This window comes from Exiguobacterium sp. MMG028, assembly GCF_027947425.1.
GTDB lineage: Bacteria > Bacillota > Bacilli > Exiguobacteriales > Exiguobacteriaceae > Exiguobacterium > Exiguobacterium aestuarii_A.
Genome location: NZ_JAQJIN010000005.1, coordinates 1 through 55,608 on the forward strand (window position 1 = coordinate 1; position 55,608 = coordinate 55,608).

General features: G+C 46.1%; 69 protein-coding genes and 2 pseudogenes (1 of these 71 only partly in view). 21 read left to right on the plus strand and 50 right to left on the minus strand.

From position 1 onward, the window contains the following. Nucleotides 1–396 (minus strand): annotated as a pseudogene (locus PJK55_RS13285) (glutamine--fructose-6-phosphate transaminase (isomerizing)); the annotation flags it as partial. A gap of 413 nt (nt 397–809) precedes the next feature. Here PJK55_RS13285 and PJK55_RS13290 point away from each other — a divergent pair. Further along, complete coding sequence (locus PJK55_RS13290) at nt 810–1,145, plus strand: hypothetical protein (protein WP_271306104.1); 336 nt, start codon at nt 810–812, stop codon at nt 1,143–1,145. A gap of 29 nt (nt 1,146–1,174) precedes the next feature. Here the strand turns inward: PJK55_RS13290 and PJK55_RS13295 are convergent, their stop codons facing one another. From PJK55_RS13295 to PJK55_RS13325, 7 genes are read right to left on the minus strand one after another with little or no spacing between them, the layout of a single operon-like run. Next, nucleotides 1,175–1,918 (minus strand): endonuclease/exonuclease/phosphatase family protein, encoded by a 744-nt coding sequence (locus PJK55_RS13295; RefSeq protein ID WP_271306105.1) that lies wholly within the window; start codon nt 1,916–1,918, stop codon nt 1,175–1,177. Nucleotides 1,919–1,950: 32 nt separating this feature from the next. Then, nucleotides 1,951–2,421: a hypothetical protein gene (locus PJK55_RS13300; protein ID WP_271306106.1), complete on the minus strand. Its 471-nt coding sequence runs from the start codon at nt 2,419–2,421 to the stop codon at nt 1,951–1,953. Beyond that, nucleotides 2,408–2,926 (minus strand): hypothetical protein, encoded by a 519-nt coding sequence (locus PJK55_RS13305; RefSeq protein ID WP_271306107.1) that lies wholly within the window; start codon nt 2,924–2,926, stop codon nt 2,408–2,410. Before PJK55_RS13305 ends, PJK55_RS13300 begins: the two co-directional genes overlap by 14 nt. Then, nucleotides 2,905–3,375, minus strand: a complete 471-nt coding sequence (locus PJK55_RS13310; RefSeq protein WP_271306108.1) for a hypothetical protein — start codon at nt 3,373–3,375, stop codon at nt 2,905–2,907. Before PJK55_RS13310 ends, PJK55_RS13305 begins: the two co-directional genes overlap by 22 nt. Next, nucleotides 3,359–3,808 carry a hypothetical protein gene (locus PJK55_RS13315; RefSeq protein WP_271306109.1) on the minus strand — a complete coding sequence of 150 codons (450 nt, stop codon included), beginning with the start codon at nt 3,806–3,808 and terminating at the stop codon, nt 3,359–3,361. Before PJK55_RS13315 ends, PJK55_RS13310 begins: the two co-directional genes overlap by 17 nt. Then, complete coding sequence (locus PJK55_RS13320; protein WP_271306110.1) at nt 3,809–4,237, minus strand: hypothetical protein; 429 nt, start codon at nt 4,235–4,237, stop codon at nt 3,809–3,811. Continuing rightward, nucleotides 4,234–4,668, minus strand: coding sequence for a hypothetical protein (locus tag PJK55_RS13325; RefSeq protein WP_214876842.1), 435 nt, complete (start codon nt 4,666–4,668; stop codon nt 4,234–4,236). Before PJK55_RS13325 ends, PJK55_RS13320 begins: the two co-directional genes overlap by 4 nt. A gap of 205 nt (nt 4,669–4,873) precedes the next feature. Between PJK55_RS13325 and PJK55_RS13330 the strand changes: the two genes are divergently transcribed. The 8 genes and pseudogenes from PJK55_RS13330 to PJK55_RS13365 form a co-directional block, all read left to right on the plus strand. Further along, entirely contained in the window at nt 4,874–5,584 is a 711-nt protein-coding gene (locus tag PJK55_RS13330) for a GntR family transcriptional regulator (RefSeq protein ID WP_271306111.1), read from the plus strand. A 153-nt stretch (nt 5,585–5,737) separates the two neighbouring features. Continuing rightward, the gene (locus PJK55_RS13335) at nt 5,738–6,085 is read left to right on the plus strand and encodes a PTS lactose/cellobiose transporter subunit IIA (RefSeq protein WP_214696899.1); all 348 of its coding nucleotides are present in this window, start codon (nt 5,738–5,740) and stop codon (nt 6,083–6,085) included. Further along, on the plus strand, nt 6,082–6,390 hold the full coding sequence (locus tag PJK55_RS13340) for a PTS sugar transporter subunit IIB (protein ID WP_224863627.1): 309 nt from the start codon (nt 6,082–6,084) through the stop codon (nt 6,388–6,390). Before PJK55_RS13335 ends, PJK55_RS13340 begins: the two co-directional genes overlap by 4 nt. Nucleotides 6,391–6,405: 15 nt before the next feature. Next, the gene (locus PJK55_RS13345) at nt 6,406–7,812 is read left to right on the plus strand and encodes a GH1 family beta-glucosidase (RefSeq protein WP_214696901.1); all 1,407 of its coding nucleotides are present in this window, start codon (nt 6,406–6,408) and stop codon (nt 7,810–7,812) included. Between the two features lie 12 nt (nt 7,813–7,824). Further along, nucleotides 7,825–9,153, plus strand: a complete 1,329-nt coding sequence (locus PJK55_RS13350) for a PTS sugar transporter subunit IIC (RefSeq protein WP_214696903.1) — start codon at nt 7,825–7,827, stop codon at nt 9,151–9,153. 74 nt (nt 9,154–9,227) lie between these two features. Next, nucleotides 9,228–9,554 (plus strand): hypothetical protein, encoded by a 327-nt coding sequence (locus PJK55_RS13355; protein ID WP_271306112.1) that lies wholly within the window; start codon nt 9,228–9,230, stop codon nt 9,552–9,554. Further along, on the plus strand, nt 9,551–10,120 hold the full coding sequence (locus PJK55_RS13360; protein WP_271306113.1) for a hypothetical protein: 570 nt from the start codon (nt 9,551–9,553) through the stop codon (nt 10,118–10,120). Before PJK55_RS13355 ends, PJK55_RS13360 begins: the two co-directional genes overlap by 4 nt. 86 nt (nt 10,121–10,206) lie before the next feature. Continuing rightward, nucleotides 10,207–10,641 (plus strand): annotated as a pseudogene (locus PJK55_RS13365) (alcohol dehydrogenase catalytic domain-containing protein); the annotation flags it as partial. 434 nt (nt 10,642–11,075) lie between these two features. Here the strand turns inward: PJK55_RS13365 and PJK55_RS13370 are convergent. The 6 genes from PJK55_RS13370 to PJK55_RS13395 all read right to left on the minus strand — a co-directional run bounded on the left by PJK55_RS13370 (nt 11,076) and on the right by PJK55_RS13395 (nt 17,890). Beyond that, on the minus strand, nt 11,076–12,428 hold the full coding sequence (locus PJK55_RS13370; RefSeq protein WP_271306114.1) for a GH1 family beta-glucosidase: 1,353 nt from the start codon (nt 12,426–12,428) through the stop codon (nt 11,076–11,078). Between the two features lie 24 nt (nt 12,429–12,452). Beyond that, complete coding sequence (locus PJK55_RS13375; protein ID WP_271306115.1) at nt 12,453–13,382, minus strand: carbohydrate ABC transporter permease; 930 nt, start codon at nt 13,380–13,382, stop codon at nt 12,453–12,455. A 3-nt stretch (nt 13,383–13,385) separates the two neighbouring features. Next, the gene (locus PJK55_RS13380; RefSeq protein ID WP_214696921.1) at nt 13,386–14,288 is read right to left on the minus strand and encodes a carbohydrate ABC transporter permease; all 903 of its coding nucleotides are present in this window, start codon (nt 14,286–14,288) and stop codon (nt 13,386–13,388) included. Nucleotides 14,289–14,347: 59 nt separating this feature from the next. After that, nucleotides 14,348–15,655, minus strand: a complete 1,308-nt coding sequence (locus PJK55_RS13385; RefSeq protein WP_271306116.1) for an ABC transporter substrate-binding protein — start codon at nt 15,653–15,655, stop codon at nt 14,348–14,350. Nucleotides 15,656–15,857: 202 nt separating this feature from the next. Then, nucleotides 15,858–16,871: a LacI family DNA-binding transcriptional regulator gene (locus PJK55_RS13390; RefSeq protein WP_214748647.1), complete on the minus strand. Its 1,014-nt coding sequence runs from the start codon at nt 16,869–16,871 to the stop codon at nt 15,858–15,860. 146 nt (nt 16,872–17,017) lie between these two features. Further along, entirely contained in the window at nt 17,018–17,890 is an 873-nt protein-coding gene (locus PJK55_RS13395; protein ID WP_271306117.1) for a TetR/AcrR family transcriptional regulator, read from the minus strand. A gap of 164 nt (nt 17,891–18,054) precedes the next feature. Between PJK55_RS13395 and PJK55_RS13400 the strand changes: the two genes are divergently transcribed. Beyond that, entirely contained in the window at nt 18,055–19,551 is a 1,497-nt protein-coding gene (locus tag PJK55_RS13400) for a DHA2 family efflux MFS transporter permease subunit (RefSeq protein WP_214696931.1), read from the plus strand. Between the two features lie 141 nt (nt 19,552–19,692). Beyond that, complete coding sequence (locus PJK55_RS13405; protein WP_214696933.1) at nt 19,693–20,316, plus strand: glucosaminidase domain-containing protein; 624 nt, start codon at nt 19,693–19,695, stop codon at nt 20,314–20,316. A 237-nt stretch (nt 20,317–20,553) separates the two neighbouring features. Here the strand turns inward: PJK55_RS13405 and PJK55_RS13410 are convergent, their stop codons facing one another. Both PJK55_RS13410 and PJK55_RS13415 read right to left on the minus strand, forming a co-directional pair. Next, entirely contained in the window at nt 20,554–21,624 is a 1,071-nt protein-coding gene (locus PJK55_RS13410) for a HAMP domain-containing sensor histidine kinase (protein WP_271306118.1), read from the minus strand. Beyond that, nucleotides 21,621–22,313, minus strand: a complete 693-nt coding sequence (locus tag PJK55_RS13415) for a response regulator transcription factor (protein ID WP_271306119.1) — start codon at nt 22,311–22,313, stop codon at nt 21,621–21,623. The genes PJK55_RS13410 and PJK55_RS13415 overlap by 4 nt, the downstream gene beginning before the upstream one ends. A 166-nt stretch (nt 22,314–22,479) precedes the next feature. On the opposite strand from PJK55_RS13415, the gene PJK55_RS13420 reads away from it, so the two are divergent. After that, nucleotides 22,480–22,953: a DedA family protein gene (locus PJK55_RS13420; RefSeq protein WP_271306120.1), complete on the plus strand. Its 474-nt coding sequence runs from the start codon at nt 22,480–22,482 to the stop codon at nt 22,951–22,953. Nucleotide 22,954: 1 nt separating this feature from the next. On the opposite strand, the gene PJK55_RS13425 is transcribed toward PJK55_RS13420, so the two are convergent. Continuing rightward, entirely contained in the window at nt 22,955–23,968 is a 1,014-nt protein-coding gene (locus tag PJK55_RS13425) for an ABC transporter permease (protein WP_271306121.1), read from the minus strand. Beyond that, nucleotides 23,961–24,689 (minus strand): ABC transporter ATP-binding protein, encoded by a 729-nt coding sequence (locus tag PJK55_RS13430; protein ID WP_271306122.1) that lies wholly within the window; start codon nt 24,687–24,689, stop codon nt 23,961–23,963. Before PJK55_RS13430 ends, PJK55_RS13425 begins: the two co-directional genes overlap by 8 nt. 171 nt (nt 24,690–24,860) lie before the next feature. Here PJK55_RS13430 and PJK55_RS13435 point away from each other — a divergent pair, with 171 nt between their 5' ends. Then, complete coding sequence (locus PJK55_RS13435) at nt 24,861–25,469, plus strand: TetR/AcrR family transcriptional regulator (protein WP_271306123.1); 609 nt, start codon at nt 24,861–24,863, stop codon at nt 25,467–25,469. An 11-nt stretch (nt 25,470–25,480) separates the two neighbouring features. On the opposite strand, the gene PJK55_RS13440 is transcribed toward PJK55_RS13435, so the two are convergent. The 6 genes from PJK55_RS13440 to PJK55_RS13465 all read right to left on the minus strand — a co-directional run bounded on the left by PJK55_RS13440 (nt 25,481) and on the right by PJK55_RS13465 (nt 30,429). Further along, nucleotides 25,481–26,779, minus strand: coding sequence for a HAMP domain-containing sensor histidine kinase (locus PJK55_RS13440; protein WP_271306124.1), 1,299 nt, complete (start codon nt 26,777–26,779; stop codon nt 25,481–25,483). Continuing rightward, the gene (locus PJK55_RS13445; RefSeq protein WP_271306125.1) at nt 26,776–27,450 is read right to left on the minus strand and encodes a response regulator transcription factor; all 675 of its coding nucleotides are present in this window, start codon (nt 27,448–27,450) and stop codon (nt 26,776–26,778) included. The genes PJK55_RS13440 and PJK55_RS13445 overlap by 4 nt, the downstream gene beginning before the upstream one ends. Before the next feature lie 24 nt (nt 27,451–27,474). After that, nucleotides 27,475–28,629 (minus strand): ABC transporter permease, encoded by a 1,155-nt coding sequence (locus PJK55_RS13450; protein WP_271306126.1) that lies wholly within the window; start codon nt 28,627–28,629, stop codon nt 27,475–27,477. Continuing rightward, nucleotides 28,626–29,312 carry an ABC transporter ATP-binding protein gene (locus tag PJK55_RS13455; protein WP_271306127.1) on the minus strand — a complete coding sequence of 229 codons (687 nt, stop codon included), beginning with the start codon at nt 29,310–29,312 and terminating at the stop codon, nt 28,626–28,628. Before PJK55_RS13455 ends, PJK55_RS13450 begins: the two co-directional genes overlap by 4 nt. Further along, nucleotides 29,312–29,953 carry a hypothetical protein gene (locus PJK55_RS13460; protein WP_271306128.1) on the minus strand — a complete coding sequence of 214 codons (642 nt, stop codon included), beginning with the start codon at nt 29,951–29,953 and terminating at the stop codon, nt 29,312–29,314. Before PJK55_RS13460 ends, PJK55_RS13455 begins: the two co-directional genes overlap by 1 nt. A 92-nt stretch (nt 29,954–30,045) precedes the next feature. Further along, the gene (locus PJK55_RS13465; RefSeq protein ID WP_271306129.1) at nt 30,046–30,429 is read right to left on the minus strand and encodes a hypothetical protein; all 384 of its coding nucleotides are present in this window, start codon (nt 30,427–30,429) and stop codon (nt 30,046–30,048) included. 186 nt (nt 30,430–30,615) lie between these two features. Here PJK55_RS13465 and PJK55_RS13470 point away from each other — a divergent pair, with 186 nt between their 5' ends. From PJK55_RS13470 to PJK55_RS13480, 3 genes are all read left to right on the plus strand, one after another. Further along, entirely contained in the window at nt 30,616–32,112 is a 1,497-nt protein-coding gene (locus PJK55_RS13470; protein WP_271306130.1) for a phytoene desaturase family protein, read from the plus strand. A gap of 111 nt (nt 32,113–32,223) precedes the next feature. After that, nucleotides 32,224–32,949: a hypothetical protein gene (locus PJK55_RS13475; RefSeq protein ID WP_271306131.1), complete on the plus strand. Its 726-nt coding sequence runs from the start codon at nt 32,224–32,226 to the stop codon at nt 32,947–32,949. 9 nt (nt 32,950–32,958) lie between these two features. After that, nucleotides 32,959–33,687, plus strand: coding sequence for an AAA family ATPase (locus PJK55_RS13480; RefSeq protein ID WP_271306132.1), 729 nt, complete (start codon nt 32,959–32,961; stop codon nt 33,685–33,687). Between the two features lie 110 nt (nt 33,688–33,797). Here PJK55_RS13480 and PJK55_RS13485 read toward each other — a convergent pair whose 3' ends face one another. The 14 genes from PJK55_RS13485 to PJK55_RS13550 form a co-directional block, all read right to left on the minus strand. Then, nucleotides 33,798–34,277, minus strand: a complete 480-nt coding sequence (locus tag PJK55_RS13485; protein WP_271306133.1) for a hypothetical protein — start codon at nt 34,275–34,277, stop codon at nt 33,798–33,800. Then, nucleotides 34,274–34,756 carry a hypothetical protein gene (locus PJK55_RS13490; protein WP_271306134.1) on the minus strand — a complete coding sequence of 161 codons (483 nt, stop codon included), beginning with the start codon at nt 34,754–34,756 and terminating at the stop codon, nt 34,274–34,276. The genes PJK55_RS13485 and PJK55_RS13490 overlap by 4 nt, the downstream gene beginning before the upstream one ends. A gap of 58 nt (nt 34,757–34,814) precedes the next feature. Further along, entirely contained in the window at nt 34,815–34,988 is a 174-nt protein-coding gene (locus PJK55_RS13495; RefSeq protein ID WP_271306135.1) for a hypothetical protein, read from the minus strand. A 7-nt stretch (nt 34,989–34,995) separates the two neighbouring features. Continuing rightward, entirely contained in the window at nt 34,996–35,613 is a 618-nt protein-coding gene (locus PJK55_RS13500; RefSeq protein ID WP_271306136.1) for an SMI1/KNR4 family protein, read from the minus strand. 6 nt (nt 35,614–35,619) lie between these two features. Beyond that, a complete protein-coding gene (locus PJK55_RS13505) occupies nt 35,620–36,090 on the minus strand; it encodes a hypothetical protein (RefSeq protein ID WP_271306137.1) in 471 nt (156 codons plus the stop codon). 129 nt (nt 36,091–36,219) lie between these two features. Then, the gene (locus PJK55_RS13510) at nt 36,220–36,693 is read right to left on the minus strand and encodes a DMT family transporter (RefSeq protein WP_271306138.1); all 474 of its coding nucleotides are present in this window, start codon (nt 36,691–36,693) and stop codon (nt 36,220–36,222) included. Between the two features lie 12 nt (nt 36,694–36,705). Beyond that, the gene (locus tag PJK55_RS13515; protein ID WP_271306139.1) at nt 36,706–37,365 is read right to left on the minus strand and encodes a Crp/Fnr family transcriptional regulator; all 660 of its coding nucleotides are present in this window, start codon (nt 37,363–37,365) and stop codon (nt 36,706–36,708) included. Nucleotides 37,366–37,377: 12 nt separating this feature from the next. Beyond that, complete coding sequence (locus PJK55_RS13520) at nt 37,378–37,803, minus strand: DMT family transporter (protein ID WP_214786096.1); 426 nt, start codon at nt 37,801–37,803, stop codon at nt 37,378–37,380. Nucleotides 37,804–37,815: 12 nt separating this feature from the next. Continuing rightward, on the minus strand, nt 37,816–38,754 hold the full coding sequence (locus PJK55_RS13525; RefSeq protein WP_271306140.1) for a DMT family transporter: 939 nt from the start codon (nt 38,752–38,754) through the stop codon (nt 37,816–37,818). 107 nt (nt 38,755–38,861) lie between these two features. Further along, complete coding sequence (locus PJK55_RS13530; protein WP_271306141.1) at nt 38,862–39,344, minus strand: hypothetical protein; 483 nt, start codon at nt 39,342–39,344, stop codon at nt 38,862–38,864. Further along, complete coding sequence (locus PJK55_RS13535; RefSeq protein ID WP_271306142.1) at nt 39,319–39,819, minus strand: hypothetical protein; 501 nt, start codon at nt 39,817–39,819, stop codon at nt 39,319–39,321. Before PJK55_RS13535 ends, PJK55_RS13530 begins: the two co-directional genes overlap by 26 nt. Next, nucleotides 39,816–40,319 carry a hypothetical protein gene (locus PJK55_RS13540; RefSeq protein WP_271306143.1) on the minus strand — a complete coding sequence of 168 codons (504 nt, stop codon included), beginning with the start codon at nt 40,317–40,319 and terminating at the stop codon, nt 39,816–39,818. Before PJK55_RS13540 ends, PJK55_RS13535 begins: the two co-directional genes overlap by 4 nt. 9 nt (nt 40,320–40,328) lie before the next feature. Beyond that, complete coding sequence (locus tag PJK55_RS13545; RefSeq protein ID WP_271306144.1) at nt 40,329–40,787, minus strand: hypothetical protein; 459 nt, start codon at nt 40,785–40,787, stop codon at nt 40,329–40,331. 148 nt (nt 40,788–40,935) lie between these two features. Next, nucleotides 40,936–41,538, minus strand: a complete 603-nt coding sequence (locus PJK55_RS13550; protein WP_271306145.1) for a CPBP family glutamic-type intramembrane protease — start codon at nt 41,536–41,538, stop codon at nt 40,936–40,938. Nucleotides 41,539–41,685: 147 nt separating this feature from the next. Here PJK55_RS13550 and PJK55_RS13555 point away from each other — a divergent pair, with 147 nt between their 5' ends. Beyond that, nucleotides 41,686–42,561, plus strand: a complete 876-nt coding sequence (locus tag PJK55_RS13555; protein WP_271306146.1) for a helix-turn-helix domain-containing protein — start codon at nt 41,686–41,688, stop codon at nt 42,559–42,561. Nucleotides 42,562–42,905: 344 nt separating this feature from the next. Here PJK55_RS13555 and PJK55_RS13560 read toward each other — a convergent pair whose 3' ends face one another. Next, nucleotides 42,906–43,355: a hypothetical protein gene (locus tag PJK55_RS13560; protein WP_271306147.1), complete on the minus strand. Its 450-nt coding sequence runs from the start codon at nt 43,353–43,355 to the stop codon at nt 42,906–42,908. A gap of 161 nt (nt 43,356–43,516) precedes the next feature. On the opposite strand from PJK55_RS13560, the gene PJK55_RS13565 reads away from it, so the two are divergent. Together PJK55_RS13565 and PJK55_RS13570 are read left to right on the plus strand one after the other, a co-directional pair. Beyond that, on the plus strand, nt 43,517–44,722 hold the full coding sequence (locus tag PJK55_RS13565; protein ID WP_271306148.1) for an MFS transporter: 1,206 nt from the start codon (nt 43,517–43,519) through the stop codon (nt 44,720–44,722). 19 nt (nt 44,723–44,741) lie between these two features. After that, a complete protein-coding gene (locus PJK55_RS13570; RefSeq protein WP_214790906.1) occupies nt 44,742–45,173 on the plus strand; it encodes a MarR family winged helix-turn-helix transcriptional regulator in 432 nt (143 codons plus the stop codon). A gap of 34 nt (nt 45,174–45,207) precedes the next feature. Here PJK55_RS13570 and PJK55_RS13575 read toward each other — a convergent pair whose 3' ends face one another. The 4 genes from PJK55_RS13575 to PJK55_RS13590 all read right to left on the minus strand — a co-directional run bounded on the left by PJK55_RS13575 (nt 45,208) and on the right by PJK55_RS13590 (nt 48,751). Beyond that, on the minus strand, nt 45,208–45,669 hold the full coding sequence (locus PJK55_RS13575) for a heme-binding protein (protein ID WP_271306149.1): 462 nt from the start codon (nt 45,667–45,669) through the stop codon (nt 45,208–45,210). Next, a complete protein-coding gene (locus tag PJK55_RS13580) occupies nt 45,669–46,844 on the minus strand; it encodes an MFS transporter (protein WP_271306150.1) in 1,176 nt (391 codons plus the stop codon). The genes PJK55_RS13575 and PJK55_RS13580 overlap by 1 nt, the downstream gene beginning before the upstream one ends. A gap of 17 nt (nt 46,845–46,861) precedes the next feature. After that, entirely contained in the window at nt 46,862–47,599 is a 738-nt protein-coding gene (locus PJK55_RS13585; protein WP_271306151.1) for an IclR family transcriptional regulator, read from the minus strand. A gap of 111 nt (nt 47,600–47,710) precedes the next feature. Further along, nucleotides 47,711–48,751 (minus strand): flavin monoamine oxidase family protein, encoded by a 1,041-nt coding sequence (locus PJK55_RS13590; RefSeq protein ID WP_271306152.1) that lies wholly within the window; start codon nt 48,749–48,751, stop codon nt 47,711–47,713. 149 nt (nt 48,752–48,900) lie between these two features. Here PJK55_RS13590 and PJK55_RS13595 point away from each other — a divergent pair, with 149 nt between their 5' ends. Continuing rightward, nucleotides 48,901–49,281, plus strand: coding sequence for a helix-turn-helix domain-containing protein (locus tag PJK55_RS13595; protein ID WP_271306153.1), 381 nt, complete (start codon nt 48,901–48,903; stop codon nt 49,279–49,281). A 107-nt stretch (nt 49,282–49,388) separates the two neighbouring features. On the opposite strand, the gene PJK55_RS13600 is transcribed toward PJK55_RS13595, so the two are convergent. Then, a complete protein-coding gene (locus PJK55_RS13600; protein ID WP_271306154.1) occupies nt 49,389–50,165 on the minus strand; it encodes a nucleotidyltransferase domain-containing protein in 777 nt (258 codons plus the stop codon). Nucleotides 50,166–50,293: 128 nt separating this feature from the next. Here PJK55_RS13600 and PJK55_RS13605 point away from each other — a divergent pair, with 128 nt between their 5' ends. Next, nucleotides 50,294–50,518, plus strand: coding sequence for a hypothetical protein (locus PJK55_RS13605; RefSeq protein WP_074032549.1), 225 nt, complete (start codon nt 50,294–50,296; stop codon nt 50,516–50,518). 6 nt (nt 50,519–50,524) lie between these two features. On the opposite strand, the gene PJK55_RS13610 is transcribed toward PJK55_RS13605, so the two are convergent. The 6 genes from PJK55_RS13610 to PJK55_RS13635 form a co-directional block, all read right to left on the minus strand. After that, nucleotides 50,525–50,989, minus strand: coding sequence for a hypothetical protein (locus PJK55_RS13610; protein ID WP_271306155.1), 465 nt, complete (start codon nt 50,987–50,989; stop codon nt 50,525–50,527). Between the two features lie 50 nt (nt 50,990–51,039). Next, nucleotides 51,040–51,234 (minus strand): hypothetical protein, encoded by a 195-nt coding sequence (locus PJK55_RS13615; protein WP_271306156.1) that lies wholly within the window; start codon nt 51,232–51,234, stop codon nt 51,040–51,042. Next, a complete protein-coding gene (locus tag PJK55_RS13620) occupies nt 51,231–51,551 on the minus strand; it encodes a nucleotide pyrophosphohydrolase (RefSeq protein ID WP_271306157.1) in 321 nt (106 codons plus the stop codon). Before PJK55_RS13620 ends, PJK55_RS13615 begins: the two co-directional genes overlap by 4 nt. Before the next feature lie 8 nt (nt 51,552–51,559). Then, a complete protein-coding gene (locus PJK55_RS13625; protein WP_271306158.1) occupies nt 51,560–53,731 on the minus strand; it encodes a 3'-5' exonuclease in 2,172 nt (723 codons plus the stop codon). 41 nt (nt 53,732–53,772) lie between these two features. Then, complete coding sequence (locus tag PJK55_RS13630) at nt 53,773–54,468, minus strand: hypothetical protein (protein ID WP_271306159.1); 696 nt, start codon at nt 54,466–54,468, stop codon at nt 53,773–53,775. 526 nt (nt 54,469–54,994) lie between these two features. After that, nucleotides 54,995–55,608: the 3' portion of a CBS domain-containing protein gene (locus PJK55_RS13635; protein ID WP_271306160.1), read on the minus strand. 85 nt of this gene lie beyond the right edge of the window; the window shows 614 of its 699 coding nt (coding positions 86–699); its start codon lies off the right edge, out of view; it ends in the stop codon at nt 54,995–54,997.

A 55,608-nucleotide genomic window follows, 5' to 3' on the forward strand; every position in this document is an offset into this window, starting at 1 on the left:
GAAGTGCTTCTCCATGAGATGGACGATGACTTCCGTGTCCGTCTCTGAAAGGAACGGGACGTCAAGCGTCTTCTTGATGATTTCGTCGTTCTCGATCACGCCGTTATGGACGAGCGTGAAGCGTCCTGTCGTACTTTGGTGCGGGTGGGCGTTCGGTACGCTCGGTACCCCGTGTGTCGCCCAACGTGTGTGGCCGATTCCGATTGTTCCTTCGGCGTCAGCCGGTACGATGTCACGGAGTGCTTGAATTCGTCCCACTTCTTTGAATGTACGAACGTCCTCACCGACCAAAGCAATCCCTGCTGAGTCGTAGCCGCGATACTCGAGCTTTTCGAGCCCTTTCAATAAAATCTCTTTCGTTCCAACTTGTCCGATCATTCCTACGATTCCACACATAAACAAATCTCCTCTTTGCTTCGATTTCTCGAAAAAGGAAACGGGCTTTTTAGAGTGATGTCATCAAGTCTCGCTTTGTCCGTCCGGTCACCCGAACGCTTTAACGAGACCCTCTCAGTCGTGACACGCGACTGGAAGGCATCCGCCGAATTCCTCGATCACCTTCGTCCTCGTCAACTCCGTAGAGTTCTGGCGCTTCTGTTTCATATCCAACCGTTTCTCCAGATACGCTTTCATGCTATCGAGTATAAAAAGAATTGGATAGAGCAATTCGAAAAAATGTCGCCGAATACTTTTTTACCGTTCATGTAAAAGTCACCACTTTCACTAAAAAGCCATCACTCCTTCAGGTTTTCGACTAGGGAGAGAACGGGCATGATACAAGTAACGAGTAAAGAAATGAGGGGAAACACATGGGCGGCATCTTCCTGTTGATTGGCATACTGTTATCTGTCTTATCCAGGTGGCTAGAATTTGAAGGGAATAGCACGTTAGGGGATGTCATGTTGTTTCCTGCGATTTTCTTTATGGCGATGGCATTCTTCTGCAGTTTTCCTTACTTTAAAGAATGGTGGGAAGACCGCTCCACCCGTAAGAAAGCATTCTTATTCGTGATCTTTGCCGCAGTTGGCATTCTTTGTCTGCAAGCTGCTTTCTGGTTTGTCGTTTGGCGCGATCAATGGCTCGGGCTTCTTTTTGTCATTCCGTTCCTAGCATGTTCAGGATTCATCGCGCGGCTGTTTAAATAAAAAAGGACGCGCCGCAGCACATCCTCCTTTTATTTCACGATGACATCGGCGACAACCCCGTAATGATCACTCGGTATGACGTCCGTACTCGTTCGTATGTCTCCAAATACATCGACATGCTGAACCTCAACGTCTTTCCACTCGGAACGGATCAGAATCCAATCGTATCGTTCAGGCTGCTCGAGATGAGAGGATTGTAGGTACGGGTTGTGCTTTACGTCTAAAGTCGGTCGTTGTTCTTCCGTAGCAAACGTGGTCACGTCCAGCCAACCTGTCTCCGATACATCATGATAAATAGAAGATTGAGGATGGTCATTGAAATCTCCACATAACACTTCGACCGACTTCTGGCATCCTTGACTTAACCATTCTTGAACCGCCGCCATCTGATGTTCTCGAATCGAAACGGACCGCCAATTCAGATGCACGTTCGTGATGCCCCATTCCTGACTTCCCCACTCAAGCGTACCTCGTATCGCACAAAAGTTAGACTCTTCCACGTCACCTTCCCAAATCGCCTCAACTGAATTTAAAGGAACTTTACTCAAAAAAGCGAGTCCTTCGTCCGGTGAGTCAGGATAAGGATGAAAGACGCAGAACGGATAGCCTGTCGCTTCCGCAATGTCATGCGCCACACTGCCCTGCTCATAAGAACGGACTTCTTGCAGAGCAACCATGTCCGCGTCGATGCGTTTTATTTCTTGGCAAATCGCTTCGATTCGCTTTTGCCATGACGTTTCATGGTTCCAAATATTATACGTCGCAATCCTCACTTTATACTCCTACTTCCTTTTCGACAGAGTCGTCACGCGCTCCCCCATTTTTGTTCTTCTCTTAACTCACGTTCCGTGACATAGTTCTCATCAAGACGAACCATATGATGTTCGTACAATCGATGCATCATCACAGAACTCAGGATGAGCAATGCACTCGTAACAAAAAAAGCAAGCGTCGAAATCTGCCCTGTAACCGTGAAATACAGAAAAACAATTACAAACGGGTACGAAATCAAATCGGTGATCGAGTTCCAATGCGCGAGTCGTTTCGCTTCTCTCGATAGCAAATAACGTTTTTTAATCGACTCCCGATCCCACGTCTTCTTCCATGCAGGTAAGGCAGCAATTTCTGAAATCACCAACACGCCTACTAACGATATCCACCCTTTTTCCACAGCAAAGAAAAGCATAAGTGCGAGTGCCCCGCTCATCATACTAACAGTCCATTTCCCCGTTTCATCAAATGCCGTCAACTCTCTCATCTGATCACGTTTGTTCACGACGTTGCTCCTTTTCGTATTCGCGGACTTCACGAATTTCTTTCAAATCTTGATCCGTCAAATAGTTCTCATCATAAGACTGAATGACACGGTCGAACCGTTTCGCCAAGTATTCAATCCCGAAAAACGTCAGCTGGGAAAGGAGGAACATGCGGAACGATTGTGTGCCTGTCGTTTCACTCGTAAAGTAAAAGAGTCCGTAAATCCCGATACCGGTCAAAGCGAGCGTGTGTGCCATCATTTTGAACGATAAGAGGTTACGCGCCGTTTGATTCTTCACGAAACGCAGCCACATCTGATATCGAACAAAAATACCTGTCAACACGACAGCGAGCACTGCATATAATGTTCCTGTGACAATGCCGTCCGAGAGTGTCCAATACGAGGCGTAAATCAAAAAACTGACAACGAGTCCAATTCCGATGATTCCGACACCCCATCCGGTCCAGCGATCTACTTTTAAAATCGTATCGATTTGCGATTTTACTTTTGGTGATAGTTCCATACGTCCTCTCTCCTTTCCAACACTTCTTCATATGTCGGTAGCCTTGACTGATGTGCATGAATTCGCTCTTTCCACTTCTTCTCTCGATACGATTTCGTCAACCCCCAAAGGGCGACGATTCCGCCAATCAGGATGAAGGCATCTTCGTTTACATACATTGGGATGAAGAGCGCAAATAAAGAAATGGCATCAATCCAACAGTCAATGAGTCGGTAGCGTAATACGCGAGCGACCGCTTGATGTTCGGCAAAATCGCGAATGACTCGATATTCCATATATCCTTTATAGGCCAAGCCCATGGATACGACCAACATGACCGGGATGACCCACATCGCCTGTGTCTGTAACATCACGATGAACGAAATCAAGAAAATGACGAGTACGGGCCAACCAAAGAACCGCTCGAACTGTTTGGCATGCGTTACGGTGAGTTCAAATGGACGATTCATGCGAGGCCCTCCCTTCAATCACCTCTTCATACGTTGGAAGCTCTGGTTCAACATGTTGGAGTTGTTTCGTGAACCACTTCTGCCGAAACGGACTGAGTACTCCCCATATCCCAAAAAAGAGACCGATCACGAGACCAAATTCTGTCGCTGTCAGCAGGGTCACCATGAGTGTCGTCAATAAAATCGCATCCACCCATTCGAATACGTATTGAATAATGAGAATCCGATGCGCCTTCGAATGCTTGGTCATTCGCCACATGATGCGCATTTCTTTATATCCCATCACGACGATGATCACGGAGACCGACCCCATGATGGGAATGAGCCACATTTTTTCTAACAAAAGGGCGACAATGACGGCTGTGACATACAGAATCAGCACGGGTACGGCATAACGTCGCATTCGTTGCATCCATTTTATGTCTTGCTCCACTTATATCGCCTCCTTGTTAAAGTTGATACACTCTACATCTTGTCGTTTTGTCTGCGTCTCCACGTTCCATGTCCATAACATCGCGCCACCGATGAATACCGTGACACATACATACGCCACGTTTGATGTGAACAATAATTGATGATTCAATGCGAGAAAGAAGGCAACACTGTTGATCCCGTCCCGAGCAAGTTGACGACGATATAACCCTTTCAATTCTGGTTGAAATGACAGGCGCATCCGATAACGCTTCACATATAAGATGTTCAACGGAATGAGTGTACAGGCGATATACAACACGCCCAATGTAAGGTCATCCGTCCATAAACTGATGGGAAACATGAGTACCACCAATGTTCCAAATATGCCGAAGATCCATTGGTCGAATAAACGTTTCCATGCCTTCTCTTGCGTTATGCGTTCATTCATCTCTTCAACCGTTGTTTCTCGGATTGATCCACCAAAGGCATGCGTTCTCCGAATTGTTTTTGGAAAGTCTGACCGAACACCATCCACAAGGTGAGAACAACAAAAATTGTCAATGTGTCAACTTGCATAAAGAGAAGCGCCACCGTGATCACAATGAGGATTGCTGAATCCACTAAATCGTATATGAGTTCCCATTTTAGAGACTTCACTTTAATTTTTTCGCTTTCATGCGTACGATGTTTCTGATACTTGCTAACATCTATCCCAATCATCGCGATTCCGACAACAATGAGTGGAACTGTCAGCCATACATTACCTTCGAAGTATGACACTGCAAGCGCCATGAATATGAAAGCAAACGAGGTATATTTTATTCGAAGTGGTGACTTCCACCATGTATCTCCTTGTACAAATCGATTTTGATTGTTCACTTAACAAACACCCTTTCTTTACAGGATCTACCTTTCTTATACGCAATCTCCTTTTATATTGTTTCACATTTTCCGAATATTCCCGCAATGAATCGTTCGACTTTTTTCAACAATTGATAAATGAAACGTATCCGCTTACAAAGTTTATCTGCTATACTGTTAGCAAATTCATTCCCACAAATTTTTTTGAAAGGTGTAGAACTGTATGTCTCCGAAGTACAAGCAAGTTGCGAGCCAGATTGAATCAGACATTGTCAATCACGTCTACCAACATACGAATAAATTATTGACCGAAGATGAGTACGCCAATAAATATGGTGTCAGTCGCAATACGGTCCGAAAAGCAATCGAGATCCTCGTCAACAAAGGATACGTCTATCAAGTCCAAGGGAGCGGTGTCTTCGTCCGTGACCATTACAATAGCGATTACATCAACCTTGAAAAACTTCAAGGTCTCACAAGTGACTTCAGTGGCCGGAAAGTCGAAACACGCGTCTTACATTTCGAACAGACAGTCGCAAACGATGAAGTCGCAGAACGTATGAAGTGCCCAATCGGGACACCTGTTTATTTCGTAAAGCGTCTTCGCCTCGTCGATGACCATCCTTTCTCGGTGGAAGATTCATACTTCCGAAAAGAGCTCGTCATCTACTTAGACGAGAACATCGTCCAAAAGTCGATTTATACGTATTTACGAAGTGACCAAAAACTTGCCGTCGGATTCGCCGATCGTGTCATCTATGCAGACTTTTTAGATTCTGAGTCCGCCGATCTGCTCGACTTGAACGAGAATGACCCAGCCTTGATTGTCGACAACACCGTCTATTTAACAAATGGTCAAATCTTCGACGTCTCTCGTTCCATCCATCATTTTAAACATGTCAAAATGCTTAAAGTCTCGAACATCAAGTCCTAAACGCGCCCGAGAGATGCTTTTCTCGTGCGCATTTTTTATGCATTTTTTTCGAAAAGAAAGGGTTTACACGAAAACGCTTTCGTGCTACTATCAACGTGTAGAAAATATTTGTACCTATGAATTTTAGTTATCCATACAAAAAGGAGAGATATTATGGTTTCTGAAACAATCGAAATCTCACCGGAAGATATTTTCGGTCTCATCGCCCTCTCGGGTGACGCCAAAGCGAGCTACCATCAAGCGATGCTCCTCATGCAAGAAGGAAAAAAAGAAGAAGCCGAGGCAGCGGTCGTTGCTGGTGACGCAACATTAAAAGAAGCACACGCAATTCAAACGAAATTCGTCACGCTCGAAGCACAAGGTAAATCGGCAACGGTCGGTGTCCTCATGGTGCACGCGCAAGATCACTTGATGAACACGATTCTCGTCAAAGAAATGCTTGGATATATGATGAACATGCAAAACGAAATCAACGAATTGAAAGGAATGGATCAAAAATGATTAAAATCGGACTCTTCTGTGCGGCAGGTATGTCAACAAGTATGTTAGTAGAAAAAATGAAAGCGGTTGCCTCTGAGCGCGGCATCGAAGCTGAGATCGCAGCATACCCAGAATCAGAAATGGAGACATACGTTAACAACATCGACGTTGCACTTCTCGGACCACAAGTGAAGTACCTTCTTTCAAAAGGGAAGCAAATCTGCGAACCAAAAGGTGTCCCAATCGATGTCATCAACACAGTCGACTACGGCATGATGAACGGTGCGAAAGTATTAGACCACTCATTAAAACTTGTAAATAAATAAACTGAGGTGATGACTTTGAAAATGCCTAAAGATTTCTTGTTCGGCGCTGCTTCGGCCTCTTATCAGGTCGAAGGCGCATGGAACGAGGACGGGAAAGGTCTCTCGAACTGGGACGTCTTCTCGAAAATTCCTGGTAAGACATTTGAAAACACAAACGGCGACGTCGCAGTCGACCATTACCACCGTTATAAAGAAGACATCGCGCTCATGGCAGAGATGGGACTCGAATCGTATCGCTTCTCGATCTCATGGCCACGCGTCTTCCCGAACGGTACGGGTGAAGTGAACGAAAAAGGACTTGAGTTCTACAACAACTTGATCGACGAATGTTTGAAACACGACATCGTCCCATTCGTCACACTCTACCATTGGGACCTTCCACAAGCACTTGAAGAAAAAGGTGGCTGGAAGAACAAAGAGACGGTTGACGCATTCGTCCGTTTCGCGGATACTTGCTTCCAATCGTTCGGTGACCGTGTTAACCACTGGATCACATTCAACGAAGCGGTCATCTTCTGCTCACTTGGATACTTAACAGGCGCACACCCGCCAGGCATCGAAGGCGACGTCAAAGGTTATTTCCAAACGACGCATAACGTCTTCGTCGCTCACGCCCGTGCCGTCGAGCTCTTCAAACAAAACGGTCACACTGGCGAAATCGGGATCACGCACGTGTTCAACCCGGCGTTCAGTATCGATGACGCAGAAGAGAACAAGTTTGCCGAAATGCATGCGAACGCTTATGCGACACATTGGTTCTACGACCCAATCTTAAAAGGTGAATATCCGGAGTACGTCGTGAACGGTTTAAATGAACAAGGTCTTCTCCCTGAAATGACGGAGGAAGAACTTGACGTCTTGAAACGTACCGCTCCGATGAACGACTTTATCGGTCTCAACTACTACAGCCCACAGCGCGTCATGAAAAATGACTCAGCGCTCGTCATGGCTGGTGGACGTGAAAACTCGACAGGTCGCCCTGGTAACCCATCGTTCGATGGCGTCTATAAGACAGTCAAGATGGACGACAAAGTGTACACGAAATGGGATTGGGAAATCTCACCGGAAGCGTTCCTCGATGGGATGCACATGTTAAAAGATCGTTACGGCGACGTCAAAATCTATATCACAGAGAACGGTCTCGGTGATGTCGACCCGATCGTCGACGGTGAAATCATGGACACGCCACGAATCGAGTACATCGAAGGTCACCTTCGTGCAGTCAAACATGCTGTTCAACAAGGCATCAACGTTGCCGGTTACTACGCTTGGTCTGCAATTGACCTTCTCAGTTGGTTGAACGGTTATAAGAAACAATACGGCTTCATCTACGTCGACCACAACAACGGGCTCGCACGGAAGAAGAAGCAGTCGTTCCACTGGTATAAAGAGATCATCGCCACGCGCGCTGAAGACCTATAAGGAGGTTCCCCTATGAGCCGCTTAGAAAGAGTATTTGAAAAGTTCACCCCTGCTTTTGTTCGCTTTGCGAACGCCAAGCCCGTCCTTGCGATTAAGGACGGGTTCATCCTCACGATGCCGATGACCATCATCGGGTCGCTGTTCCTTCTCATCCTGGCGTTACCGATTCCAGGTTGGGCTGACTTCATGTCAGGTCTATTCGGGGCAGACTGGTCACTCCCGCTCACGCAAGTCGTCGGTGCGACGTTTGACATTCTTGCTTTAATCGGTGTTTTTGGAATCGCTTACTCGTACGTTAAGAACGAAAAGATCGAAGGGGTACCGGCTGGTATTCTCGGAATCATCTCGTTCCTCATCATCACACAAGCTTCTGTCTTGTCTGAATCTGGGGAATTCGTCGGTGGCGTCATTCCAAAAGTATGGACAGGTGGACAAGGTGTCCTCGCTGCCATCATCGTCGGATTGACAGTTGGATTCATCTACTCGCAGTTCATCAAACGTGGGATCAGCATTAAAATGCCAGACGGTGTACCGCCAGGCGTATCGAACTCATTCTCTGCACTTGTTCCTGGTTTGGCAATCATCTCGCTCGCCGTTGCAACGTTTGCGATTTTCCAAGCGGTTGCAGAGCGTACGTTCACAGAAGTCATCTATGATGTGCTTCAAGCACCACTCCAAAACTTGACAGACACACTCGCTGGAGCCGTTATCATCATGGTGCTCATGTCTGTCATGTGGTGGTGTGGGATTCACGGTGCCGCAATCCTTATGGGAATCATGGGACCACTTCTCACAGCGAACGCGCTTCAAAACCAAGCGATCATCGATGCAGGTGGTACGCTTGTCGCTGGTGAGAACGCAAAAATCGTTACAATCCAGTTCCTTGATGTGTTCACGAAACTCGGTGGATCAGGGATCACAATCGGTTTCATCATCGCGACACTGATTGTCGCACGTTCGGCACACTTGAAGCAGCTTGGTAAGTTATCACTTGCGCCAAGTATCTTCAACATCAATGAGCCTGTCATCTTCGGGATGCCAATCGTCTTCAACCCGATCATGTTCGTCCCATTCGTTGTCGTGCCAGCCATCGCTTCATTCATGGTTTACTTCGCCATCCTTTGGGGTTGGGTCGAGCCGTTCAACGCCCTTCAAGTACCATGGACGACACCTCCAGTCATCTCTGGATTCTTGATTGGTGGATGGCGTGCTGCGCTCTTACAGATTGCAACGATTGCTATGGCCGTTGCGGTTTACCTTCCGTTCGTTCGCATTCAAGACCGCGTTTCGTATGGTGAAGAATTGAAAGCACAAGAAGAAGCAGATAAAGCGTCAGCCTGAAACAAAAACGACAGCCCTTCTCAGCAATGAGGAGGGCTGTTATATTTAGGGAAAAGAGTTAAGGAGTTGGAAATTTGAAAGCATACTACCCTTCTATATTCGCTGCCATCGCCGGTCTGACCGGAGTAATCGGACTGGTGTTTCAATCGGTCTACCCAATTATGTTGTCTCCCGTCTTTTTACTTATCGCGGGATACTCTGTGGTACATGCGAATAAGCAGAAAAGAACCGTCCGAAATTATACAGCGAGCTTTATGATCTTATCGAGTGCCGCCCTCGCATTCGGTCTTGGCTTCCAGTCCATCATCCCGTACGCCATGCTCATCGGGGTCGTGCTACATATGGTCTGTCTGATTGCTGCATTCATCGCGCTCGGACGGTATCGGGCTCACATCTCATGAAGATTGTGACAGGACTCGGTTGGGGCGCGTCCATTCTAGCGCTCGCCCTCACCCCACTACTTGCCGTCGATTGGATTCTCATCTATTTACTTGAAGACACATCGTTCCCGGTCCTATCGACACTCTCTATGCTCGGTTGTTTCTATCTGCTATCGACTACCTTGAGCTTCTTTGTCGATGGTCTAACGGGAGCGCTACGCTCATTTTTTCGTGTGAACGCACCGCGCCTACTCGATACAATCCTTCACGGAATCGTGAGCGGGGTTAGTTTATACGTCGTGCTCTCCTTCTTTCCATCCATTGATTTATCATCGTTCACCGCCATAGCGATTATATTCGTGCACTTATTCGGTGCATCGTTTTGGCTAAATCGGGAGGATTTGAAAGAAAAGACGCCACTCGAACTCGATTCCATCGATCAACAGATTGTTCATCTGTTACGCACGGAGACAATCGTGTCCTGTGTCGAACGCATCCAGAATGATTACCCGGAATTACCGAAGCGGGACGTATTAAAGCGAGTCAAACAGATCAGTCAATCTACCGAAGTCACCGAACCTACTTAATGGCCGGTGACTTTTGTGCGTCATCACGAGTGAATCGCGAGCCGTATGCTATAGTTTGAGTGAATCTAACGAAGGAAGTGATCAGTATGAAGGCACTCGTCTTTCATCAGTTTGGCGGTCCTGATGTCTTAACCTATGAAGAAGTCCCGACACCGATGCCACAAGTCGATGAAGTATTGGTCCGCACGAAAGCAATCGGACTGAACTATGCCGATGTATATCGTCGAAAAGGGAATTATCATCTTGTCGGAGAACCTCCATACATTCTCGGGTATGAAGGGGCCGGCGTCATCGAGGCGATCGGAGCGAACGTCACGTCGCTACAAGTCGGAAATCGCATCGCCTTTGCGGATGTCCCGCATGCCAACGCAGAATTCGTCGCTGTCCCACTCGACAAGGCGATTCCCCTCCCAGACACCATTTCATTTGAAACGGCCGCATCGGTCATGCTTCAAGGATTGACGGCTCATTATCTCGTTCACGATAGCTATCGGATTCAACCTGATGACGTTCGCCTTATCAGACGGGTCATCAGCCCACGCCTTTTTAGAAAGTCGGAAGAGCCAAGGGAAGATTCTTTTGATTCCGTAAACAAACGCCAGCCCTTTATAAGGTGCTGGCGTTTTACATATCGTCTTTTCGGAGCGAGTACCCATCCACCTCCAGTAATCGCATCCGCCTTTGGTCAATCGCTGCATGTACAATCACGGTCACACCCGGATTGAGCTCCATTATCTTTTTGATTTTTCGTAAGTCATCCCCACTGATCTCGACCGGCAACACGAACTCCCCTTCTCTCAAATGAACGAACTTGATCTTCCCTTGGTCGTCATAGCCTGTTACTTCGTATGTCGAAAATTCTCGTTTCATGAATATCCCTCCCCTCATACAGTTCCCGTAACAGATAAAATGCACACAAAAAATCCATCCCCGTAGCGGCAGGGATGGATGCATGTTACGCCTCGACGCTATCCGCGTGTTTGGCTTTATGGTCGGCGATGACACCAGCATACCACTTCGCGCTATCTTTCCAGATACGCTCTTGTGTCTCAAAGTCGATATAGAGGATTCCGAAGCGCTTCTCGTATCCGAAGCTCCATTCGAAGTTATCCATGAGCGACCAGAGGTAGTAGCCTTGAATGTTCATGCCTTCATCGTTCAAGTCAGAAACGGCTTCGAGGTGCTGGCGGACGTAGTCGATCCGGTTATCGTCATGGACTTCGCCATTTTCCAGCACGTCGTCAAATGCGGCGCCGTTCTCTGTGATGTAGATGGGAAGGTCAGTATACTCGGCGCGTAAACGACGGATCAGGTCTTTGAATTCGTTCGGGGCGATATCCCAGCCCATGCCCGTCTTCTCGTAGTCCGAGTAAGCGTCTGCCTTCAAGAAATCATTTGCTGCGTTGAACTCGACAATGCCACGGCTGTAGAAGTTAATGCCGAAGAAATCGCAAGCTGTCGAGATCGTCTCCATATCACCCGATTGGATGAAATCGAAGTTATGCACATATTTAGAGAACAAGTTCATCATGTCGACCGGATACTGGCCTTTGAAGACCGGATCGAGGAACCAGCGATTCGAATACCCGTCGGCATTGTTCATCGCAAGGCGGTCATTCGCCGAATCCGTCTTCGCGTACATCGGTGACAAGTTGAGCGTGATGCCGATCGGGGTCGTGGATGTCATCTCTCGCTTCAACAATTCGACCGCTTTTCCGTGCGACAACAAGATGTGGTGCACGGCGCGTACCGCTTCGTTCATGTCACGATGACCCGGTGCGTGAACACCGACATGGTAGCCGAGGAAGCCGGCACACCAAGGCTCATTGTGGGTGATCCAAGAGTCGACGATGTCATCAAGCTCTTCAAAACAGACTTTCGCATAATCGAGGAACCAGTCAACCGATTCACGGTTGACCCAGCCACCTTCTTCGTGAGCCCACATCGGAAGGTCCCAGTGGTAAATCGTGACGGCTGGTTTGATTCCTTCTTCACGGAGACGCAGCGCCAAGTTTTTGTAGAACGCCATACCTTCTGGGTTATACTCTCCCTTGGCAGGGAAGATTCGTGGCCACGCGATGGAGAATCGATACGTGTCGACACCTAGCTTTTTGATGTGCTGGATGTCTTCCTCGTAACGATGGTAGTGGTCACATGCGACATCGCCGTTATGCTTTTCAAACACGCGCCCGTCGATGTCACAGAACATATCCCAGATGGAAGGGGTACGTCCCCCTTCATTGTGTGCGCCTTCAATTTGGTATGAGGACGTGGCTGTCCCGAATACGAAGTCTTTCTTAAAATGCATAGTGTTTTCCTCTTTTCTCTATATTTATTCTTTGACAGCACCTGCCGAAATACTGCTGACGATGTACTTCGAGAGGAACAAGAAGGCAATCATGATCGGTACGACCGAGATCGCGATTCCTAGGTAAAGCGCGCCAAGGTTTTCTGCGACTTGTGATCCTTTCAAGAAGCCCATCAAGACAGGCAACGTGTATTTCTCAGGAGAGAATAAGAGGACAAGTGGCATCAAGTAGTTGTTCCACGAGCCGATGAACGTGAAGATCGACATCGTCGCAATCGCTGGCATCATCATCGGGAGTGCGATTGTATGGAAAATGCGTAACTCGCTCGCACCGTCAATCCGTGCCGCTTCAATCAAACTGATGTGAAGTGTCGCTTGCGTGTACTGGCGGATGAAGAAGACCGTGAACGGTGTTGCAATCGCAGGAACAATCAACGGGATGAACGTATCGAGAATACCGAGCGTTTTTGAAATCTCGTAGAATCCGATGAGTCCAAGTTGTGCCGGAACCATCATCATGACGAGCATGAAGATGAACATCGCATTTTTCCCTTTGAAGTTGTAGAACGTGAATCCATAAGCTGTAAGGGCTGAAAAGTAACCTGACAGTACCGTTACCGATACCGAGATAATCAAGCTGTTTTTAAAACCGGTCCAGATGTTGATGTACTCGCTCAGGGTAGCGTAGTTATCGAGCAACGCATTACCAGGGATCAAGGTGAAGCCAGATATGACTTCTCCATTCGTCCGAGTCGCGTTGATGATCATCATCAAGAACGGGATGAAGCAGATAATCGCAAGAATAACCAAACTTGCATAGATCAATCCTCGTATAACACGATGCTTCGGCTTTTGTTTTTTAGGTGGCGCCACTTTGAGTGGACGGTCTTCTTTACGTTTTGGCTGCGCTTCGCTATCCGGAAGCATTCGCCGTGTTTCTGCATTTTGTTCCATCGCTTACGCCCCCTTCTTCTGTGTTGCGCGTTCGTTGCGGAACATACCTTTGAAGACGATCGCCGAGAAGATGAGCGTAATCAAGAATAAGCCGTAAGCGACCGCAGATGCGTAGCCGTAGTTGTTGTACTTGAAGGCTTGGTTATACAAGTAAAGCACCATCGTGTTCAACGAACCGTCTGGTGAACCGATTCCATCTGTAATCAACATCGGAAGGTCGAACAATTGGAGCCCACCAATGAGCGATGTGATCATGATGTAGAGAAGAATTGGTTTTAAGAGCGGCAACGTCACTTTCGTAAACATCTGCCAACGGTTCGCACCGTCGATGTGAGCGGCTTCAAAGTAATCTGTTGAGATTCCTGAGACACCGGCCATCACGATGATGAAGGAGTGACCGAACCACATCCATGTCAAGATGAGTGAGACGGATAGTTGAGCCGTCACGGGTTCTGCCAACCAGTCGATCGGATTTGAAATCAAACCGATTTTCATCAACACCATGTTGAGTGAACCATGCTGCCAGTCGAGCAAAATACCGAACAAAAGCGCGACCGAGCTGATTGTAATCAAGTTTGGAAGATAGAAGAATGAACGGAAGAAGTTTAATCCTTTTAGCTTCAAACGTAGATCTGAGAATAAGAGCGCCAATAAAAGGGCCATTCCCATCTGCAAGGCGAAGTTGACTCCCCAAATCTTGATGGTGTTGAAAAACGCTTCGATGAAGTATGTGTCCGTCAACAACCGTGTATAGTTCGCAAATCCGACAATCTCTTCTCCTGGGCTACCGGTATAGTTCGTGAAGCTATAGTAAAGCGTCAAGAAAACCGGATAAATGCTAAACGTCAAGAATACAACCCAGAACGGGGCGATGAACAGATAGCCGTAACGATCTAATTTTTTCACGTGTATTTCTCCTTCCATAAGAACCGAGGGAGGAAATCCCTCCCTCGTGTTGGTCATCGTCAGTCTACTACGATGTCTGGGTAAGCGTTTTTAACTTGTTTCTTGAACTCTTTGATTGCATCTTCTTTCGACTTCTTACCTTCTACGTAAGATGTAACTGCCGCTCCGTAAAGCGTGTCGAGCTGTTGGTCGTATTTCGTAACAATCCCTGGTTTGATCGATTCTGCTTCTCCGAGGAAGAACTCATAGTTGTTCTGTCCACCGAGGAACTCGTCGCTGAAGTCCGTTTTGATTTTTTCTGTAACTGGGTTGAAGGCAAGTACGTCGCCTGTTTCTTTCGCCCATTCAGTCAAGAACTCTTCATCCTGTGTCATGAGTTTGATGAAGTCGTAAGCTTCTTCTTTATGTTTAGAGTCTTTGTAGATCCCGACCCATGTACCGCCCCAGAAGTATGGGCTCGGTCCGCTTGTAACAGCCCAGTCACCAGCAGTGTCTTTCGCGTTCTCTTTCAAGACAGCGTGGAGACCCCAAGTTGGGAGGACGTAAGAGAAGACTTCTGTTTCCGTTTCTTTGCCGCCTTCTTTCACTTTGATCGGCTTATCCATTCCTTCGAACCAAGATGGTGACCATTCTGGTGCGAGAGCAGTTAAGTTATTTTCACGAAGCTCTTTCGCGTAGTCGAAGTAGTTTTCTTTTCCTTCAGTCAACACAAGTTCATTGTCTTCGTTTACCCATGCTTGTGGGTCATCGCCTTGTGCGAACCAACGGATTGAACCTTCGTCTGGGAAGAGTTTGTAGCCTTTATCTTTAAGCTTTTCACCGACTTCGAAGAGTCCGTCCATCGAACTCATCATTTCGCCGACTTCAGCCGGGTCATCAGTACCGAGTGCTTCTTTAGCGATGCTACGTTTGTAGTAAATTCCACCTGGAGTTGTTTGCCATGAAAGGGCACGAACGTTTCCGTCCTTGTCTTTCCCGAGGTCGAAGACGTAAGGAACGATGTCTCCTGAAACTTCTTCTGCGTTGTATGGTTCTTCCGAAAGGTTTTCCCAATATCCAGCGTCAATCCATTGTTTAAGGAACGCGATTTCACCCGTGAAGACGTCCGGCGCGCCGACGCCACTTTCAAGAGCTGGCTTCAACTTCGTTGCGTAGTCAGCCGTCGGTACGATTGTCAATTCGACTTTTACGCCGTTACGCTCTTCAAACGTTTTGATTGGCTCTTTCAACTCATCCGTGAATGACCAAATTTTTAGAACATCATCTTTTGAACCTTCTGAAGATGATCCTTCGCCGCCGTCAGAGCAAGCGCTCAAGACACCAACTGAAAGTGCTCCAATGGTAAGTAAGCTAACAAGTTTACGCATGTGTTGTTCCCATCCTTTTTATAAGTAGTATTAGAAAGCGCTTGCAAAAAGAGGTAAATAATTGTCGAAAGCGCTTTCGGTTTATCCGAAATAAAATATCGAAAGCGGTTTCGATTTTCTCTAAAAATGACTTTCGAAATCGCGCTCCCCTCTCCATCCGCTGAAGAAAAGAGAGCGACTTCGAAATATCATTGGCTATAAATCACTGTTTGACCGGCGCACAAGATGCCCGTTCTACTAAGCGTACCGGAATGATGCGACGTTCGGTGAGTCGCTCTTTCGCGGTCATTTGTTCAAGTAAAAGTTCTGCTGCCGCTTCCCCGATTTCATCCGTATCTTGGCGAATCGTGGTCAGTTTCGGCGTAATGTATTGGATCATTTCAATGTCGTCGTATCCGATGACAGAGATGTCATTCGGGACGTGAAGACCGTGTTCGTGAATCGCTTCGATGACGCCAATTGCCATTTGATCCCCGGCCACAAAGACTGCAGTCGGTTGATCATCTAGTTCAAGCAATCGTTCCATCGCTTGCTTCCCTTCTCCTACTGAGAAGAAACCGGCGTTGACGAGGTAGCCCGGTCGAATCGGAAGGTTCAGCTCTTGCATCGCAAGTTCATATCCTTTGATCCGTGCCGCTCCAGCGTCAATCGTCTCATCCCCAGCGATGTGGGCAATTTTTCGATGACCAAGTTCATACAGATAATTCACAGCGAGACGTGCCCCTTCGATGTTGTCGGAATAGACGACGCTACAATTGGCGCTGTCCATATCGACGACGACGATCGGGATGTCGCTTCGCATGAGCTCCTGAACTTGCTCATCCATTCGGTCCGAGCAGATGACGACGATGCCGTCGACCGCACGGTGTTTGAAGTGTTCGAGATAACTCATATCACGGTTGCGCAGGTTACGCGAGGCGAAGATTAAATCGTAGCCTTGCTCCTCTGTCGCGTGACGAAAACTTTCAATGATTCCGTTGAAGAACGGGTGTTTCATCCCCACTTCATTCGCTTCTGAGAACATGACCCCGATCGCCCATGATTTTTTCGTCGATAACGACTGGGCATGTGCGTTCGGTAAGTAGTCCATCTCAGCAGCAGCTTGAAGAATCTTCGCTCTCGTCTTGTCACTCACGTCTTTGTAGTTGTTCAACGCTTTAGACACTGTCGTGATTGAGAATCCTGTTTTTTTGGCTAAATCATAAATCGTACCCATGTCATTCTCCTCTTCCCGAAAGCGCTTTCGGTAATTTGATTGTAGCGTATGGATTTGTAGGAATCAATTCTTTTTCGAGGAAACTTTTTGATTCTTTTTTCCATTCCTTGTTTCTTCTATATTACTGTATCGGGAAATTTTTGTCCTTAATGTGTCCGCGTATACAACCACACAAGATTCGTAAACTTTTGCACTTCTGTTTCGCCCGTCACGCCTTTAAATAGACGCTGGAACGGCTTCAACAATTGCTCTAACACGATTTTTCGAAGACGCTCTTGTTTGAGCTCGAACGAAATCGCATCGAACAAATCTCGTTGTTCTTCCGTCATCTCGACATGCTCTTCGATGCGAGCAGCCATCTCGTTCAATTCTTCGATTGTGACAAGGTGTTTATCTGTCGTCCCCCGCATTTGCTCGACCGTGACCGGATTCAAGACGTGCTCCCCTGTCTCTATCATTCGTGCAGCAATCAGTTCTACGTACGCATATAAACTCCTCACGACTTTTTGAGGAGAGTAAGCGGCATTCGTGATCCGGTTCGTAAATAAGATATGTTGTAACATTCCGTTGAAAAGAACCGTCAATTCCATCGAATACGGTCTTACTTCCTCCCCGATGATTTCCGTCAAACGCATCGCAATCCATTCAATTTCATAAATGCGATGTTGAAGTACGAGTTTCTTCAGTTCATTCTCGTTTGACGACATGATCGATTCAAATAGCGCGTGCAAGTTCCGTTCTTCGTTCAATTGTATCAATATCGAGATTTGCTCGATAAAGACATCACGATCTCGTTTGTCCCGCCCCATTTGCATCTCAATCCGGCGCTGTCCTGCATCATATCGTAAGTTCTCGAGGATACTGGCCACGCAATCCGTCTTCGATGAGAAGTAGTTATAAAACGTCCCTTTTGAGATATTGGCACGGTCGATAATCTCTTGCACAGATGTGTGTTGCACTCCATTTTCGATGAAGAGAGACATGGCAATATCTGCGACTTTTCGCTTTTTCTCTTTCATTCTCTTATGACTCCGTTCTATCTAATTTGTACCTTTACTATAGCACCGAAAACCATTTTAGACTAATAGTACAAAATAGTTGCTTTATTTATACAACGGGTATAAAATCATTTCATCGACACTTACCAACACATAACTATTTAGAAAATAAAGGAGCCATCCATATGAAACCAGAATTCCAAAAGAAACCGCCTTACGTCATGTTGGCGGTCCTCTTTGCGGGTGCGTTTATCGCATTTTTAAACAACTCATTACTCAACGTCGCGCTCCCATCAATCATGGTCGATCTCGAGATTGCAGACTACTCGACCGTACAATGGCTTGCGACAGGCTTTATGCTCGTGACAGGTGTACTCGTCCCGGCATCCGCCTATTTGATCACTCGTTTTTCTAACCGAAGCTTGTTCATCACCTCGATGAGTATTTTCGCCATCGGTACGGCGATCGCGGCCTTCTCGCCAAACTTTGGCTGGTTGTTGAGCGGTCGGATGATTCAGGCCGTCGGAGCCTCCACGATGGGGCCACTCTTAATGAACGTCATGCTCGTCAGCTTCCCGCGTGAAAAACGGGGGATGGCGATGGGAATCTTCGGGCTCGTCATGATCTCGGCACCTGCGATCGGACCGACACTCTCGGGTTATATCGTCGAGTACTATGATTGGCGCGTCTTATTTGAAATGATTTTACCGCTCGCCATCATCGGTCTCGCGCTCGCTGTTTGGAAAGCGGAGAACGTCATGGTCCAAAATAAAGATCAGTCACTCGATTACTTGTCACTCGTCTTATCGACACTCGGATTTGGGGGGATTTTATACGGTGTCAGCTCGGCAAGCTCGGACGGCTGGGATAACCCAATCGTCTTGGCGACGATGATCGTTGGTGCCATTTCGTTGATCGCATTCATTTATCGTCAGCTCCATATGGAAAAACCATTGCTCGATTTGCGCGCTTACAAACATCCGATGTTCGCACTCGCGTCAGTCATTGCGATGGTCAACGCGGTCGCGATGTTCTCCGGTATGATTTTGACACCGGCTTACGTCCAAAGCGTTCGTGGCATCTCCCCACTCGATTCAGGACTTATGCTTCTCCCTGGTGCGATCATCATGGGAATCATGTCGCCGATCACAGGGAAACTGTTTGATAAATTCGGGCCAAAATTATTGGCACTTACCGGATTGACAATCACCGCTGTATCGACGTACATGCTCGCAAACGTCCAACTTGACTCGACCTACACATACATCGTCTTAACGTACACGTTACGTATGTTTGGGATGTCAATGGTCATGATGCCAATCATGACTAATGGATTGAACCAATTACCGACTCGCCTCAACCCGCATGGAACGGCTATCAACAACACGGCACAACAAGTATCTGGTGCGATTGGTACGGCAGTACTCGTGACCATCATGAACTCGGTGACACGTACGGAAGCTGAATCATTGATGACAGGAGTCGATCCTGCGACGCTCACAGAGAGCTCGATGGGTGCCATCACTCAGCAAGCCCTCTTGTCCGGGATTCAATATTCATTTTACGTCGCACTCGGGATGAATCTTTTGGCACTCCTATTGGCATTTTTCGTGAAACGCGTGGATGTACGGAAGTTCGATGATAATGTAGAAGCTGTTGAAGAATTGAAACAAGCAAATTAATATAACAAGCCGTTCTGAACGATCGATTCAGAGCGGCTTTTTAATTTCTCATTTCCTTCATGAGTAAATATGAAATTAAATTTCAATACATATATGGTATTATTTCTCAATGGATAGTATTCATTTAGGAGGGTACATATTATGAAAAAAGTGTTCGGCTTTATCATTGTTGTTCTTCTGGTCACTTCATCTTTCGTCTCGACTGGATCAATCGTTGAGGCGGCCCCAAAGAAGCAGAATCGTGCTATCATGGGAGTATCGGCTTTAACTCCGCAACAAATGGCGGATTACGTAAAACAAAAGAATCCTCGTGATGTCCGGCTCGCGAAAACGTCTGTCGAAGATTTGGCGAAACTTTTCGTCATCATCGGTGCAAAAGAAGGCGTCCGTGGTGATGTTGCGTTCGCGCAGGCGCTGAAAGAGACAGGGTATTTCCGTTATGGCGGCGATGTCCTTCCGAAGCAGCATAACTACTCAGGGATTGGGACGACTGGGAACGGCGTGAAGGGACACTTTTTCCGTTCACCACATCAAGGCGTAACCGCTCAAATTCAGCATCTAAAGGCATACGCCTCAAAAGATGCGCTGAATATGACAAAAGTCGATCCACGCTTCCACCTCGTCAAACGGGGCTCTGCGACGACTTGGCCATCACTGCATCGCAAGTGGGCCATGCAGCCGAAAGGAAATTACGGGAATGAGATTCTTTCGATTTATCAAGAAATGTCGAAAACACCGAAACGTGTCGCTAAAGCAAAACGATGAAGAAATGTAGGGGTGAAAGAACGTGACGTGCAAACAAGTTAGACTCGCGAGCGGAATCGCATTATTCGTGACCGGCGTGATGTTGTTACTCAAGCGCTAATGAGCATTTCGGGCAATTGTCCGAGTGCTTTTTTTGTGGGTTTATTTGCTCAACACAAAAAAGTCGCAGCATTTTATGAGCCACGACTTTCAAAACGAAGAACAGTTACTTACTCACGTGCTATACGATGAGCCAGTTTATGCAATCGGAAACGACACTCGAAAACAAATGACCTGATCTTCGATCGGCTCGGCCGTCAACGTCCCGCCATGCAACAAAATGATTTGGCGCGCAATCGATAAACCCAATCCATCACCTGGAGTGACCCCTCTCGACGAATCGACTCGATATGTGCGATCAAAGAGATGAGGAATGGCTCCAATCGTTTCTGCCGTTGTCGCATTTGAGATGGACCATTCAATCTGTTGTCTTTTCGTTTGAAGTCTAATCTCGATTGGACTCGTTTGCTCCGCATATTTCCAAGCATTCGAGAAAAGGTTTTCAAATACACGAATGAGCTGTTCTTGATCAGCCTCTATCCATTGGTCAGGTTGAATCGACAGGTGTAGTCGATGACCTCGCTCATTGAACAACGGCTCCATCTCGTGGATGAGCTGGGTCGTCAACAAGCTCAGATTGAGTTTCTGTTTGTTAAGTTGCATATTCGGGGCGTAGAGTCGGTTCACGTCCATCAACTGATCTAGTAGATGTTCAAGCTGATTCGTCTTTTCATTTAAGATACGAAAATGATTGTTTTCTTCAGCTGTCAGTTCACGATTCATTTGAAGGAGTTGAGTATAGCCTTTGATGCTCGTGAGCGGAGTACGCAAATCGTGTGACAGGTTGGAAAACAGTTGGTTTCGCTCTTCTTCGTGCGCCCGTTCCTTCTCAAACAATTCACGTAGCTGCTTCGACATCTGATTTACACTCTCTCCGAGTGAAGCGAGCTCATCTCGTCCTTCCACCTTGACCGTACGACCGAGGTCTCCGTTTGCAATCTGTTCAATCTCACTCGACAGATACGTGATTTTACGAAGTGTTTTCCGCATCATCATTGAAAACCCAATGATAAAAATCAAAATGACAACGAATGTCACGCCTAAAAACATCAAATTGGATGTCAGCGGGTCCGGTGTGGTCTCATTCTTGATGTAATACAAACTAATCGAATATCCCATGATTAAAAAAGCAATCGTCGCAATCAACGCATTGATTAAGATAATGCTAATTAACTTTACAAGCAATCGATCCCATTGCCTCTGTTTCATAATCGATACCCCACGCCCCACACCGTCTTGATCATCGTTGGTTTTCGTGGTGTGTCTTCCAATTTCTCACGAATTTTTGTGATGTGAACCATCACGGTATTGTCGACCTCAAATGCAGCTTCACCCCACACCGCCTCGTAAATCTGTTCGACAGTTAGGACTTGGTTCGGATGTCGCATAAAATAGGCAAGAATATCGAACTCTTTAGGGGTAAGCCGAACTAACACATCGCCCTTTCGACATTGTCGCGTCTGTAAATCAAGTGTCACGTTTTCAAAGACGAGTGTACTCGTCACGTCTGTCCGATCTGCCCCATAATCACGATACCGTCTGAGTAACGATTTAACACGAAGCGTCACTTCAAGTGGGTTAAACGGTTTTTTGATATAGTCGTCAGCTCCGACAGAAATCCCTTGCATCAAATCTAGATCGCTCGTTTTTGCTGTCAGCATCAAAATCGGCATGAACTGAGTCTTTCGAATTTCAATACAAGCCTCAATTCCACCCATGATGGGCATCATCAAATCGAGAATGAGTAAATCAATCGTTTCAGTCGATGCGAGGTCGAGCACTTCTTGCCCATTTTTCGCAAATCGAAGTACATATCCTTCATTTTTTAAATAGATGGCAAGTAATTCTCGAATCGCCTCATCGTCGTCGGCGATACAGATGACGGTTTGTGATCGCATGTTCTTCCTCCTCGTCCTACATAAATGGAATTGATCCATCTTATTACTGAGTGTAACAAACCACTCAATAACACATCCTGACGAACTTCTTAAGATTTCTTAAGAGAATACTAAAAACTCCTTACGCTTGCGAGTGAATACTAGACAAGGTAAGGAGTGAAACGTTATGGAAATGATCATACATTATGGCATGCTCGCCATCGGCATCATGTTTACCCCATTATCTGACGACGTCTTAATGATCACCCATCTGACGGTCGCGGATGCCTTTGTTCCAGGTTGGCTTTTATTCATCTCCACTTGGATTCTCTTCACGCTCACGTTCGGCTGGTTTTATTTAATCGGGAAAGGACTTCATCACATTTTACCAATGCGACAACGAGAATCTCGTTATCTCAAAAGAGCTGAGGTGTTTTATCAAAAGTATGGAGCACGCACCATTATGATTTCTTATTTTATTCCAGGTCTTCGCCATCCGCTCCATTACATCGCCGGGTTCACGTCGCTCAAACTTCGTACGTATGCGTTCTATACGACGATTTCAGCTTTCCTCTATACGAGTGCTTGGTTTCTCGTCATCGGACTGGCCAATCAAATCCCGGCGTTTCAACAGTTTCAAGATTGGGTGTTGTCATTTTGACTCAATGTCCTCTGTATTTTCCGAGCGCCCGCATATTTAAGAGATATAAGACACCTGCATAGAGAATCAATCCGAGTAAATACACCCAGATGCCTAAGAAGCCGCTACCGTAAATCATGACTTCCTTGATCGCCGTCGCCCCGTAAAAGATTGGCATGATGTAACTCAAGTTTCCGAGGCCATATGGAATCAAGTCGAGTGGGATGAGTCCCGAGAAGAATACTTGCGGGATAATGGTGAACGGAATCATCTGCACGACTTGTAATTCCGAACGAGCAAACACCGAGATGGTCGCTCCAAAGAGTACCGCCGTACCCGCCATGAGTAGCATCGTCAACATGACCCACGCCATATTCCCAAGAGAAGACAAACCGAGCACATAAATCGAATAGAGTACGATGAAAATTGACTGAACGACCGCAAACGTCCCGTATCCGAGCGTATATCCTAAAATGACCTGTCCTCGTTTGATTGGGGTCATCAATAGTCGTTCAAGCGTACCCCCACTCCGTTCTTTGACGAGCGCCATCGCAGATAGGATGAACACGAAGAAGAACGAGAAGAGGGATAAGAAGACAAACCCGAACGAATCGAACGTCGACTGTCCTTCTTCCCCATACACGAATGACGTATCAATCTCGGCTGCGGGATTGAGCGTCGTCAACGCATCCTGAATTTCACGAACCGCCTTCGACGACTTCGTCGATGGTTCACGCAATGTGATGGTCGTTCCTTCCTGATCCGTTTCAAAGACAGCATCGACATGTTCATTGTCTTCGATGTATGCTTTCGGATCATTGAACGTTGCTTGTTCCACCTCGAGCGTCTCATCTTCAAACACATTGACGAGCTGTTCTGGTGCGTTGTCATCGAGGACGACAGTCGGCACGTAATCCGAGTCACCGAGTAAGAAGTAGACGAGTGTCAAAATGAGAAGCGGTGCAATCAAGATCAAGGCCACACTTCGTTTATCATTCAACGTTTGGAAGATGACACGTTTCGCTAAGTTACGCATGACCGCCCACCTCCTCTTTCCCAGCAATCAAGAACAGTTCTTCGACGCGACCATTCTCGGTCTGGTCGAGCAAGTCCTGTACATGGTCATAGGCGATCAACCGTCCATTGTAGACGAGCGCGGCACGGTCGCACTCGAGCACTTCATCCATGACGTGTGTCGAGACGATAATGGTCGTCCCTTCTCTCCGAATCACTTGAAACTGATCCCAAATTTGACGACGTAAGATCGGGTCAATTCCGACTGTCGGTTCATCGAGGAACAACACGTCTGGCTTATGCAAGATAGCAATGGCTAGCGACAGACGCTTTTTCATCCCGCCTGAAAAATTACGGACGAGTTTATGCCGATCGTTCGCCAAATCGACAAGATCGAGTACTTCTGTGATGCGATCTTGGAGTGCCTTTTTTCCTAACTTATAAATTGAACCGAAGAAAGCGAGGTTCGCCTCGGCCGACAAGTCTTCGTACAAGCCATCGTTTTGCGGCATAAATCCGATTTGTTGGAGCATATCCATGTTTGGCATCTTCGTTTCGCCGATGTGGACACTTCCTTTGTCCGGTGCGAGGGCGCCGATCATGAGTCGGATGAGGGTTGTCTTCCCCGATCCAGATGGTCCTAGCAAACAGCAAATCTCACCGGACGGAATCGTGAAGTCGATGTTGTCGATGGCGAGCTGGTCACCGAACGACTTGTCGACGTGTTGCAATTGAATGTTCATGCTTATCACTCCTTTTCGGCGCCTCATCGTGTATACTCAAGATAATCGACACCGTGTTGGTTTATACGTTCAGTATAGACCTCGTTCACGGTAGCAACAATCGTCAATATCGGTCATCGTGTTGGTTTTCCGACAGATGGACTTCATGTGTTGAAGAAAAGGAGAAAATAGATGGAACAGACTGATTTACGCGTCATCCGGACGAAAAAATTGATCAAAGATGCCTTCTTCCGCCTCATCGAAGAGCGAGGATTTGATGCCGTGACCGTCAAGCAATTGACCGAACGGGCCGGTATCAATCGAGGAACTTTTTATAGCCATTATGTGGATAAGTTCGAGTTGATGGAGAAATGCGTCGACGAGATCTTTGAAGAGGCTGAACAGAAGTTGATTCATCAGTTGCCGCACATCTTCGGAGACGAACGGACCGACAACTCGTATCATTACCTCATTCCGTTCATCCGTTTCATTGAAGACAATCAAATCATCATGAAACCGCTCCTTGGGCCGAACGGAGACCCGACGTTCCAGGCAAAACTTCGAAAATTTATGCAGGCTGCCTTGTTTCAGCGCTCGCCTGTAACCTTGTTTAATCCGGATAAGATGATGGTCCCACCGACTTATCTCGTCGCCTATCTCTCATCAGCTCACATGGGTGTTATCTACGAATGGTTGAACAATCCATCTTCGGAAGAAACGGCAGAAGACATCGCCCGAATTATCTATACGATCACTTATGAAGGACCGCTCATTGCCGGTGGGGTGAATCTACGAAAATAAGGACAGGTATTTTACCTGTCCTCCTTTGGGAAGACGACTCGCGCCGTTGTCCCGATTTGTTTCTCACTCAGTAATGTAATCTCCCCGCCATGTAACTGTACGATTTGACGGGCGATGGCGAGCCCTAGTCCTGAACCGTTGCGATGACGAGATGTGTCGGCCTGATAAAAGCGTTCGAACGCTCGGTCCACTTGTTCAGGTGTCATGCCTTCTCCTTCGTCGCGAATCTCGCATGTGATATGCGTCGCATCTTCTTTGACTAGAAGATGCAGCGTACTCTCTTCATATGCATATTCGACAGCATTTTGTAAGAGGTTCGTCCAAACTTGCTGTAGAAGGAAAGCATCCCCCTTCATCACGACTTCGTCCATAGTCAAATCTAGCTTCATTCGTTTGCGTGTCATCTCTGAGTCTAAGGATAAGATTGTCTCCCGAATCTGCTCACTGAGAGACAGTTCTGTCGCATGTAGACCGACAATCGTGTGGTCCAATTTCGTTAGCCGGAGCACGTCTTGTGACAAACGCGATAGTCGCTTTCCTTCACGCTCAATTTTATCGGCATACTCGATTTGCTTTTCAGAATTTCCGTCTCTTTTTAATAACGTGGCGTATCCTAAAATCGAAGCGACAGGTGTCTTGAATTCATGCGCCATGACGGATGCCAATTCCTCGTTCTTCGTTTCATTCGTCTCCAGCGTCTCAGTCATCTTGTTGAACTGTTTCGCAAGTGTTCCAATTTCATCTGTCGAGTCATCATAGATTCGTACAGATAAGTCTCCTGCGGTCACACGATTGACGGCATCCGTGACACGGTCGATTCGTCGCGTCATCAGGCGAACTGCGAATAGAATGAGGGCGCTTGAAATCAATGCTGTCAGGAACAAAGTTTGTAACGACACGTCCCGGAATATCGAAATCGGATTTTCTTCTGCATTCGGAGCCAACGTCACAATGGTGTCATTTAGTAAAAAAGCGACTTGGGGGAGACGATCTGTCTGTGAGATGGTCTCGCCTCGTTCTAACTTTGCTCGCTCTCCAACACTCCATTCCGTACGATCATAGCGAATCGACTGTACATTTAGTGTCGTATCATCAAAGAGGTCCAAGACTGCTTCAGATGCAAGATTGTATTCTTCTGAAGCTTCCTGTATACTGCCAGCCCTCTCTACCAACATCGCTTCGACTTGTGTCTTTAATGCATTGAATTGAAAGGTTAAAAAAATCGTGAACGTCAAAAGGATCGGAATCAATAAGAGTCCGAAGAAAATCATGAGAAAGCGTCCATAGACTGTACTGATGAATCGTTTCATTCGTTCAGCTCCAATCGATAACCGAGACCCCACACTGTACTGATTTGAAACGCATCAACCGACTTGAGACGAGTGCGTAGACGGTTGATGTGAACATCAATCGTTCGAGTCTCACTCTCCGTCTCATATCCCCAAATCCGATCGAGCAGTTGTTGCCGTGTGAAAACTTGATTTAAGTGAGTCGCTAAAAAATAAAGAAGTTCAAACTCTTTACGGGGAAGTTCAATCGTCTCGGTAGTCGTTTGTACCGTCATCGACGTCTCATTAATGACACAGTCGCTCAGCTGGATTTGATGACTGTGATGAATACGAGCCCGTCGTAACAGTGCTTCAATTCGTAATTCGAGTTCTTCGAGATCGATTGGTTTTACGACATAGTCATCCGCTCCAGCATGAAATCCGCGCTTCTTGTCATTCATCGCATCGAGGACCGTCAACATTAGTACAGGAAGCGTAAATCCTGCTTCACGTAATTGTCCCGTCAACTCACGTCCATCTAATCGTGGCATCATCACATCCGTAATAAGCAGATCGATTGGCTCACGGTCGAGCCAATCGAGTGCTTCTTCTCCATCTTTTGCATGAAAAACGCGATAACCGGCCACCGTTAAATAATCGACTAATAAACCGCCTAGTGCCTCATCATCTTCTGCAAGTAAAATAGTGACCATGTTATCCCCCTTCTTTCTCGTTGCTTACACGTTTCGTAACGCTTCAATCGGCTGCAAGTTCGATGCTTTCCGAGCAGGAATATATCCAAACAAGACTCCAATGATGATCGAGAAGCCGAATGCCAATCCGACAGTCGATGCTGTTAGTGTAAACGGTACATCCATGACGAGCGTCAATCCAAAGGCGAGGAATCCACCAATCAATACTCCAATCAGCCCTCCGAGCATAGAGAGTAATACGGACTCAAACAAAAATTGTTGTCGAATCTTACCCGGAGTCGCCCCTAGCGCTTTCCGTAGCCCGATCTCACTGGTTCGCTCAGTCACCGAAACGAGCATCATGTTCATGATTCCAATCCCACCGACGAGTAAAGAAATCGAAGCGATGCCAACGAGAAGCATGCTGAGCAGCGAATTGATTTGATCGATGGATGCGAGCGCTTCCTCAAAACTCGTTACCGTGAATGCGTCACGCCCATTGAATGCGGTCGTCAACTCTCTCGTCACATCTTCTTTTACATCATCCGTCGCTCCTGCTTCTGTATACAAATCAAATGTTGTAATCGATCCTTGGTGAAACTGTGTCAGCGCAGTTGTCACAGGGATGACGATGGCCTCGTCTGTCGACATGGAAAATTCCGATGATGGCGCAAGCGTTCCAACGACGGTGTAACGAATCCCACCGACGGAAATCTCTTCCCCGAGAGGAGATGAGGTCGGAAACGCCTCTTTCGCAATCGTTTCTCCGAGCAAAGCGACATGCGTCTGTTGATCGACGTCGAGTGGCGTCAATCCGCGCCCGGTTTCGACAATCGAATCATCTTTGAAGAAGGCTTCATTTTTCCCAAGAATGGTTTGTTGTTCCGTCTGCTCCGCTACATATACATCGGTCATTTGAATCAACGTCGGGGAGAGTGAGGTGACCCCTTCAATGGCTTCGAGCCTGTCCATGTCCGCCATACTGACACCGGACTTCCCATCCTCTCCGATTTGAACAGTCATCCGATCGGCCCCAAACGTCGCGACTTCGTCATTGATCGAATCGGTCACACCCGAGATGACCGTCATTAAAGCGATGATTGATGCGGTACCGATGACGATTCCTAAAATCGTCAAAAATGAACGCATCTTGTGACTAATGACTGTCAACCAAGCCATGCGTATATTTTCTCGAATCATCGCACTCGTTCCTCCTTTTCAATCTTCCCGTCACGCACATGCACGATACGGGTCGCTTCTTTGGCGATATCGATATCATGGGTAATCATGATAATCGTCTTTCCTTCCGCATGCAATTCGTGAAAAAGCGCCATGATTTGACGACCGTTCGTTTGATCTAACGCTCCCGTCGGTTCATCTGCAAGAAGGAGGGACGGATTCGTCACGAGTGCTCGGGCGATGGCGACGCGTTGTTGCTGCCCACCAGACAACTGGTTCGGACGATAATCCATTTTGTCACCCAACCCGACACGCGCTAACATCTGTCGAGTTCGTTCCTGTCGTTCCAACTTGGATGAGCGTTGATAAATGAGGGGAAGTTCCACGTTCTCTCGCGCACTCAACCGAGGGAGTAGGTTGAATTGCTGAAAGATAAAACCGATGCGTTCATTTCGAAAGAGAGATAGCTCCGACTCGGACAGCCCGGTCACATCCTTGTTCCCAAACCGGTAACGACCGCTCGAATAGCCATCTAGACAGCCAAGGATGTTCATGAGTGTAGACTTCCCAGATCCCGACGGTCCTAAAATGGCGACGAACTCCCCTTCTTTCACTTCTAGATTGATTCCTCGTAACACGGTCTGAAGATTGTCACCCTCCCCATACGACTTGGTCAATTGTTCGACAGAGATGAGCGTTGTCATCATTGCCCACCTCCAATTCGTGGAGGCATCAATCCGCCACTCGTTGTCTCATCGAGCAAGAGTACTTCTTTTTTATCTAATCCATCCTTGACTTCAACACGGCTACCGTCTGTCAATCCGAGTTCGACCTGTTGTTTTACCGGACCACTGTCTCCTTGCACATACACGTATGCATCCTCATTTTCAAACGTGATACTGTCGAGCGATAACGTATCTACTCCCTCCGCACGGTCAACGACTAGACTTCCTTCTAACGTCATTCCGTTCCGTAAGTTGTCTGTTTCAGGGAGCGTCACAATCATCGCATAGCGAGCGGATGCACCAGGTGTCGTCATTGGTTCTGCCTCTTCTGAGATGACATCGATTGTCCCTTCGACCTCTGTATCGAGCGCCGTTACATAAATCGTCAAGGTATCCCCCTCATTCACTTTTCCGATATCTCGCTCGTCTACCATCAAACGTCCCGTCGATTCTTCTCCGACTGTCGTTACTTGTCCCGCAAACGTGTAACGATTTTCAATCGTCTCTACCGTGACGGCCTCTGTCTTATAATCGGTCGCTTCCGGCATGAAGAAGATTCCGGCTCCTAACGTGACGGCGAGTACACCGATTCCCATTCCCCATTTCGCTTTTTTGTTCATCATGCGTTCCTCCTTATTGTTGATACGTTCAGGATAAGCGCAAGTTGTAAACAAATTATAAACGCCCCTCGTTTGTCGCGAGAGGCGTTCACTTATGTGACTCGAACATACACATGCAAGTTCCCATTGTCTTCCGTTGTCGTCTGGTAAGCGTTCTGTACCGCCTCCATGTCATGCCACGCGACACGATATGACTTTCCTCGCATCCCTTCAAACTCAAAAGCGAGGTGCTGTAAGTCAGCGATTCGCAGGATGCGTTCAAATGGTTTGCGCTCACCATCCCATTCCAATTGATTCGCTGAGTCGTTTAACACGAGGTCGAGACCGTACATCACTTTCTCTTTAATCAATTGTCCATCCTCAGCAACACGTACCCCGTCTTGAATATCATGCATCCGACACGATTCGATATCGTCAAACGGGATCGTGATCTCATCGCCGTTCGCAAAGTGAAGTGTAATTGTTTTTACAATCATCCTATATTCCTACTTTCGTCCAGACTCTGTTCCCTTACTATACAAGACTTTTCCCCGTTCAGGGATGACATCTTTGTGGATGTGGCAAATCCGTAAAAGCATGTTCGATTCATTTAGAAACGGGAATAGAAGAGGTAGCAATCATTCTGTTTTTTGAAAATAACACTTCGGAAAGGCGGCGAATATATGCCATCAGTGGATAAGTCGGTCATCGTCATCGGCGGAGGGCTCGGCGGATTGTCAGCAGCCATCTCGCTCACTCAAAAAGGATACGACGTCTCACTCTATGAAAAGAACGAACATATCGGAGGAAAAGTGAATCGACTCGAACAAGACGGTTTCGGCTTTGACCTCGGCCCCTCGATTTTGACAATGCCCCACATCTTTGACAAGCTGTTCCGTGGAAGCGGCAAACGCATGGAAGACTATGTTTCCATCAAACGATTAGAGCTTGAATGGCGCTCGTTCTTCCCGGACGAGACCGTGCTCGACCTCTATCATGATCTCGAACAGATGCAACGCGCAAATCCTTCCCTCTCTCGAAAAGACATGCAAGAATATCGTGAACTGTTGAATTACGCAGCCCGCATTTATAAGACGACCGAAAAAGGCTACTTGGCCGAAGGCTTTGAATCACCTTTAGAAGCTGTCATGAAGACGGGGATCTTCCCAACGCTCTTTGGGTTCGATTTGACGTCGACGATGTATAGCGCCATCAAAAAGCGCATCAGTAATCCGCATCTTCGGGATATGCTGTCGTATTACGTCAAATATGTCGGATCATCTCCGTATAACGCACCAGCCGTCTTGAATATGATGATTTATATGCAGTATGCCCAAGGCTGTTGGTACGTCGAAGGCGGGACACACAAGCTCGCCGAAGGATTGACGAAGCTCGCCGAAGAAATCGGTGTGAAGCTACATACCGGTCAGGGCGTCGTCCGTGCCCATACGATGAATGGAAAGATTTCAGCAATCGAACTTGAGGATGGACGTCTCCGTTCGGCCGATTATTTCGTTTCGAACATGGAAGTCATCCCGTTCTATCAGAAAATGGTCGACGCGGACGAACAGTACGTCGACAAGCTCGTCGATAAATATGAACCGGCCAGCTCTGGATTCGTCCTCCATCTCGGCGTGAAAAAAGCCTATCCTCAGCTCGCACACCATAACTTCTTCTTCTCCGAAAACTTGCATGAGCAGATGGACAAAATCTTCGAGAAACACGAACTTCCAGACGACCCGACGATTTACCTCGTCAACGTCAACAAGACCGATGCGACTCAAGCGCCACCGGGACATGAGAACATTAAAATCTTGCCACATATCCCGTATATCCAAGACAATCCGTTCACCGAAGAAGAGTACGCCGCCTTTGAAGAGCGTGTACTCGATAAGTTAGAACGCATGGGTCTCGATGGTCTGCGTGAACATACGGTGACGCGTGACGTATGGACGCCTCATGATATCGAGCGGACGTATGGGTCGGACCGAGGTGCCATTTATGGAACGGTCGCCGACAAGAATCGGAACGGCGGCTTCAAGCATAAGAAGCAGAGCGAGCTCTACCACAACCTCTACTTCGTCGGGGGAACCGTCAACCCGGGCGGTGGTATGCCGATGGTGACGCTCAGCGGTCAGCAAGTGAGCGACAAAATTGCGAAACGCGACAAAGTAAAATGATGTTCTTCCATCCCTCACTCGCTGTGAGGGATTTTTTTGAAACTTTTTCCAATCACCTTCCGTATAGTGTGCTACGATACAAACAACTATACGCACAATCGGAGGAAGATCATGCATCAAATCACAAGCTATTTCTTTATGTATGCCAAAGTTGTCGTCACGGATAAAGTTCCATTTTTCTGGACGCTCGGGATTCCACTTGTCTTCGCCTTGACGCAGTCATTATCAGATATTCGTCAAGCGACCGCAGTCGAATACTATCCAGCGCTCTCCTACTTCTGGGTATATATCATTCTTGCTACATATGTGAACGGTGTCGGCATCGAACTCGCCCGTATGCGTGAATTCGGACTGATGAAAACGTATGTGATGATCTCCGGGAACAAACTGACGTATGTCATCGCCGTCATCTTGGCACAGCTGTTGTTCGCCTCCATCAGCTTGCTGTTGTTCACAACAGTCGTCACGCTCGTACACGGGTTCTTCTCGTTCACGTTACTCGCGTCAGCTCTACTCGTATTGATCGGCAGTATCCCGTTCGCGGTTGCCAGTGTCGCCATCACGGCACTTCCAGTGAAAGTATCGAGTCTCGGGACATTCGCGAACATACTGATGTTTCCGCTCTTTTTATTGGCAATCAACTCACCTGATCAATGGTTCAGCTTCCTCAACCCGTTCTATTCGCTCCATGAATTCACGCTCGGATTGCTGCACCTGACGACTCAAGTCGACCTCTCGTTCGGAGTATGGGCGACATTCCTTTCCGTACTCGGGTATTTCATCATCGGTGCGATTGCGTTGAAACGCTTCAGTCTCGTCTCACTCATCACACGCTAGGAGGTTCTTATGCACGTACACCAGCTCACTTATCGCTATCCGAAAGCAACGCGTCCCGTGCTCGACGGCGTCTCGTTCACCCTGCAACCACACAAATTGAACGTCTTAATCGGACAAAACGGTGCTGGAAAGACGACACTGTTTGATTGTATGACGGGTACCCTTCCCGTTGACAAAGCATCACTCGACCTCGTTCCGACAACGGACATGTTGTATTTGACGCAACTCATGTATAACCATCATGAGTTAACAGGGAAAGACTTCGCCTATTTCATCGGACGCCTGTCAAAGCGTCCCGACTTCAAGAAACTCGAGTCTTATGTAAATAATCTCTCGACGTCCCGAGAACAAGAACTGTTCGAACATCTATGGACGATGAAACTTGGGAAGATGTCAGTCGGGGAGAAGAAATGGCTTTTCGTGACACTATTGTCTTCCATCAAACGTTCCCTCTATTTCTTTGACGAACCGACGAGCGGGGTCGACCCGGCATCACGCATTCAAATTATGCGTCGCTTGCAACGTCTCGTCGAGGAAGACAAGACGTGTCTCATCTCGACCCACCAATTGCACGACCTGACTCAACTCGATGCCCACGTCATCTTCCTGCATGGTGGACGTATTTTATATGAAGGGGACTTCCAAGACTGGCTCAAAGAATCTGGAACGACCGACCCAGATGAAGCGTTCGTTCGGATGGTCGACACACCGCTTGATGATGTGGCGGTGACACGATGAACGACTCGTTTTGGGAACGACACCGATTCACATTCTATACAATCGGCATGGTCGTCTGCGGCTTTCTCATCTCCATGTTCTCATGAAAAAACGCAGCCTCTGACGTTCTGTCAGGGGCTGCGTTTCTGTTTACGATGTGCTTGTCGTAACTCTCGATTGGTCACATGCTCAGGATCCGCTTCACGTAATTTACGGTCCATCGGCACGTACAAGATGAGAAGTGGAATGACGCCAATCAATGCGACACCGAGTAGCTCCTGCATCGAATCGAGTACGAACTTCGTAAGGAAAGTGAATACACCAAGTGACCCAAACATGGCGACGACAATGAGAAATTCCCGACGAACGAGGCGTTGGTATTCCTCGTCCTCGTTGAATGTGCGCAACAAATTCATCCGTCGCCACGCTTGATAGAGCATCGGCAGTTGGGTCACGAGGAACGAGAAGGCAACCGTCGTCACCGTGATCCCTTTTATGACTGAAACGACTAGAAGTAAAAACAGGCCGCTGACGCCAAATATCGCGCTGATCCCTCGTGCGTCGAGATCCTGTTCGACCATTCGCGGGATACGTTCTTGTTTATCGATCATGCTTCACCTTTTCGCTTTTTTCGTTGCAGTTGGACATGGTTGAGTTCAACACCCGTCACGTGTAGCGGATCGATTCGTTTTAACTTGCGGTCGAAGCGAACACTTAACAGCAACAAACTTATAATCCCGGCAAAGGCAGCAACGATGAATGTGAGCAACGTAATCCATCCTAATTCCACACTTAAAATCAATAGGAAAAGAAGAGCTGGCTGAGCAAACTTCAATCCGAATTCATACCGGACGAGCTGTTGATATTGTGCGTCTTCATTGAATGAAAGTAACAGTTTCATACGATGCCATGCATGATAAATGATGGGAACTTGTCCAACTACAACCATTGGAAGGAGTAAGAGAATATTCGTCTTCCAAAAATATATAAAGAAGAGCAACATGACGCCGATTAGCGGAATCAGCATTTGCTTCTTTCGTTTCTCATCATCTTTCAACATTCGTTCCAATCTTACTGCATGTTCAACCATCTAATCCCCCTCATGTGTTTTCGTTAGTCCTATATACGAATCATTCCAAGATCAGGTTTCAATCCGGCTCAATCCCATTCTCTAGGATGTATGTCGTCTCTTCGTAGCACTGCTTGCTATAGGCATCATCCTGTTTTAGTAAGGAATCGAAGTATGCCTCAATCAATTCTTCCTGACGCAAACGACGTGTAATGATGGTACTTTGAATCGTAGAAATTGCGGTTTCCCGCAATGTATCATCATCCATCCATCCATGTAAGAAGCTCTATGACCAATTCCCTTACATCGAGAACATCTAGTGAATTTAGCCAAATGTTTGCGCCAAATGTTTTTTCACTCGTCACCTCACTGTAAAGTAGATTCTGTGCATAGTCTAACAGCGTCTCCCCTTCATTTATTCCTACGAATGAATCGGTCTCGATGACGCTCAGCGCTTCATTGAATTGATTGAACGATTCGAATAGCACATCGATTTTTTCTGCCGTTGTATCTAATAAAGCGATTTTAGGCATCACTCCATCACGATAATCGAACATGAGAAAATAGTGACCATCGCCCGTAAATGCAATCAGACGTTCATCCTCAACGCCCCACTCTTTCAAAAGGATTTTTGATTCAACTAGTCCTTCTTGTAAACTTACGCCCATAATGGAATCAATCACTACCGTATCGTCTAGCCCGTTTAGGATCACGGATAGCTCACGTTGCTCGATGAATCCTCCATTTTGAGTTTGAAGCAAATGAATATAACTTTCCGGTAATTTCACGCCAAGGCGCGACTCGACTTCTCTCAAAATTTCTTCTGTTAAATTCGGCAATTTATTTTCTTGATCAATTTCATCCATCCAGACAATCACTTAACGCTACACCCCTTTTTGTTTTCGAGTCATCAATCCCAACAAACTCTCAACGACATGCTCGTCATCGATTTTTAGAATCTTCCAGTCGATCCATGACTCAAGAAGTAGGCAACTCGCGATGAGAAAAGCTCCCCAAAGGCTCATCGTGTCTAGCGTAATGTACTTCAGTGAGTAGAGCGCCAACATCGACATGACACCAATCAAAAGGACGAACTGGATCGCGCCTTTCAAATAAATGAAGCGTTGGTATGTAGATGAGTCATTGAATTGTAAAAACAACTGAAGTTTGTGCCACGTCGCAACCAGAAGTGGCATGAACACTGCCGCACAAAAGATGAACAAGGACAGGCTCATTCTTGAGTCATTGAACCATAACCAAAGTGCTGTGACGACACCGATGACCAGCACAAGAAGTGGACCTTTATTCGTCCACGCTTTGTCATATAAGTATTCCATCCGTTCTTCCCGTAACACCTCACGCACCTCCAACAGTAAAAAACATCCAATTCATTTGATATCTGTATCTTAACAATCTATAAACAAACTTTCGAGGATTTTCCATTAAAAAGGAAAAAGCACCTGATGTGGATCAGATGCTTTTCGTTATCCGGCTTTCGAAACTTTCGCTGATGTGACGGGTGTCTTCCCACTTAACTGAAACACGAGCACCCCTCCGACAATCAACACAATCCCGACGACCGTCTTCCAGGTGAACGGGACGGCCTTCAAACCGAACCATCCTAACGTATCCCAGAGGAGCGCGAACAAGATTTGAGACACCATGACAATCGAGATGGCATGACTCGGTCCGAGCCGCTCGACACCTTGCGTCACACTCATGACGACCCCGACGCCTAGGATTCCGCTGAACCAGTACCACGTCTCCATCTCCTCTACTCGGAACAAGGCACTTCTTTCTTGGAATAGACCAATCAGGAGCGATGCTAAAAATCCGAGTCCAAGGACGAGTGTCGTCGTCGCCCACGCACCAACACGCTTTTTAACGTTGGCGTTAAACGTGTTTTGCACACAGACAAGCATTCCGCCGATGACAGCAAGCATCATCCCAATCGCCATGGTTCTCCCCTCCTATTCATAAATACTCTCCCCGACAATCTCCAATAACCCTTCCCGGTCGATGATGGTAATCATCCGCCGATTCCGTTCAATCAAGCCTGCCTCAACGAAACGCCGAAGCGTCCGGTTCACATGACGATAACTCGTCCCAATCAAATCAGCGATATCCGTCAATTGGTCCACAGTCGAGCCAAGCGTTTGGTCATCTGGCGTCATCGACAATAAGTAACTCGCTAAGCGGACCTCAACGGGATAAAACAAATTGAAGCTGAGGGATTGCGACTTCCGTTCGAACTTTCGCGTGATTTCTTCCAATAAATAATGTAACCATGCGACTTCTTTGTGCGCATGACGAACCAAGTCCTCGAATCGGATGACGAGCATCTCAACTTCTGTGACAGCTTCGACCGTATTCAAATAAGGAGTACGCTGAATATATTCGATATCCCCAATTAAATCGAGCGGATATTTGAAGGAGAGGACGAGTCGTTTGCCGGTAGCGGAAGTATGAGAGACGCGAATCTTCCCTTTTACTAAGAACCGAAGATGCTCCGCTTCATCGCCTTGCGTACAAATGACGTCTCCCACCTCGTATCGGACAAGCTTCAATTCTTGTTGCGCAGCGACGGGCAAAACGGCTAATTCAAATTGCTTCACATACGCCTCAACCATGCACGTTTCCCCCTACCATTTTAATAATATGACTCCTGCAATCATCATGAACACCCCGAACAACTGCATCCCGTTCAAGTTCCGACGCACCATCCCGAACCATCCACGCCAGTCAATGACGAGCGCGAGCGCCAACTGTGCGATGAGAAACAAGGAAATCGTGAGCGTGACCCCGAGCTCGTGGACGGCTGTCATATTACTGAACAAGATGATCGCCGCGAACGCTCCGCCAGATAAATAGAGCGGGTTCACATGACGCATCTCGATATACGTACGGTCGCGTAACGCCAACATGACGAGGAGCGCGACGATGAATCCTGTGAACTGTGTCAACGTAGCCGCTTGCCACGTTCCAATCTGTGAACTGATTCGCGCATTCGCAACACTTTGTAACGTCAGAAAGAAGCCTCCGCTGATTGCAAACAACACTCCTCGCATCGTTCTCCCCCCTTAAGATAGACGAATCAATACAATTCCGATCACCATGACAATCAGACTACTGATTTGCACACCAGTGACCGGGTTCTTCTTCGCTCCGAACCAACCGAAACGGTCGATCAGTAAACTTCCACATAACAGTCCGACAATGACGATGATGACAGCAATCCCCGTCCCGACAATCGGAACGATCAGGACGTTCCCTCCGATGAAGAGCGCCCCGATGATCCCACCGAGCCAGATCCACCACGGTTGACCTTTCAGTTGACCGAGTGGAACGGGTTGACGTGAGACGAGTAAAATGAGCAAGAGCGCCATCGTCCCGACAACGAATGAGACCAATGCCCCTTTCAGAGCCGATTCGAGCACTGTTCCCAAATAGCCGTTAATGGCCGTTTGCGTGGCACTCATCATCCCTGTGAAAATCCCAAACAGTCGCCAAAGATTCAGGTTCCCGGTGTCCGTTTCCATCGAGACGACCAGTTTGCCTCTTCGTCGGTTGAGCCAGTCGGATAAGGCGACCGTTCCGATGACGCCAAGTAAGACGAGCACGACTCCGAACAAGCGTAACACCGTGATCGAATGCTCAACGGAGTTGAACCAACCAAAATGGTCAATCAACAAGCCCATCAAAATCTGTCCAAAAATCGGCATGATGACCGTCTGGACACTTCCGAGCCTCGGGAACAGCAAGATATTCCCCGTTAAAAATAAAACACCTAACAGTCCACCAATCCACATCCACCCTGGACCTTCCTGAATCACCGAGCTATCAAACCCGAATGACTGTCCGGTCAAGAGGAGTAACAGAGATAAAAAGATGGTCCCGACGGCAAACGATAAAAACGATGCGACGAACGGGGAGCCGACCACTTGGCGCAAACGTGAGTTCACACTCGTCTGTATCGGTAGCAAAATCCCAATCGTCAATCCAATCAAAATAGCTAACATGACTATCTTCCTCGATTCTTCTACTAGTTCTCTATACATCGTCAGCTTACGCCTCGGCACTCAAGAAGAAAAGGACCGATGTCCTCAAATAAAAAAACGAACCCGTTTCAGGTGTTCGTTTTGGACTCATGGAAACGCTGATCGCGCGCTTCACGCAATTCTTTCCCTCGTACATGATGGGCATCGAGTGAGTGTAAGTTTCGATTGATGATATACGGTGCCAGAATCGACATCACACCAATCCCGAATAACCCGGAAATCGCAACGACGGGCGATAACGAATCGGCATAATAGGCAGCCAATAGGCAGATCGTCGAGACGAAGCAGAACCATTGGATTCCGAAGTCTGTATACACCAGACGTTGATAACGGGCATCCTCGTTAAAGGTAAGAAGCAGTTTTGTCTTCCGCCACTCGAGACAGAGATACGGAAAAAAACTGATGAACACGATGAGCGGAGCGTACAGTCTGTACTGCGCAGCGATGAGGAATGTCATCACGACGGTCGCGATGGCAACGCCCCACCGCCAACGCCAATGACTGTCATCTTGTTTGAGCAACTGTTCAATTCGCTTTTCTTTCGTCAGCATATGTACTCCCTTCGTAGGATCGATAGTGCTTCGTCACCTCATCCCGTGTCGGTTGATTCGGGTCGGCTTGTCGTAATTGCCGGACGGTCTGATAGTGGGTCCATGCTAGCAGGACGATACCTAGACCAATGATGACCAGGACAATGAAGCCTAGACCGATTGACGAAACCTCAAGGCGACTGAGAAGGACCATTCCTGTGACCGCTCCAATCCAGTAAGAATAGAGGCGGTACAAGCGTCTCGTGAGTAACTCGGCTTTTCCGGACGTCAAGGTTTGCAACTGTTTACTTTCTTGACGTGTGAGATACATGAGTCCAGTCGCTGCTAGCGTCGACCCGATTCCCCATATCCACCATGTGTCAAAACCGAGCACGAAACTGTTACAGACAATGAGAGCTGCTGTAAGCCATATGCTCGTATTTTGATACATTTTCCGATATGCCCCGATATATTGAATCCGTTCTTGTTTTGTCATGACTCTTTACGACCTTTCCTTGAAAAATCATCTAACGTATGTTTCAAACGTTCCCGGTTCGCCCGGGTCCATTCGCCCGATGTGACGTGGTGCTCATCAAGCGCGGATTTTTTTCGGTCAATCCAGCGTGGAATCAAGATGAGACAAGGTCCGCCAATGAGGAGCGTCCAACTCATCCACGGTAAGATATCGATTCCGTTGAAATGCATACCAATCAAAATCACGAACCACATCAAACTGATCAACATGACAGTAAAATCCATTCGTAATAGACGATGATAGCGTGTCGATTCGTTGAAGGATTGCTGTAATCTCATCTTCTTCCATTCAAGCCATGTCGCATAAAGAAGTGCGACACCGGGTAGGAGAATGCTATACGGACTCCATGTCGATAGAAAATAAAGCGATACGCCTAACATGACTGCGCTCACGATTATATTCAGACGATTGAAACGTTTCTCGAACTGCTCAATTCGTTGAAGTCGTTCCGCTTTATCCACGCTGTCACCTCAATCTTTCACAAAGTCGAGTTTGATTTCGCGGCGCATCGGTTGTTCTTCGTCATACTGCGGCATCTGTCGGTCAAGCATTTTCTGTGCGACTTGTAATAAAATGACCCCGCCTAAGAAGACAACGAAGAGCGACCAGGCCGGCCAGTTGATCAAGATGATTAACGGGAAGAGAATCGCCATTAAGACGAGGAGCCCCATTTCCGATACATACTGCCAATCGATGATGCGTTTGGCTTGTTCCACATCCGTCAATTTCCTGACGAAGCGACGTTCTCGTCCAATGACGTAAAGCATAATTGTCAGTACGAGCGCCAACGGGATGGTATATATCGATTCTCCGTTAGACTGAAGTGTGAGAACGACAAGTGCTCCCGTCAAAACTGCTAAGATTGAGCGCAACACGAGCCAACGTTGTTGATAACGATAAATCGTATTGATTCGTTCTTGCTTGGGCATACTTAATCCCCCTTTTTTAATTATATATTTATTATACGAAGTAAATGTCTAGAAGGTTTCAATAAAATTACAGTATCATCCAATAAAAAATCGACTTATGTTTATAAGCCGATTTGCGCTTCTTTTATTATTCATGGTTTAACAGATTTCATAAAGCAAGTGCAATCAAGTCTACAATCATATGTGTGAACCATGATCCCCAAATACTTCTTCCTGTTTTGATGTAAATATAGTTGAAAATCAAGCGAGCTACACCTTGGAGTAACAAAACGTGGAGAACAGTGGAAATCAATGAACCATCCCAATACGACGGGATATGCAACAAACCAAAGATCAGAGCACTCAATAATGAGCTAGTCAATATAGAAAGTCCTTTGCTTCTCGCACCTTCCAATACACCGATGCCTAGCAACTCCTCACCCATCAACATAAACGGTAACATCCAAATGATTTGTCCTAAGTGACCTGCTGCCGGATTGCTCACCCACTCAAATCCAAGCATACCCATGATTAAGCCAATCCCCATACTAGTGATAAAATAGATTAACACACCGACGGGGGCAATCCATAATTTATGAGGGAATGATAAAACCTGTTTTCCATCTTGTTTGAAAGCGATAGCCCAAGCAAAGACTCCTCCTACAAATACTGCCCACCATGCCCATTCCAAAGTAGTCAATGCCAAAAATCCAATTGCTAGCAATAATGCCCCTATTAACAATCCTCTGGTTGTCGTTCTCATCACGTTCATATTAATCCCTCCATTTTATTGGTTAAACGATATCACTTTCAACTCATTTCATATCGCCTTACCTTATATTTGAATTTTAAGCTCAAATAAAGGGAACAACTTAAAAAGTCTCCTATTTGATACTTATGCAACGAAGGAGTGAATCGAATGAAAACGTATGGGGAATTGATACGAGAACTGCGAATTAAAAAAGGGATTGCACAAAAAAACTTATATGAAAACATCATGTCAAAATCTTACGCAATTCGATTTGAGCAAGGCAAACATGAAATTTCATTTTATCTGATCCATTCCATACTCAATCGTTTAGGAATGGAAGTTGACGAATTTCTCTACATTTACAATGGGTACACGGAACCTAAAATCGAACAATTCTATAGCGAATATAGTTTAAAAGGAAATGCTAACGATATTGAAGGATTAAAAGCGATGCGAAACTTATACACTCGCTCTCCGATGACCTATCAAAACCAACTTTGGATTGCCGAGTTAAATGCTCGAATCGATCAATTGACCTACTTTAACCAATATGGTGAATTTTCAAAACAAGCAATCACTGCCGAATCTCTTCAAACCATCCATCATTATTTAGATCAGATTCAAACTTGGACATTGAACGAGTTACGTTTTTTCGCCAATACGCTTGATTTTATCGAGTACGAACGTAAGTCTGAATACTTTAAGAGTATTCTCCCTGCGCTAGATCGTTATCAAAATTTCCAGCGCGGACATCCCGTCATCTGCACTTTGCTAATAAATGAAATTCATGAATTTATTATGGCTAACGAATTAGCTATGGCTGATTTATTTTTAGTCAAACTCGATGCATTTTCAAATACGATTGAGACGATGTTTTATCGAAACGCTCATTTGTATTACAAAGGTATGTTATTGATCGCCTCTGGAGAACCTGATTTAGGTCGCCCACTCGTTAAAGAGGCCATACAACTTTATGAAAGCTTAGGGTATCATCATCAAGCACAACTTGCAGACACTTTTTTTAAGAATTTACTTCAACGTTAGTAAGATTGGACAAGTATACAATAAGGTACTTTTTTTCAAACCGTTCAATTCTTCGATACAATGACTAACATCCAGCCTGATTAAAGGAGTGAGCATGGATGCGGAAACGGACTAATCAAATGATGCCATCGTTATTTGAACGTTTGCTTGTCTCTACAATTCTGGTTACTATTTCTTTTATCTACATGGAAAGCCATTTGTTATTTGGAAAATTTGCGCTTCCCATTGCAGGAGCATTTTGTCTGCAAATTTTTCTTTTATAAGAAAAGAAAGGGTTTAGTCACTACAGGCGGTGACTAAACCCTTTCTTCCTGAAAAGCTCATATACTCTATGCTTCATCGTTTCAGAATCGTCGAATCTCGCGACGTGTCGGTTGTTCCGGGTCGAGCCAGCGAATTTGTTGATCGAGCTTCTCTTGAGCCCATAAGATATAAAGCAATGCCCCACCGATGAGGACCGCAGGAATCCAAGACCACTCCATGATTCGAATGGCTAGCGGATTGACGAGTCCGAGCAATGCGATAAAGAGGAAGTCCAGATGATACTGCAGTGTCACGACACGTTTCACCTGTTCTTGCTCCGATAATTGACTGATCGCCTCTGCTTCATTCGAAAAGAAGTAACGCGTCGCAAGTAACACCCCACCGATGATCGCGAACCCAATCCAAATGTTCCCGTCCGTTCGCATGAGGAAGTAGACTGCAAGACCTGCCGGAAGCGCTAAGATTAAGCGTTGCAGGAGTCGCTTTCGATTTGATTGCTTGATTATATGTAGTCGTTCTTGTTTGTTCATTTCCTTCACCTCTTCTTACACTATACGGGATGAGCACGAGAAAAGTTCCGTTATTTTACATTTTCGTACCAAAGTCATGTTTCTTGACGATATGACTATCTCGGCTTATAGTTTAGTTAACTTAACTATATCTTAAAGAATGAAAGTAAGAGGTTATCAACATGAGTTTATTAAGCAATTCCCGATTTGTGTTTACCTGGTTATCCGGGATGACGCTCACGCTCGGGTTTTCAATTTTCTTCTTGAGCGTCTCGTGGTTAACCATTGATGTGTTGAAACAACCGACGTTACTCGGAATCATTTTGACCGCGGTCTCGTTACCTCGCGTGATCATGATGGTTTTCGGCGGTGTGTTCGCCGACCGGTTCCAAAAGAGTCGCTTGTTATGTTTAACGAATATCGGGCAAGGCGTATTGATGTTACTTGTCGTCTCGCTTCATTTTGCTGACGCATATTCGGTGGCAGCACTCTTGGTCATCTCCATATTGTTTGGTCTTTTGGACGGCATGTCTTACCCCGCACTGTCATCACTCATGCCTTCAATCGTATCAGGTCAACAGTTGCAACGCGCGAACTCCCTCTTCCAAGGGTCGCTCGAGTTGATGTTCGTCATCGGCCCGTTCCTTGCAGGGATCCTACTCACGTGGGGAAGTTTTGGTCTCAGTTTCGGCACAGCGGCTGCCTTGATCTTCCTCTCTGCGATTTTGATCATGCCTCGGCTGATTCAAGATCACATTCCCGAGGTCGCTCCGCTCTCCCCAAAAGATGTGCTCGTTGATTTGAAAGAAGGCATTCGTTACGTATCGAAGACGGCTGTTTTACGAAGTGGAACGTTCGCGATCGCCATCGTGAACTTGTTCGTCATGGGACCGCTCATTATGAGTATTCCCATTCTCGTCGGTGCAGTCGGGGGAACGGCTTTTGATTTAAGTATCATCGAAGGCGGACTCGCTGTCGGGACGTTCGTCGCAAGCTTTCTGATTCTATTATTGCGGTCCGTTCATCGTGGACGTTTCGTCTTCCGAGCACTGTTCCTGACGCTCGGTGCATTCTTCCTCTACACGCAAGTTCAATCGATTCCCCTGCTTGCGGTTGCGGCTTCCATGAGCGGATTTATGATCATGCTCGTGTATTTGCCGACCGTCACCATCATGCAGGAACAAAGCGACCCTGACAAAATCGGTCGTGTCATGAGCATCATGTCACTCGCCGCTTCTGGCCTGGAACCGATCGCGTTCGCCATCTTATCGATTCTTGTAGCCCTGGCTGTACCGATTCAAACGCTCTTATTGGCATTTGGTATAATCGGACTAGTGTGTGGTGTCCTCTTATATCTCCGGAGTGAAACGTTCCGACGGACACCGTAAAGAAAGGATGAATGACACGTTGAATGAAACACGAAAACAACAAGTCCTCACGATGTACCGCCAAATCGATGAGCTCGACTTGCTGTTCACGAAATATTTTACGGAATTGAACGAGTTCGAGTTGAGTTACCAACAAGAACAGATGCTTCTTCTCTTCAAGCGCCAAGAGACGTGGACGACGACAGAGATCGCGACGAAGATGTCCATCTCCAAAAGTGCCGTCAGTCAGGTGCTCAAAGTGCTCGAGCAACGCGACTTCGTCGTGCGGGAAAAAAACCCTGAGAACCTTCGGGAAAGCTTCATCCGACTCGGTCCGAACGGTCTGGCGTACTCGAAACAAATCGATGCGATCGAAGAACGCCTCGCTGAAGAGATGTTCTCCGTCCTCGAAGATGACGAGATGAAGATGATCAACCGTTCGCTCGCATTGATGATTCAAAAGTTCAAATGAAGAAAGGGATTTCCACATCGGAAATCCCTTTCTTTTAATTCATTTTATTTTTATATCGCTCAAGTCCTCTGACCGCATACTCATGATCGAGCTCTGGTGTTAAGCCTGCGACTGTCACCGTACCAATCATACCGGCACCGCTTACGCGGATCGGAAGCGTTCCTCCGATGGCCTGATAGTCGTTCGCTGGTAACAGTGAATTTGTATCGTGTGAAAGACCCGACTCTTCAAAACGCTTCGCGATGAAGTGCGAGCTACGTTGATAGTGGTCCGTCACCCGTTTCTTCCGGAACAACCACATGTAATTCTCTTCTGTCGTCCCTCCCATCAAATGCGTGAAGACCGGGATACGGTTCTTTTCGATATGAACGGCGACGTTTACCCCGTCTTCTTTCGCCAAATCGATGATCGTCTGACCGAGTTGAAGGGCCTCTTCGTGACCGAACGTTGAAAGTGTCAATTGTTCCTCTTGTGCTTGAAGTTGTGTTGTATTCATCATAATCTCTCCTTTTGTTTGTTGTAACTGACCATCGCAAGAAGTGACGCGAGTAACGCCATCCCTGCTCCGACAAAGGCGGTATTCAATACGTCTGAGACGGCAAGGACGACACTACCGAGCGTCGAACCGAGTGCGATCCCAATATTGAATGCCGAAATGTTTAATGCCGATGCCATTCCTTTCGCCGACGGGACGTATCGTTCCGCGAGCTGAACGATGTGTGTCTGTACACCGGCTGACATCATGAACGCTACGAGTCCGAGAAGTGAAATGGCAACAAGCGCCAAGAATTTCTCCGGTAATAGGACGTATTGCAGCGCTAAAATGACTGCTTGAGCAAGAAAGACGAAACGTAAGCCTTTGAGCGGCTCCTTGTCTGCGATTCGTCCTCCGATGATATTCCCGATAGCGACAAACACGCCGTATAGTAATAGAATCCACGTGATGCTCGAGCTCGCATACCCACTGATACCCGATAAGATTGGTGCCATATACGTGAACAGGACGAACGTCGCCCCGAACCCGAGAATTGTCATCGTGAGTGCTCCTAGTATATGAGGATTCTTCACGAGCGCTCCGATATCACGAAGGGTTGTCTTTTCTTCGGTCTGCTGTTTGTCTTGTTGCACAGATGTGAGAATCGCAATTAATCCAATCACACCGAGCGCAGCGACGACACCGAACGTGGTGCGCCAACCGAACGACTGACCGACCCAAGTCCCGAGCGGAACGCCTAAAATCGTTGCGACCGTGAGACCTGTGAACATGATGGAGACGGCAGTCCCTTGCTTCGTTGGTGGAACGATTCGTGTCGCCAAAATCGTCGCCATGGCGAAGAATAATCCGTGTGCGACAGCAGTCACGACACGGGACACCATCAACCATTCATAGGTTGGTGCGATGACCCCGAGGGCATTCCCGATCGTGAACACGACCATCAACCAAACGAGCAAGCGTTTTTTGTTCATCCCGCTGAAGACGACCGCTAAAATCGGTGTCCCGATGGCCAATGCGAGTGCGTAGCCAGAGACGAGACTTCCAGCCGTCGTCAACGAGATGGCTAAATCATCCGCGACCGTCTCGAGCAGACCGACGATGACAAACTCGGTCGTCCCGATGGCGAAGGCACTGATGGCCAACGCGAACAAGGCGCGGTACATCTGTTTCGTCATAATGAATTCCTCCTGAATTATTGAATGAAGGAGGTGATGGCTTGACTATACTGCTGAAGGACTTTACTGAGCTGACGGTCACGCTTTTTCGTCAACCGTGAACTTGGACCTGAGATGGCGAGTGACGCAATGACATGACCGTCACGCATAATCGGGACCGCGATACAACGTAGTCCGATTTCGGCTTCTTCATCATCGACTGCGTACCCTTGTTCATGAATGGCACGAAGGTGATAGGTCAACAACTGACGATCGACGAACGTGTGCGCCGTCTTTTGAACGAGTTCGAGTTCCGTCATGACACGCTGTAACGACGACTCGTCCAAGAAAGCGAGAATCGCTTTTCCGAGCGCGCTTTGATGCGCCGGCGAACGTTCTCCAACTTCCGTGTGACTTCGAATCGAATGCGTTCCGTCCACGACCTGTGTATTGACGACGTTTGTGCCATGCAAGATGGCGACATATACCGTTTCGCCAGTTTCTTCACTCAACTGTTGGAGCGGAGGCACGGTATACCAGTTCGTCACCGTATCAATCGGTGCTTCGACCGATTCGAGCTTGTTACCTAGGCGATAGCCGTCTTCCGTCTTCTCCACATAGTTCAACTGCTCGAGCGTATACAGGAGACGGAACGTCGTCGTCTTGTTATAGCCGGATGCTCGCATCAGTTCGGTCAGTGTCATCGATTCATTCACCCGAATCAAATCAATCAAATGTAGTCCTTTTTGCAGTGTGGTCACCATGTATGCTTCCATGTTGAATCACCTCATGTCGCTTATCATAAGCAGAATGTATTGTTACTTCAAAGATACCCAAAAAAGTTTCGATATATGAAACAAGCCCGTCACACAGGGTGACAGGCTCGATTAATCTTCTATGTTGAATTGTTTTACCATCCGCTCCGCCGAACGTAACGCCCCTTCGATATGACCCCCGAACTGCGCATCCGTCTCTGAACCGATCAGATGAAGACGGTCCTCGAGTTCGATTGAACCGTAAGCCGGGAATGCCGTGAGCGGCATGAGGTCGTCAGAAGTTGCTGTCTCAGATTCTGTCGACCAGTCCATATAGTGAAATCGCAAGAAGTCATTCGCTTTCGGACCGTATAACTTCTCCAGTTGCTCAATGACACGTGTCTTCACTTGTCCTTCTCCTAACGCTTTACGTTCATCCGGTGACAGACGGAAGAATCCGAATAGCGCCCCTTGACCGTCCATTGGTGAGGCATCATGAATCTCTTGGAGCGGACCGACCCAACTCATCCCAAAGCCAGACAGACCCTCTTCTCGCCAGAACGGTGTCTCGTATACTATCAGTGCCTTCGCCTGAGATGCCATCCAAGTCGGAGTCGTCTTGAGTGCATTCCGTGTCGAAGCTGGCAATTCAGGCTCGATTGTTAAATTGGCGACAAGGCGTGGAGGAAGTGCAAGAATCACGTCATCCGTGTGATGCACCGACCCATTTTGGAACGTCAATTGGACTCGGTCTGATTGTCGATTAATGGACGTAAGACGGTGTCCAAACCGAACGATGTCATCGGGCAACTTCGCGTATAGCGCTTCCACTAGACTCGTCATTCCACCGACTAAACGTTTGGATCGGACAATGCTTTCCTCCGGCAACACATGTCGTTCCGGCGCAGTCGTCGTCTGGCGTTCGAGTACCATCTCTCCTGTCGTATGTTGGAGGAATGAGTCAAGTCCGAGTGCATCCACGAGTTCCGAGATGGTCTTCTCCGTATCTGGCCAATACCATGTCGGTCCGAGGTCATAGCCATCCTTCGTGAAGATGCGTCCTCCGACTCGCTCACGTGCCTCAAAGACAGTGACGTCATATCCTTTTTGTTGAAGTTGGAGTGCGGCATAAAGCCCGCTGACACCAGCTCCGATGATGGCGATTGATTTCATTGTAAATTCTCCTTTGTCGTCCGTCTATTCACAAGTCTATATATTTCAAAATAGTATTATGTATATCCAATTTCAACTTATTAACTATTTGACACCCTTTATTTGTATGTGTAAGGTGAAGTTGATAATTTTTAAAGGTGGTTATTACTATGGCAAAAGTATATCTAGATAGATTAGCGACTTCAGACAAAATGATGAAAGTCATCGAAAACCATCCATGTGAGATGGAAGTAAGATTGTATGAGGTTTTGAAGGAAAAAGGAATCACTCCAATGGAATTACATGAAATGACGGGTCTTCGACTCGCTACGATTAGTGAAATTGGAAAAGCGAAAAAGACATCTATGAATTTGTTTCACCTTGCTGTAATTATGGCAGCGCTTCGTATTACCGATGTAAACGAACTGATTCGTGTAAAGTTTGATGAAGAGGAAATTAATGAGTGGGAAGTTGAACGCGAACAGTTTCCAAACGGATTAACTCCTTCTCAACAGCAAGAGCGAAAAATAATGTTAATTGGTGAAGAGTAAGCCTAATGCCAGGGCTTATTCTTCTTTTTAGAATCAATATTCAACAGTTTCACATTTCTTTTCCAAAATGATATACATCGAAAAATCTCGTTACAAGTTTATATGATTCAAACAAAATTCAATAACATTTCATTCAAATAGTCTAGAAGCTGTTGATTTGTGATGTCATCTTGTTTCAACAGTATCTTCCCTTCCTCTACTCGCGGATCTTCCGGGAAATAGAGTTTTAGAATCGCCAAGCACGCTTCTACAGTCGTCTCAAAACTCTCGTCCTTCACATTAATCGTCAAATACCAACCTCGGATGACGCGCTTCACAATGGAGCGCTTCTCCAGATGAGAAATCTGTCCACGAAGCAATTTCGACTTGGCTGCTTCAATCGAAGAAACCAAGTCCTGGTTCAACGCTTCACTCACACGAGCGTCCGGCATCATGAGTGGGAATTGAGTCGAAACATCTTCCCCGTAAACACACGTACAGAGATGTCTTAGCCAAAAGCCCCATTCAAAACGATTCGCCGGATTTAATGCCACATCCAGGCGACCGATATCGTAGTCGATTTTGATGACTTCAGGATGTTCCGTTAGTAGTTGCTCCGTCTGTTCCACCAATTCCGTCGCATCGATATCCTCATGCACAAGCACCGTCAAATCTAAATCAGATTCACCAGCAACAGCCGTCCCGCGACCGATGCTTCCATATAGGTATATGCTATGTAGCTGTTCATCGAATGCTTCTTTCACCAATTCAATTGATTTGAAGAGGATTGTTTCAAACTCAGGCTGAATATGTTTGATGGACGCTTGGTTGATGACGTAACCTTCCTCGTCTGTTCCAAGTCGAGTCGGACACTTCAAAGTACGCTGTCGATTTGTTGAATTCATTCTGATCAAGACCTCTTTTCTATATGCTTAACCTACCGAATGTCTGATATAAAATGCTACTGTCGCCCCTGTCACGATGGATGTATTTGGAAGTATAATGGAGTGTACAGGTAAAGGAGGAAGTTCTCGTGAATATCATCATCAGTTCATTATTTGCAAGTCTTGCGTTTTTCTTACCCATCATCGCCATTGTCTTCGGAATTGTATGGCTTGTCAAAGTGGTTAATCGATTTGAAAAACGCGCAGCAGAAAAACTTGAATTGGAGCGTCAAAACACTGAACAGTTTCGAGTGTTAATTGAACGTCTCGATCGAATCGAACAACAATTGGACTCGAACACAAAACGCAGCTGACTCAGGTCAACTGCGTTTTGTCTTATAACGAGCCATATCTGAATAGGTTACATGTTCCGGGTCAAGTTGCTTCATCCGCTGATCAACATGTCTGGATATCATAGACGCAACGAACATCAATAAGAACGAAATAATCGTGAAGCTATATATTTCGGTAACAATGATTGCAATCGCAATCCCAATATTCAAAAGCACGACAATCAGCGCGCAAATCACCTCAAGCCACACGGTACGACGATATGTGATATCCTCATTGAAACGTAGCAACGTCTGTGTTCGTTTCCACATCGGAAGCATCAAAAGGAGTGGAGCGAGCAATACACTTCCAAACAATGTTTGAACAGCGGTGAACCACCCTAACCACCAAACCAGCAATCCACTCATAATAAAAATCACGGAAAAAATGAAACTCAAATGAATGGCATGAACATGGCTTCGACTTAACTTATCTAGACGTTTCTCGTGTGACATCGTTATCTCCTTTTCACTCAATTGATTTTCTATGGCTACAATCGATTTTATTAAGCTTTATTCTGCTTCATCCGTCTCCAATGCACAAACGCATTCGCAAACCAAATGATTGTCAACAGTGGGAACATGACGTTCATCCAGTTCGAACGTTCTATGTGGAATAAGGGAATCGCAAGAAAGAAAGCCAAATTCAATATACCTGCTCCGAGATACATGACGAATAGTAATCGATGGTTCGACTTCATCGTGAATCTTCCGCACTCAAAATCGGATACTTCACTGCGTTTTTCACGAGCTTGTCTTCAATCGCTTTCGAGACATCAATGCCGGATGCATGTGCGAACGTGAGTGCATAGATCAACACGTCTGCCAACTCCTCTTCCATTTCCGTCTTTTTTGTCTCAATCGCTTCTTCACTCGACACCCATTGGAATACCTCAAGGAGCTCGCTCGCCTCAAGCGATAACGATAACGCCAAGTCTTTCGGATTATGATGGAACGCCCAGTCGCGTTCATCTCGGAATTTAATGACCTCGTCCATTAATCGTTGTACTTCGTTCATGCCATAACCTACTTTCTTTTTCTATTATTGAAAATAATACTTCTAAACAACGTTGAATATTCTTCTGTCGTATGAACAACTACTTCATGTAAGGCTCGTGTCAATGAGACATATAATCGCCGCGCTTCCTGTGGAAATTCAGGATAGTTTTCTTGATCGACATCCATTAAAAGCACTGCATCAAATTCCATACCGCGCAAGTAGTCTACTGTAGAAATAACAATTTCTTCTCCAACTTTAGTAGTATCAGATACAATGAGTTGAGTACGTAAATTAAGTTTTGCGTGTAAGAACTGTGCACGTTCTAATGTTGGTGTGATTATACAAATCGTAAATTGTTGTTTTCGCCAACGAGCTAGTACGTCTTTTATTTCTCTACTTTTCTTCGTCACTAGAAATTCGATAGGTTGCCCATCTCGGTTAAATGGATCAATCCATGTTGTATCGTGATCTGAGTCATACAGTATTTCTTTAGCAAAATTAATAATAGGTTTCGTCGTTCGGAATGCTTTCGTTAAATACTCGATGCGCCATTTTGACTTTCCATGAGTTTGAATTGAATCCCATGATTCCATGTCAAACGCTTGATAGCTTTGTAACGTATCTCCGAATACCGTCATCCCATGACAGATTTTTTCGAGCACCATTAAATCGAGCGGACGAAGCGTCTGTGCTTCATCAACAAAGAGATGGCTCCATTTTTCAGGATGCCCATTAGTTTCATAGTGAAGATACATCCAGAGGAAGAGATCTAATCTAGTCGGAGATTTATATTTATGCCATGCCTTCAATAGGGTCTCATCCACATCTACTTTCATGTGTTCAAGCATCAATGGATTTTTTAGCATTTTCCAAACCGTTTCGGCATCAATTCGTAAGATCTCACTCCAAAAGTTTAAAAATGCTTCTCGCTTTTTCTTTTCGGATAGTAATCGATTTTCAAAATTCTCTTTCATCAATTCACTTAACTTTTGACGTTTTTCATAATACAAGTATTTTGTCCAAATCGAGGCTGTTTCAATATATTCTTGTTCGTAGTCCTTTTTATTTAAAATATGGATTTTTTCAAGTTCACTTCGAATCGTTTGAAGAATCCGCAATCTCTTTTCGTGAAACGTCCCTTTTCCCGACATCCACATATCAATTGCTTTTTCATGTACGTTGACTAACTCATCCATCGGTTCATAACTAAAAAGCGTTTCACAGATGTCCTCGTTCCATTCTACCAGTGCCTCATCAACCCACTTGATTAAATGGCTCGATTCATACAGCGAAAGTAATTCCAAATGACCATTCTGATTTAAAAACTTTTTGTTCAATTGAACCGCAAAATCATCAAATGCCATTGTAGAAACCGATTGAATTTGTAAATGCTCCGCATCCTTCAACAGTTGATGAATCGTCGCTTCGTTCGGAGCTAAATAAAGCATCTTTCGGCGTTCATCTTGATACTGCAAATAAGACATACGGTGCAACGCCGTTAATGACTTCCCAGTCCCGGCCGCCCCTTGGACAATCATATATGTATTCACGGGTGCCTGGATAATGTGGTTTTGTTCGGCTTGCCGCGTCGCAATGAATCCATCAATAGAACGATCCTTTTGCTTCTTCGTCAACTCTTTCTCCATAAAACTCTCTTGTGGGACATCAGGCACCGTCGACGGCTTTTTGAATGTCGATTTGATTTGTTCGGTAAATCTTTTTGTCAGTGAGCTCGGTTGCCGTTTTGGAGCACGACGATGATTCGCCTGAACGACACGTCGCTGTCTTCGATCAAGCTCGAGCTGTGTCATCCCGATGATGTCTCCACCTGGCGTCTCAATTGTCTCTCCGTTAAACATGGACGCACGCATCGCCATCTCACTTCGCCAATCTAGGACGAGCGGAATTTCAGGTGAGCGAGGGTGCGCCACCCCGAACTTCCCGACCGGATAAATCTCTTCTTCCCCTTCGTCCTCAATTACGAATGTGAACGAATACAGTTCTTTCAGAGCGTCTTCATACTTTTGGCGTTCCTGCGCGCTCTCCGATTGACGTGAATGTCCTCGCATATCAATCATTTCATAGTCGCTTGATTCAAGACCTGGTTTTTCTTTAGTATCTTTTCCCGTTAAATGAGATTCAATGATTGTGCAAAAATCATTCAATCTTTTTTGTTCTTGCTCTATAACAGCCGTCACTTTCATGAACCTCCTCGCTTACCACTCTATTTTTTCTTTCGTTATGTGATTTCTATACGTGGCCATTTAATATTCTGTTCTTTAAAATTTCTCTTTAAATATTGCAAATCACTCGTATAAACAAGATGAGCATTTTTATGATGCTTATGTAAATTTGAAATACCGAACAATAAATCGACAGTTCTTTGCAGACCTAATTCAGGAATGCACTTTCTAACTAAAATTTCTCTTCGTTTTTTCATTGAAATAGATGTGACTTTAATATATCCATAAGCAGCTAATTCACTTTTTTTATTTAGTTGAAGTGGGACTTTTTTATAGAAGGTATCTTGAATCATATTTTCAATCACTATTGTTTCTCGATTCGTTAATTGCAAATAACTCAGTATTTTATCTAACATATGAGCGTTCAATTCTTTTCGGTCCCAATCTTTTAAGAACATCCCATATGGAGTCACAGCGCGATACGGTAATTTTAATCCGAGCATTCGTCCATAGAAACTAATGGCATCTTGTTCAGCAGGGATTCTACTACTTTGATTAAATTTTTCCTTATACTGTTGTTTTGAAAAACATGAAAAGTAAAAACGTATAATTCTAAAATAGATAATTGGGTGAATCTCTTTATGCAGATCTGGTAAATCGCGTATCACATTAAAGTTTTTCAATATCCATGTATTAAAAGACGTACCACCCGAATAATGGATGACTTGCAATAGTTTTAAAAATTGATTCAACCTTCCCTTCTGTTTATTTAATGATTTTCGTTTACTTAATAAGTCATCTAACTCCCGTTCAATGAGGATAAAGCGACCAGTCTCTTCGAAGGTTTGGAGAATGTGTGTCATTTGAACTCAATTGACGTTACATTCGTATCATTTTGTCTCATTGGATGGACTAATTTTTCTTTATGCTCTTTATTGCGAAATTGAATTGTATAAGATGTTTCATACTTCGATTCGGAAATACTAAATTTCATCTTTTTCTTTAGTTCGTCTGGATTGAAGCGTGTTTCGATCTCAAGGCATCGTTCCTCCCGAGATATTAATATTTGAAACATATTTGAACGATGCAGTGTCACTTTATCTAGAGTCGCGATGTGGAATAATTGATTGTTAATTAATCTACTTTCAGTCATATTTTGAAAACAGACGCTAACTGTTCCAATTCCAATATTTACTTTTAATTGGTCCGTTATATAGTCAATAGGTATCTTTTGTATAGTAGATTTCTGATATTTAAACACTAACTCTCCCCTTTCATTTAATCGAACGTTGCTAAATCCCAATGTGTCACAATCCCCAATAATGATTGATTTGATTTCCCTGACTCAGTAATCAAAAGTGCTTCTAGTTTTCGTCCTTCATTTGCTGCCTGTAAAAAATAATCCTTCGCTTCATAGACAGTAGTTCTTCTTGAAATAAAGCGATACGTTTCAGCAAGTTCATCGACGGAAAGCAAATCGCTAACCCTGGTCTCTTCAAATGAAATAAGATCATCCTTCACATTTGATGCCAACCAATTCGTGATACCGCTTTCAGTAACAAGTGAGATAAATTCTCCCTCAGAATTAAATACAGGAAATTGAGAGTATTGGAATTCATGAACCAACTGAAGCATTTTACTCATCGAATCAGTTCCCGTCAGCGAATAAACTTCACTAAAGAAATGATTCATTCGCTTTGGAGAACGTAACTTCTCTTCAATTTCAATAATCTCACTCACAATTTTCTCGTGCGGTTCCGCAATAGGCTCACCGTTCAATCCACTCCCATGTTGAATTGCGTTGCGCAAGCGTCCAAAACTTTTGAGCCGCTCCGCTTTTTGTCGGATCAAGGGATTTTGTTTAGCGGCTTGATCCACAAGATAAGAAAACG

Coding starts and splice junctions, on each gene's coding strand:
- PJK55_RS13515 (WP_271306139.1), bottom strand. CDS start 37,365: ATGGTTGAGGCGTATGTGAAGCAATTTGAATTAGCCGTTTTGCCCGTC.
- PJK55_RS13390 (WP_214748647.1), bottom strand. CDS start 16,871: ATGGGTACGATTTATGATTTAGCCAAAAAAACAGGATTCTCAATCACG.
- PJK55_RS13290 (WP_271306104.1), top strand. CDS start 810: ATGGGCGGCATCTTCCTGTTGATTGGCATACTGTTATCTGTCTTATCC.
- PJK55_RS13560 (WP_271306147.1), bottom strand. CDS start 43,355: ATGAACAAACAAGAACGACTACATATAATCAAGCAATCAAATCGAAAG.
- PJK55_RS13615 (WP_271306156.1), bottom strand. CDS start 51,234: ATGAAGTCGAACCATCGATTACTATTCGTCATGTATCTCGGAGCAGGT.
- PJK55_RS13545 (WP_271306144.1), bottom strand. CDS start 40,787: ATGCCCAAGCAAGAACGAATCAATACGATTTATCGTTATCAACAACGT.
- PJK55_RS13435 (WP_271306123.1), top strand. CDS start 24,861: ATGGAACAGACTGATTTACGCGTCATCCGGACGAAAAAATTGATCAAA.
- PJK55_RS13585 (WP_271306151.1), bottom strand. CDS start 47,599: ATGGAAGCATACATGGTGACCACACTGCAAAAAGGACTACATTTGATT.
- PJK55_RS13440 (WP_271306124.1), bottom strand. CDS start 26,779: ATGAAACGATTCATCAGTACAGTCTATGGACGCTTTCTCATGATTTTC.
- PJK55_RS13490 (WP_271306134.1), bottom strand. CDS start 34,756: ATGGTTGAACATGCAGTAAGATTGGAACGAATGTTGAAAGATGATGAG.
- PJK55_RS13370 (WP_271306114.1), bottom strand. CDS start 12,428: ATGCATTTTAAGAAAGACTTCGTATTCGGGACAGCCACGTCCTCATAC.
- PJK55_RS13340 (WP_224863627.1), top strand. CDS start 6,082: ATGATTAAAATCGGACTCTTCTGTGCGGCAGGTATGTCAACAAGTATG.
- PJK55_RS13305 (WP_271306107.1), bottom strand. CDS start 2,926: ATGGAACTATCACCAAAAGTAAAATCGCAAATCGATACGATTTTAAAA.
- PJK55_RS13385 (WP_271306116.1), bottom strand. CDS start 15,655: ATGCGTAAACTTGTTAGCTTACTTACCATTGGAGCACTTTCAGTTGGT.
- PJK55_RS13405 (WP_214696933.1), top strand. CDS start 19,693: ATGAAAAAAGTGTTCGGCTTTATCATTGTTGTTCTTCTGGTCACTTCA.
- PJK55_RS13360 (WP_271306113.1), top strand. CDS start 9,551: ATGAAGATTGTGACAGGACTCGGTTGGGGCGCGTCCATTCTAGCGCTC.
- PJK55_RS13510 (WP_271306138.1), bottom strand. CDS start 36,693: ATGGCGATTGGGATGATGCTTGCTGTCATCGGCGGAATGCTTGTCTGT.
- PJK55_RS13415 (WP_271306119.1), bottom strand. CDS start 22,313: ATGCGATCACAAACCGTCATCTGTATCGCCGACGACGATGAGGCGATT.
- PJK55_RS13565 (WP_271306148.1), top strand. CDS start 43,517: ATGAGTTTATTAAGCAATTCCCGATTTGTGTTTACCTGGTTATCCGGG.
- PJK55_RS13310 (WP_271306108.1), bottom strand. CDS start 3,375: ATGAATCGTCCATTTGAACTCACCGTAACGCATGCCAAACAGTTCGAG.
- PJK55_RS13420 (WP_271306120.1), top strand. CDS start 22,480: ATGGAAATGATCATACATTATGGCATGCTCGCCATCGGCATCATGTTT.
- PJK55_RS13400 (WP_214696931.1), top strand. CDS start 18,055: ATGAAACCAGAATTCCAAAAGAAACCGCCTTACGTCATGTTGGCGGTC.
- PJK55_RS13620 (WP_271306157.1), bottom strand. CDS start 51,551: ATGAACGAAGTACAACGATTAATGGACGAGGTCATTAAATTCCGAGAT.
- PJK55_RS13460 (WP_271306128.1), bottom strand. CDS start 29,953: ATGAACAAAAAAGCGAAATGGGGAATGGGAATCGGTGTACTCGCCGTC.
- PJK55_RS13445 (WP_271306125.1), bottom strand. CDS start 27,450: ATGGTCACTATTTTACTTGCAGAAGATGATGAGGCACTAGGCGGTTTA.
- PJK55_RS13535 (WP_271306142.1), bottom strand. CDS start 39,819: ATGACAAAACAAGAACGGATTCAATATATCGGGGCATATCGGAAAATG.
- PJK55_RS13610 (WP_271306155.1), bottom strand. CDS start 50,989: ATGTCACACGAGAAACGTCTAGATAAGTTAAGTCGAAGCCATGTTCAT.
- PJK55_RS13450 (WP_271306126.1), bottom strand. CDS start 28,629: ATGATTCGAGAAAATATACGCATGGCTTGGTTGACAGTCATTAGTCAC.
- PJK55_RS13550 (WP_271306145.1), bottom strand. CDS start 41,538: ATGAACGTGATGAGAACGACAACCAGAGGATTGTTAATAGGGGCATTA.
- PJK55_RS13455 (WP_271306127.1), bottom strand. CDS start 29,312: ATGACAACGCTCATCTCTGTCGAACAATTGACCAAGTCGTATGGGGAG.
- PJK55_RS13520 (WP_214786096.1), bottom strand. CDS start 37,803: ATGCGAGGAGTGTTGTTTGCAATCAGCGGAGGCTTCTTTCTGACGTTA.
- PJK55_RS13430 (WP_271306122.1), bottom strand. CDS start 24,689: ATGAACATTCAATTGCAACACGTCGACAAGTCGTTCGGTGACCAGCTC.
- PJK55_RS13590 (WP_271306152.1), bottom strand. CDS start 48,751: ATGAAATCAATCGCCATCATCGGAGCTGGTGTCAGCGGGCTTTATGCC.
- PJK55_RS13395 (WP_271306117.1), bottom strand. CDS start 17,890: ATGAAAGAGAAAAAGCGAAAAGTCGCAGATATTGCCATGTCTCTCTTC.
- PJK55_RS13330 (WP_271306111.1), top strand. CDS start 4,874: ATGTCTCCGAAGTACAAGCAAGTTGCGAGCCAGATTGAATCAGACATT.
- PJK55_RS13410 (WP_271306118.1), bottom strand. CDS start 21,624: ATGAAACAGAGGCAATGGGATCGATTGCTTGTAAAGTTAATTAGCATT.
- PJK55_RS13525 (WP_271306140.1), bottom strand. CDS start 38,754: ATGTTAGCTATTTTGATTGGATTGACGATTGGGATTTTGCTACCGATA.
- PJK55_RS13335 (WP_214696899.1), top strand. CDS start 5,738: ATGGTTTCTGAAACAATCGAAATCTCACCGGAAGATATTTTCGGTCTC.
- PJK55_RS13485 (WP_271306133.1), bottom strand. CDS start 34,277: ATGATCGATAAACAAGAACGTATCCCGCGAATGGTCGAACAGGATCTC.
- PJK55_RS13375 (WP_271306115.1), bottom strand. CDS start 13,382: ATGGAACAAAATGCAGAAACACGGCGAATGCTTCCGGATAGCGAAGCG.
- PJK55_RS13480 (WP_271306132.1), top strand. CDS start 32,959: ATGCACGTACACCAGCTCACTTATCGCTATCCGAAAGCAACGCGTCCC.
- PJK55_RS13530 (WP_271306141.1), bottom strand. CDS start 39,344: ATGCTGACGAAAGAAAAGCGAATTGAACAGTTGCTCAAACAAGATGAC.
- PJK55_RS13465 (WP_271306129.1), bottom strand. CDS start 30,429: ATGATTGTAAAAACAATTACACTTCACTTTGCGAACGGCGATGAGATC.
- PJK55_RS13470 (WP_271306130.1), top strand. CDS start 30,616: ATGCCATCAGTGGATAAGTCGGTCATCGTCATCGGCGGAGGGCTCGGC.
- PJK55_RS13350 (WP_214696903.1), top strand. CDS start 7,825: ATGAGCCGCTTAGAAAGAGTATTTGAAAAGTTCACCCCTGCTTTTGTT.
- PJK55_RS13555 (WP_271306146.1), top strand. CDS start 41,686: ATGAAAACGTATGGGGAATTGATACGAGAACTGCGAATTAAAAAAGGG.
- PJK55_RS13425 (WP_271306121.1), bottom strand. CDS start 23,968: ATGCGTAACTTAGCGAAACGTGTCATCTTCCAAACGTTGAATGATAAA.
- PJK55_RS13595 (WP_271306153.1), top strand. CDS start 48,901: ATGGCAAAAGTATATCTAGATAGATTAGCGACTTCAGACAAAATGATG.
- PJK55_RS13475 (WP_271306131.1), top strand. CDS start 32,224: ATGCATCAAATCACAAGCTATTTCTTTATGTATGCCAAAGTTGTCGTC.
- PJK55_RS13580 (WP_271306150.1), bottom strand. CDS start 46,844: ATGACGAAACAGATGTACCGCGCCTTGTTCGCGTTGGCCATCAGTGCC.
- PJK55_RS13600 (WP_271306154.1), bottom strand. CDS start 50,165: ATGAATTCAACAAATCGACAGCGTACTTTGAAGTGTCCGACTCGACTT.
- PJK55_RS13320 (WP_271306110.1), bottom strand. CDS start 4,237: ATGAATGAACGCATAACGCAAGAGAAGGCATGGAAACGTTTATTCGAC.
- PJK55_RS13575 (WP_271306149.1), bottom strand. CDS start 45,669: ATGAATACAACACAACTTCAAGCACAAGAGGAACAATTGACACTTTCA.